Source organism: Streptomyces sp. NPDC048612 (assembly GCF_043199295.1).
GTDB lineage: Bacteria > Actinomycetota > Actinomycetes > Streptomycetales > Streptomycetaceae > Streptomyces.
Genome location: NZ_JBICVV010000005.1, coordinates 1 through 57,671, shown reverse-complemented (window position 1 = coordinate 57,671; position 57,671 = coordinate 1). Strand labels below are relative to the sequence as shown.

Below are 57,671 nucleotides of genomic sequence, written 5' to 3'. Positions count from 1 at the left end.
CATGGGGCGTAGGGCTTAGTTCCCGAGGCGGAGGCCGTTCAGGCGTCGTGCAGGAATCCGGCAACTCCGTTGTTTATCTGTGCTCTCGTCGTCGTCCCAGGCGAAGGGGCACCCCGAAGCCCACGCGGCGATCTCAGGCGTCTTCCAGAACACGCTGCCCCGGGCTGGGCCAGCGGATGAGCAGGTGGTGCGTCCGATGTGTTCGGAAGCTCAGTGCGCAGGTGCTCGGCGGTCGTGAACGGTGGAGGCGACCGTCAGAGCGGTTCCGGCGAGGATGGGCGCGATCATCGCGGTGAACAGCCAGCCGGATACCTCTGGCTCGGGCGCCGAACGCCACAGGACTGTGCAGCCGATCAGAAGCGACATGCCTACGCAAGCGTTGAGTGCCAGCAGCGCCCGGGCGGTCCAGAGGGCGGAGGCGCGTGTGCGAGGCCGGTTGAGCGACGACCTCACCAGCCCGTTGCCGAAGGGCGCAACGTTGTCCGGGAGTTCGGCACTCGGAGTGGTCCGCAGTGTCAGCTCCGCGCAGGCGGTGAGCAGAACAGTGACGCCGATGTGCACGAAGACGAGTATGAAGGCGCTACCGATGGATCGGTCGGTCCAGGCGTCGACCCCATCGGTGCCGATGTGCTGCGGTATCCGGCTCGGCAGATGCGGATAGCGGACGACGCCCCAAACGGACAGGGCGGTGAGGAGGGCGGCATTGGGGACGAGCCACAGGCGTACGGGAGAGGACAAGACCATGGGGCCGATTGTCCGGCGAACGCGTAAGGGTGGGTAGCCGTTTTACGGTGGTGAGCGGGCGGAGCGCGGCGGCCAGGCAGACGTTGACTGCTGAAAACCACACGGTCGCGATGGTCGGCGACGGCACCAACGACGCTCCCGCACTCGCCCTCGCCGACGTCGGCATCGCCATGGGCGCACACTCCTCCCATGCTGAAACGATCAGCTAGGTCTGGTCGGTTCCAAGGGCGTTGCGGAGGAAGGAAGTTGCCTGGTCGATGGCTCCGCGGGCGGCTTTGGAGTGACTCAGTGAGTTGAGCATCATGAAGTCGTGGACCGTGCCGTCGTAGCGCACCGTGGTCACCGGAACGCCGGCTGCTCGGAGCTTGGCGGCGTACGCCTCGCCCTCATCGCGCAGCACGTCGGCCTCGTCGACGATCAGCAGGGCGGGCGGCAGGCCGGAGAGCTGCTCGGTGGTGGCCTGGTTGGGAGACGCGGTGATCTCCGCGCGTTGGTCCGGGTCGGTCGTGTAGGCGTTCCAGAACCATTCCATCAGCTGGCGGCTCAGGTAGTAGCCGGTGGCGAACTGGTCGTAGGAACCGGTGTCCATGGCCGCGTCGGTGACCGGGTAGTACATCGACTGCTGTACGAACGTGACGTCACCGCGCTCCTTGGCCATGAGGGCGAGTGCGGCGGTCATGTTCCCGCCGACCGACTCCCCGGCCACTGCCATGCGCCGTGCATCCAGCCCCTTGGACGCCCCCTCCCGGGCGATCCACTGCGCGGTGGCGTAGCCCTGCTCGATGGCCACCGGGTAGTGCGCCTCGGGCGACGGCGTGTACTCCACGAAGGCCACTGCCGCACGAGTGCCGACCGCCAACTCGCGCACTAGGCGGTCGTGGGTGCCGGCATTGCCCAGCACCCAGCCACCGCCGTGCATGTACAGCACGACGGGCAGCGTCCCGGTGGCGCCCTGCGGCTTGACGATGCGTACCCCCACATCGCCCACCGATGCCGGAACCGAAACCCACTCCTCGTCGACCGGCAGCTTGTCGACCGGCGCGGCCTGGAGGTCGTCGAGCACCTTGCGCGCTGCGGTCGGTTCCAGCTCGTACAGGAACGGATGTTGTGAGGTTGCGTCGGCGAGTTCCTGTGCCTCGGGCTCAAGAACTATCGAGGCGGTTCGACCAGCCATGGGAATGCTCCCTGGTAAATCCGAGAAACGCATAATAAAGGGCGCGGGGCGCTGGAGAGCGCCGCGCTGCGCTTGGGCTGCGGGGCGGCCGGCAGCGCCTCCGCCCTTGTTCAAGCCCCTGATGGGGGTATTTGTCCATTGTAATTGCCTGCTCTCCGTAGACGCATTCCAAGGGGCCGCCTCGTCCGTTCACCGGCTGGTCCACGGGTTGGGCCCACGAGGCCTACGGCCTTGCCGGACGGCGTGCTCCCGTGGGATGTGGCAGTGGCGGGAGGGAAGGCTCTCGTAGCCAGGCCTCGAAGAGTCCGCTCAGAGGGGTGGCCGTGTGCTGCTGGGCGTGCGTGGTGAAGTCGGTGGTGGTCACGGTGCCGTGGCGGTGGTTTGTGGCCCAGGCCTTGAGCATGCGGAAGAACGGGGCCTCGCCGAGGGCGCAGCGCAGTGCGTGGACCGTCAGGCCGCCTCGTTGGTAGAGGCGGTCGTCGAACATCAGGAGTGCCCCGGGGTCGGCCAGTCGCAGGTTCTGGGGTGCGATGGACAGCAGGCGGTGTGCGGTGGCGGCGTGGTCGGCCGCTGTTCGGCCTCCGGCGTGTTCCGACCACAGCCACTCGGCGTACTTGGCGAAGCCCTCGTTGAGCCAGATGTGCTGCCAGTCGGCGACCGAGACGCTGTTGCCGAACCACTGGTGGGCCAGTTCATGGGCGACCAGGCGTTCCGAGGTGCGGGCTCCGTCGAGGTGGTTGGTGCCGAAGGTGGCGACACCCTGGGCCTCCACCGGGACGTCCAGCTCCTCGTCGGCGACCACGATCGCGTACTCGCCGAAGGGGTAGGCCCCGAAGACGTCCTGGAAGAACTGCATCATCTGGGTCTGCCGGGCGAAGTCCTCGGTGAACTGCGGGCGCAGATGTGCGGGCACGTAGGCGGTCTGGGGCACCGGTGGGTTGCGTTCGTCCGCCGAGGCCGGAGCCTGGGCCGGGGTGGTGAGCGGCACGGTGGTGTATCTGCCGAGGGAGACGGTCATCAGGTAGCTGGAGGTGGGGGCCGGCTGCTCGTAGACCCAGGTGGTGCTGCTCGCCCGGGTGGTGCGGGAGAGGAGCCGGCCGCCGACGACCGCGGTGAACGGGGACGGGGCGGTGAGCGCCACCCGGTAGGAGGCCTTGTCGGCCGGCCGGTCGTTGCAGGGGTACCAGGACGGTGCACCGATCGGCTGGCCGGCCACCAGGGCACCGTCGGTCAGCTCCTCCCAGCCCAGTCCGCCCCAGGGGCTGCGGATCGGCTGGGGGTTGCCGGTGTAGCGCACCTCGATGGTGCAGGACGTGCCGGGGGCGAGTGTCCTCCCCGGGCGGATGCGCAGTTTGCCCGCGCGGTGGACGTAGCGCGCGGTCCGGCCGTCCAGGAGCAGCCGGTGAATCCGCAAGGCAGCGAGGTCGAGGACGATCTCGTCCAGCGGCGCGGGGCCGGTCTGCGTGTGGAGCCGGGCGGAGCCGCTGAGCCGGTTGGACACCGGGCGGTAGTCCAGGTCGAGTTCGTAGCGTTCGACGTGGTAGCGGGCGTCCCCGTGGTCGGGGAAGTACGGGTCCGCGCCGGGGGCCGGGGCCTGCTGGGGGTTCACGGTCGTACTCTCCCTGGCATCGGTGGGCTGATGCTGCGTCGTGGGACGCTGTCTCATTCTCGGGGGCGCCAGGCCTCGATCGGGTTGCCCAGCCACCGGGTGTCGGCGGGGACGGTTTCCGCGCCCATCGCCAAGGACGCCGGGCCGAGCGTGCTGCGCGCCCCGAGCGTGCTGCCGGGCAGCACGATGCCGCCGGGCCCGAGCGTGGCGCCCGCACGGAGCACCACGGTGTCGGTGCGGAGGATGCGGTCGTGGAAGAGGTGGGTCTGCAGCACACAGCCCCGGTTGACGCTCACTCCGTCCTCCAGGGTGACCAGGTCGGCCTCCGGCAGCCAGTACGTTTCGCACCACACGCCGCGGCCGACGGTGGCGCCCAGTCCGCGCAGCCAGAGGTTCGTCAGCGGTGTGCCCGGCACCGCGCCGATCAGCCAGGGCACGGCCAGCACCTCGACGAAGGTGTCGGCGAGCTCCGTACGCCACACGAAGCCGCTCCACAGCGGGTGTCGTGCCCGCCGGAACCGGCCCGCCAGCAGCCACTTCGCCGCGATGGCCACCGCGCAGGCGACGACGCCGGCGGCCGGTAGCACCAGACCGGACAGCAGCGCCGCCACCGCCGTTGAACCGTGTACGGCCAGGTGTGCAAGCGCGGCCAGGGTCAGCAGGCCGAGGCCGGCGGAGACCAGTACCGGCACCAGCCGGCAGGCTTCGACCAGCCCTCGGGCGCGGAGCAGCCGGGCCGGCGGGTCGTAGGTGAGGTGGTGGTCCGTGGTGTCGGCGGAGCGCGGCAGGCGCATCGGGGGCATGCCCAGATACGAGCGGCCCTGCTTCGCCTTCTTCGGGGTGGCGGAGAGCACTCCCACCAGGCACCGGTCGGGGAGGGTGCGTCCCGGCGCGGTCATGCCGGAGTTGCCGAGAAAGGCCCGCTCGCCGATCTCGGCCGTGCCGATCCGCAGCCATCCGCCGCCCAGTTCGTACGGCGCGATCAGGGTGTCATCGGCCAGGAAGGCGCGGTCGTGCACGGTGGTGAGGCTGGGCAGCGCCAGCACCGTGGAGACCTCGACGCGGCGGCCGACCGTCATCCCCAGGGCGCGCAGCCACACGGGGGTGATGAGGCCGGCGTAGAGCGGGAAGAGCTTCTCACGGGCCCGGTCCATGAGCTGGCTGACGGTCCAGGCCTGCCAGCCGGTCCGGCCGTGCAGCGGATACCAGCCGGGCCGGAGGCCGCGGCTCAGGAGCCGGACGACGACGATCAGCAGGGCGCCGTAGGCCAGCCCGAAGGCGAGGATGGCGGGTACCAGCGCGAGGAGCGCTCCGCGGAGGGCGTCGCCGAGGCCGTCCCCGGGGTGGACGAAGCAGCCCGCCACCGCCAGAGCCGGTATCCCGGCCACGATGTGCAGCAGTCCGATGGCCGGGCCGCTCAGTCCGTAGAGCACCACCCACCCGGCACCGCGCGGGGGCTGCTGCTTGGGCCACTGCCGTTCCGCCTTGCCCAGCTTGACGGCCGGCGCCCCGCCCCAGCTCTGGCCGGTCGGCACCCGGGCGGTGACGGCGGAACCGGGAGCGACCTGGGCCCGCTTGCCCACCCGGGCGCCGGGGAAGAGCGTGCTGCGGACACCGACCACCGCGCCCGAGCCGACCTTCACCGGGCCGACCTCCAGCCGGTCCCCGTCCAGCCAGTGGCCGGACAGATCCACCTCCGCCTCGACGGCACACCCCCGGCCCAGCTTGAGCAGTCCGGTGACCGGCGGCGGCGAGTGCAGATCGACCTCCGGCCCGATCCGCGCGCCGAGCGCACGGCCGTAGCGGACCAGCCACGCCCCGGACAGATGGACGGCGCCGCTCAGCTCGGCGAGCCGTTCCGCGGTCCACAGCCGCAGATGCACGCTGCCGCCGCGGGGGTAGCTTCCCGGCCGCAGCCCCCGCAGCAGTAGCCGCGCCCCACCGGCCGCGATGGCCAGCCTCCCCGGCGGGCTGAAGAGCAGCAGGCCACCGGCCGCCACCCACCACCACGAGGCCGTCGGCGCCCATGGATAGCTGCCGCACCACGCCAGGGCGTTGCCCAGGGCCAGCAGCCCCACCGTCCAGCGCAGCCCGACCAGGGTGAACAGCGGCAGCACCAGGAGCAGTTGGACGATTTTGGCCCGGGCGGGGACGGGCGCCACCCGGCGCGCTTCGCTCTTGCCGGGCACGGAACGTTCCAGCAGCCGGGCCAGCTTGCGCAGGGTGGGCTGCTGGTAGATGTCGCTCACGGCCGTGGCCGGGTAGCGGTCGCGGAGCAGGGTGGCGAGCTGGGCGGCGGCCAGGCTGCCGCCGCCGATCACGAAGAAGTCGTCCCGGGCCTCGACGACCGGCACCCCGAGGATCTCGCGCCATCGCTCGGCCAGCCATGCCTCGGTGTCGTTGAGCTGAACGGCCTCCACCGGGGCGCCGGGATCAAGTCCCGCCGTACGGGGCAACGGCCAGGGCAGCGCGGCCCGGTCCACCTTGCCGGAGGTACGGATCGGCAGGGTGTCGACGGTGGCGAGCAGCGGCACCAGGGCGGCGGGCAGCCGGGCGCGCAGCCGCTCGACGGCCGCGGTCCGGTCCCAGCCGCCCTCGGTCACCACATAGCCGATCAGCAGCGGATTGCCGCTGTGCGCGGTCCGGACGGCGGCCGCGGCACCGGTGACGCCGGGCAGTGCCCGCAGGGCCGCGTCCACCTCACCGAGTTCGATCCGCCGGCCACCGAGTTTGATCTGTTCGTCGTCGCGTCCCAGGAAGACCAGTCCGTCGGGGTCGGCCCGTACGAGGTCGCCGCTGCGGTAGGCGCGCTGCCAGCCGAGCGACTCCAGCGGGCCGTATTTCTCCGCGTCCTTGGCGCGGTCCAGGTAGCGCGCCAGTCCGGCCCCGCCGATGACGAGCCGGCCGCTGCGGCCCATGGCGACCGGCACACCGGCGTCGTCCACCACGGCCAGGTCCCAGCCGTCCAGCGGCAGGCCGATCCGGACCGGCCCGTCGCGGGACAGCAGCGCGGCACAGGTGACCACGGTCGCCTCGGTCGGACCGTAGGTGTTCCAGACCTCCCGCCCCTCGGTGACCACGCGCGCCACCAGCTCGGGCGGACACGGTTCGCCGCCGAAGACGAGCAGCCGCACTTCGTTGAGCGCCTCGGCCGGCCACAGTGCCGCGAGCGTCGGCACCGTGGACACCACGGTGATCTCCTGCTCGGTGAGCCACGGTCCGAGGCCCGCTCCGTCACGCACCTGGGAACGGGGCACGGGCACCAGGCAGGCGCCGTACCGCCAGGCGAGCCACATCTCCTCGCACGAGGCGTCGAAGGCGACCGAAAGGCCCGCCATCACCCGGTCACCGGGGCCGATCGGTTCCTCCTGGAGGAAGAGCCCCGCCTCGGCGTCGACGAAGGCCGCCGCGTTGCGATGGGTGACGGCGACGCCCTTGGGCCGCCCGGTGGAACCGGAGGTGAAGATGATCCAGGCGTCATCCGCGGGACCCGGGCGGCACTGGGAGCCGGTGGCGGGGCTGCCCGCCATGGTGAGCTGCCGCCCGGCTTCCAGGACGGCACTCACCGCCGCCTCACTGAACACCAGCTCCGCCCGCTCGTCCGGGTCCTCGGCGTCCACCGGTACATAGGCCGCCCCCGAGGCGAGTACGGCCAGAATGCAGATGTAGAGGTCATTGCTGCCGGAGGGCAGCCGTACCCCGACCCGGTCGCCCACGCCGATCCCGGCCGACGCCAGCCGGCGTCGTAGTTCCTCCACCTCACCGGCGAGCTCCTGGTAGCTCAGGGAGTTCCGTCCGTCGTCCAGAGCCGGCTCGTCGGGATGGATCAGGACAGTCACATCCAGGATGTCCACGAGCGTCCGCGCGGCGGGACCCGTACGTCCGCCGAACACGGCGGGTGAGCCGGCGGCGCGCTCACCGACGGGGTCCTGCTCCAGCACCGTGCGCCCCGACATCAGCTCAACCATGCGTTCCTCGCCCTTCGTTCCCCCATCCACTCCATGGCCGGGGCGGCGGCGGACCAGATGACGTGCACGTCGTACAGCGCGCCTCCGCCCCGGCAGGCACGGACCACGCGCATTGCTCACAGGGGTCACTCGCCTATCCATGTGAATATCCGGCATCCCGTGATACCCGGCGAGGATTATGGGCAAAAGGGTTGTTTTGCCCCTGTGGGGGCCTGCTTCTTCCCTCGGCGGACCGAAGGCGGGTCACCCATTCGGCCCCCGGCGTGGTGCGTCGCGTCAGGCGTCCGGTCCACGCTTCTCTCAAACCCCCATGGGAAAAGGAGTGGTACCGGTGATGCCGTTGGCCGACGACTGGCTGGTTCCATGGGTGGCGAAGGCTCACTCGGCCCTCGAAGGAGGACCACTGGCCGCCTTCCTCGCGGACCTTGCCACCGCCTCCCCCGCCCTGGGACGCGCCACGGCACACATCATCAGCCTCCCCATGCACTCCGCCGCACTCGCCTTGCGCACGTCCCCCGAGGGCCTCACCACGGCCTTGACGCAACTCAGCGAGGCCGGTCTGCTTGCGTGCGCCTATGAGGGCGACTCGGACGGTGCGTATGTCACGATCACGCTGCTGCCCGGCGGCGCATCCTGGTGAGCGGGTCCGGCGTGGAATTCGCGTGACCCCGGTCGCACGAATCGCGCTTCCGGGGTCGCTGCGTCCGGCTCCTCCGTGAGTGACGGTGCAGCCGGCACCGACCACCCACACGCTAGGAGTTCGACTGGGGTGTCGGGAGCGGGACGCGGGTCCGTCACCCGATCAATCGGGCCACGTCTTCTTCCTGCCGTGCGCCCGTCTCCTTGACTTGGTACAGCTCGGGCACGGACACCTTGATCGGTTCTTGGGTGGTCCGTGCGATCACTACGACCACGGGCTCGTTCGGGTCCGGGTTCTCCTCGCGATGCGGGACGAACGGGGGGACAAGCAGGAAGTCGCCAGGCTCGGCGGAGATCCGTACCTCCTGTATGCCGTCGTGGAAGACGAACACGGGGTGACCGCTGACCACGTAGATCCCCGCCTCGGACTCGCCGTGATGGTGGTTGTCCGTTGCACTCAACGGTGCATTCTCCACCAGGCCCATCCAGAGCTTCTTCGAGCCGACTGTGCCGCCGCTGATGGCGGCATGGCCATCCAACTCGCCGGCTCGAATGTGGTGGACGCGGTTGCCCAGCTGCCCGTTGCCGTCTGCGCTCAGTGCGGATATGACGCCTTCATGGGTGGTCATCGGTGGCCTCCTGATTGTTGTCGACGGCCTTTTGGCCGAGCATCAGGCTGCGACCACCGCGCCCGCAGCTACAACTATCGTTGCTGTAATGGCAACGCGCGCCTCCGGAACCAAGACGTCCCGCCCGGGCAGTCGCTAGTCACAGACGAGATGATCTCGATGTGGCTGATGTGATCACAGCGTTGGAGTCGTCCTGGGCAGCCGCGTTCGCCGGACCCTCGCCGGATAACGGCCCAGCCGCCGGCCGAGTCGGAACCGCGGTGGCCGGCCAGATCACTCCGTTACGGGCAGGCACTCGGCGAGCAGGTCGACGATGTCGCGCCAGGCGCGCTGCGCGTGTCGTGGGTGGTAGCCGACCCCCGGGCGCACGGTGTGGTCGACCGATGGGTGGTGGAAGGCGTGCAAGGCTCCCCCGTAGACCGTGAGGCGCCAGTCGACGCCTGCGGCCTGCATCTCGGCGGCGAACGCCTCCCGTTGAGCGGGCGGCATGATCGGGTCTTCCGACCCGACCCCGGCCCACACTGGGCAGCGAATGTGTGCCGCCTCGCCCGGACGGCCCGTGGTCAGTGCGTTGACTGTCCCGATCGCGCGCAGGTTGACGCCTTCGCGCCCGAGTTCCAGCCCGATGGCGCCCCCGGTCCCGTAGCCGACGGCGGCGATCCGTTCGGGGTCCGTCCGCGGTTCGGCGCGCAACACGTCGAGCGCCGCGTGGCCGATGCCCCGCATCCGGCCGGGGTCGGCGAGCAGCGGCATGCAACGGGCCAGCATCTCCTCGGGTTCGCCCAAATAGCGCCCGCCGTGGAGGTCGAAGGCCAGCGCTACGTACCCCAACTCGGCGAGCGCATCGGCCCGGCGGCGCTCGACGTCGCTCAGCCCCGTGCCCTCTGGTCCGAGCAGCACCGCGGGCCGGCGGTCGGCACCGGCCGGGAGCGCGAGGTGCCCGCTCATCGTCAAACCGTCGGCCTGGTACTCGACCGTACGCGTCGTAATCGTCGTCATGCGACTGGACTGTAGTGATGATCAGGCCCGGCCGGACTGGCGTTCACCACTGGCAGAACAGCACGGGTGCACCTCTGAAGTGCGGCGGGGGCTCACAAGATCCATCACAAAACCCGCTCCCGCGCCAGCTCTGCGGCACCAATGAACCCCAGCTGCCCGACCGCGTCCTCGCCGTACACCCGGTAGCGGGCAGGGGGGCCGGTCAGTGGGCAGGAGCCCGGCGCCACACACGTCATTCGCGGTTCAGGTACACGAGACCTTGGATGGTGGCCAGGCGGGTGTGCAGGGTGGGCTCTGGGGCCGGAGTGCTGGTGAGCAACAGGACTCGGATTGCCGGGTGTTCCGGTGCGTAGAGGTTGCCCTGGCCGTCATCGCCGGGGACAACCGTCCGAACCGCCGCCCATGACCACACGCCTAACTGCGCGAGACTGCGCGGGCTTCACTTCAAAGCACGCGGATGGCCTGGTTGCTGTCACGTTCGCGCCTGGCCAGCGCGTGGAGTACCGCCTGATCGCCGTGCCGGTCGCGGGCCGCTGCGACAAGGACGTCGACGGCGAGGGCGAGCGTGGCTGAGGGAGTCTGACACTCCTCGCCCACACTCAGTGCCAGGTCCTCAAGGTGCACTGCCAGCTCGACACACCGGGTCTGGAGGTAGCCGTCGAGCAGCATCTCCTCTCCCGGCCGGTGGAGGATGGCGACGTGTCGATCGGCCGGCTCCTCGCCCAGCCGCTGTACCAGCCGCTGCCACGCCGTCCGTGCCTGCTCGGCCACCAAGGCGGGGCCGGCCGCGGCCGTCTCCTCGCTCCGCTCACGCACGCCCACATTGAGCGCGGAGTCCGGCACGGTGGTGCCGACGAGACGCGCGTAGTAGTGCACCGGCGACACCGGCTGCGCGCCGTTCACCTCACCGTCAAGGAACCATTCGACCTGCAGGATGCTGCGCGCCAGGTGACCGGCCAGGCCGCCGACCGACATCCCCGACAGCACCGAATCCTCACCCCAGCAACGCGCCACCCGCTCCGTGGCCAGCAGCTCCACGGCTCGCTCGGCAGCCAGCAGGTACGCATTGCGTATCTCATCAGTCATGCGAGGCATCTTGCCCGCACCTGGAACTCCGCAACCGAGGTATCCATATGGTGGAGTGGCTGCCGAATTTTCGACGCAGTCAGGTGAACACGCAGGCCAGGTGCGGGAGTTCGGGTGTGGAGCGGCTCCGCTATGCGGTGAGGCGAGAGGCATCCCCTACCTGAAGGCCCTCCGCCACTCACAGCTTTTGGCGTCCCACAGGATCAATACCCTCCCACCGTCGGGGGAGGGTGCGGCCAGGGCCTCCAGATTGACACGGGTCAGCGCTTCCAATGCTGCGTCAGGAAGCCCCGAAGGGACCTCAAATGTCAGTCGCCCATCGCCCTCGTCGATGACCGTCAGGGACTCTCCCCTGTCCACCACCGGTGGTGTACCCGATCCGGGGCCCCGAACCCAGCGAGCGACCAGCTGCCGGGCGGCTTCGAAGGCGCGGTTGCCGGCCTGGGTCGCGAGTGCCTGCATGAAAGGGAGTACTGCCGCCGTACCCACGGCGGTGAGGACCACCTCGGCAGACCCAGGACTACCAGGATTGGCGGGTCTGTAGTCACCGGTCCCGACGCCCGCCCCGCCGGTGAGGTGGCTCTGCTCTCTCGATATCGCCTCTTCTGCTAAGCCGCGGAACGCGGCCGACTCAGTCGGCTCCACCGCCATGTTCCCCTCCCCATCAGTTAGTTACGCTCCACTTCGTAGCCTAACCGTCTGGCTGCTCCCGTAGCGTGACCGGTCCGTTCGACGGGTGGGGCAGTGGCCGGTTCTGATTCCCACCGGCGGCAAGACAGCGGTCACGAGGGGGCCGGGGACGGGCGAGAAGGGCGTCCCCACTCGTCAGCCCTCCCGAGTCACTCCCTGGCGGAAGAGTGGCGTAGGTATCAGGGCGGCGAATGCGATCTGAGCCATGGTCTGCCAGATGATTTCGGGCGGGCCGAGGTAGAGGAGGGGCCAAGCGCAGAGGATCAGCGGGAGGGCGAGCAGCACACGGAACAGGGCCATGCCCATGCGCTTGTGGAGTGATACCGCGACAACCGCGATGAGCAGGGTGGGGATGCCTATGAGTGGCAGCACGTCCAGCCCCAGCGTCACGCTCTTCAGGAGATTGTCTTCCCGCCCGTCCGTCAGCGAGCTGGCCACCCAGGCTGCGGTGTGGAGGGGCACGTACATGAGCACGCACCACCCCGTCCGACCCAGAACATGCCCCAGTCTCTGGGCGTTTCCCTGCGGCACTGCCATCCACCCCCACGACCCAAGCCTCTGTATGCGAACGCATTCAACGTAGCCCACGGGTTCGATTACCAGGTGAGCGCGTCTGGGGCCGTGATCGCCGTCAGCCCGCTTGCTGAGGTGTGGTGGGAACTCGGCGGGAGGTTGTCCCGACTACTGAAGCAGGTGGCGGAGGTTCGTCCGCTCACCGAGTGGACCTGGGAGGGTATCGATGCGTTCTCGTGTGTGGGGCGGTACGGCGGCCGTTGTACTGGGCGGCCTGCTGGTCGCCGGCTGCGGCGGCGGGGAGAAGGGGGCGGCGGACGAGGGCACCGGGAAGGCTGGGAAGTCCGCGGCCGGGGGCTACCCGGTCTCCGTCACCGACTGCATGGGGGCCAAGACCACCTTCTCCGACGCCCCGAAGGGGATCGTCACCAGCAACGCCTCCAGCCTGGAGCTGCTGCTCCGCCTCGGCGCCGGGGACAAGGTGATCGGCACCGGCTTCCCGCCCGGCAAGGGCACACTGCCCGGCGCGCTGGATGCGCAGGGGCAGAAGGTGAAGGTGCTCAGCAAGAACGTGATCCCGAAGGAGAAGCTCCTCGGCTCCGGCGCCGACGTGTACATCGACACGTTCGCGTCCATGGGGGGCATGGGCGGGGGAGGGATGGGTGATGCGCCGACCCCGGAGGAGTTCGAAGCGGCCGGCATCAAGCACATCTACCTGAAGTCCACTGCCTGTGCGGCGCAGGGCAAGAAGCCCGTGACGGATCTGTCGGCGGTCGAGGCGGACATCACCTCGCTCGGCGCGGTCACCGGCACGAGCGCCAAGGCGAAGGAACTCGTCGCGGGGATGAAGGAGAAGGTCGGCGCGGTCCAGAAGGCGGTCGGTGGTACGGCGGCGGGCAAGCGGCCGACGTACTTCTTCTTCGACTACGACGCCGGCACCAAGCAGCCCACCGTCGTCTGCAACCGCCAGGTCGCCAACGCGGTGATCACTCTGGCCGGGGCCCGCAACGCCTTTGCCGGCTGCGATGGCGACAACAAGCAGGTGGGCTGGGAGCAGGTGATCGCCAAGAACCCGGACTGGATTCAGCTCGGTGTGCGCGGCCGGGGCAGTGAGGCGACGGACAAGAAGGCGTTCGACGAGGCCCAGAAGTGGCTGGAGTCCAACCCGGCGACCAAGGGGCTGAAGGCGGTCAAGGAGGGCCACTTCCTGCGCATCGCCTCCGAGCCGACCACGATCGCCGGCGTCGAGAACGCCGAGACGGTCGAGAAGATCGCCAAGACCCTCTACCCGGGCAAGGTCGGCTAGCCGTGCTCTCCACGTTGTCCGCCTCCCGCCGCAAGACCACCGACGAGGGCCAGGACCAGGGCCAGGGCCAGGACCAGGACGCACGCAGTCTGCCCGCCGGGCCGCTGGCGGTCGTTCTCGTCCTCGCGCTGCTCGCCGCGCTGACGGCTGCCGTGGCCTGGGGATCGACGTCCATCTCGCCCGGCGAGGTGTGGAGCGTGGTGTGGCGGCGACTGTCCGGCGAGGCCCCGCGGCCGGGCACGAACGACCTGATCGTGTGGCAACTGCGCGTCCCCCGTGCCGTGCTGGCCGCGCTCGTGGGTGCCGGACTCGGTGTCGTCGGCACGGCGGTGCAGGCGCTGGTGCGCAACCCGCTGGCCGACCCGTACCTGCTGGGCATCTCCAACGGAGCGTCCCTCGGAGCGGTCGCTTCCCTCGTCCTCGGTCTCGGCGCGGGCGGGGCGCTCGGCCTGGGGCTGTCGGGTGCGGCCTTCGCCGGAGCCCTGGCCACCTTCGCCCTCGTGTGGGCCGTCGCCCGGAGGGGCGGGGGCTTCGCACCGCTGCGCCTGGTGCTCGCCGGGGTGGCGATCGGCCAGTTCCTGTCCGGCTTCACGAGCTTTCTGGTGTTGCAGGCCGGGGACGAGCAGCAGACGCACAGTGTGCTGTTCTGGCTCATGGGCAGCCTGAGCGGCGCGAGTTGGCCGGTGCTGGCCATGCCCGCGATCGTGGTGCCGCTCACCCTGCTGTGGCTTCAGGCGCGGGCCCGGGGGCTGAACGCCCTGATGATGGGCGACGAGACCGCGGCAGGGCTCGGCGTCCATGTCTCCCGGCTGCGCCGCGAGCTGTTCACGGTGACCAGTGTGCTGACCGGCGTCCTGGTGGCGGTGTCCGGCGCGATCGCCTTTGTCGCGCTGATGGTGCCGCACGTCTGCCGCCTGGTCGTCGGTGGCGACCACCGTCGCCTGCTGCCGGTCTCGGCGCTGTTCGGGGCGTTGCTCCTGGTGGTGGTCGACATCGTCTGCCGTACGGCGATGGGCTCGCAGGAGTTGCCGGTCGGCGTGGTCACCTCACTCATCGGGGCTCCGGCCCTGCTGTATCTGCTGGACCGACGCCTTGGGAGCGGCAGTTGAGAATCGACATCGAAGACCTGAGCATCGCCTACGCCGGTCGTACGGTCGTGGCGGGAGCCCATCTGGTCGCGGCCGAGGGCGAGATCACCGGCCTGGTCGGGCCGAACGGCAGTGGCAAGTCCACGCTGTTGCGCACCGTCTACCGGCACTTGAAGCCCACCGCCGGACGCGTCCTGCTGGCCGGTACCGACCTGCGCGAGCTGTCCGCGGTCCAGTCGGCGAGGCATGTGGCGGCGCTGCCGCAGGAGAGGCAGAGCGACTTCGAACTGACCGTCCGCGAGGTCGTCGCGATGGGACGCACACCGTACAAGCGGGCCTTCGCGGGGGATGACGCCACCGACCGGGACATCGTCGCCCGAGCGCTCGCGGACGTGGGCATGACTGCTGCGGGCGGACGGCGGTTCACGGCCCTGTCCGGTGGCGAACGCCAACGCGTCCTGCTGGCCCGCGCGTTCGCCCAGGACCCCGACCTGCTGGTGCTGGACGAGCCGACCAACCACCTCGACATCCGCCACCAGGTCGAACTGCTCGCCCTGCTGAGGGCCCAGCGCCGTACGACGCTGGTGTCGCTGCACGACCTCAACGCCGCCGCCTCCGTGTGCGACCGACTGCATGTCCTGCACGGCGGAGTGGTGATCGCCTCCGGACCGCCGCGCGAGGTCCTCACTCCCGCCTTGCTGGCCGAGGTGTTCGGCGTGCGGGCGGCGGTGGTCGACCACCCGCTCACCGGTGATCCACTGATCGCCTTCGACCACCAGACACCGGCCGGAACGGAGACGCCCGCGCCGGCGGAGGCACTCACCGGAGGATGACCGCGGGCCGGGCAGGAGACGACAGCTCCTGCCCGGCCTGTGGGGTGGGCTCAGGTGCCCGGCCGTTGTATGGGGTCAGGCGGCGACCGAATCGGCCACGACGTAACCGGCCTCGACGATGGCGGCGCGCAGCTGCGAGTCATCGAGGTCCGTGCCGTGCACCGTGACGCTGTTCGCGGCGAGATCGACCACGACCTCGCTCACCCCCGGTACCTCGGAGACTTCTTCCGTGACGCTCGCTACGCAGTGCTCGCAGGTCATGCCGGTGACGTTGTACTGCTTCTGGGCCATGGGGAACTCCTGGGGGCGGGGGGCTTTCGCCGGTGTACGGAACCGTGGAGGGGTGTTCAGATCGACGCCCTCACCTCAGGAGTCGGCTGAGTGGAGTCCTGAGTTCCACGGCGGGTGGTGCTTGGGGAGAAGTCTGCTCCGGAACGCGGAAAGGAGTCTGTGTCCCGCAGAGAAAGCCATCCCTGCCGTCATGTTCTCGGGCATCACCGGGAACTCCCCCCATTCCTGCCCCGACTTATGGAGCGAGGCTGCTGCCCGGCAGCCCACCCGTGGCAGTGAGGGGGAGAAGGGTGACCAACGACGGTCCCGGTGTGGAACGGACCGGTCACATGGCTGTGGGCGGGGACCGCTGGCCGCTGGTCGCCGTGGCGGGTCTGCTGGCATTCGTGGCGATGCTCGACATGAACATCGTCAACGTGGCTCTGGCCGATATCGCTGACGGTCTGCAGGTGTCCACCGCGACCGCTCAATGGGCGGTGCTGGGCTATCAACTGCCGGTGGTGGCACTGCTGTTGCCCGTGGGCCGGTGGCTCGACGGGGTGGCGCTGCGCTCCGCCGTGCTGGCGGCGATCTGCGGGTTCGGCCTGTGCAGCGCCCTGGCTGCCGCGGCGCCCTGGATGGCCTGGTTGATCGCCGCCCGTCTGCTGCAGGGCGCTTTCGGTGCGGCGCTGTTCGTGCTGATGCCGGTTCTCGCGATGCGTTCGGTACGGCCGGAGCTGCGCGGACGGGCGATGAGTGTGCCCGCAACCCTGGGGCCGCTGGGCGCGGTGATCGGGCCCGCCGTGGGCGGCATGCTGCTGGATCACCTGGGCTGGCGCTCCGTCTTCCTGGTGAAGATCCCGTTCTGTGTGCTCGCCCTGGTCGTGGTCTGGCGGACGATGCGGCGGGACGGGGGACTGCGGGCTCCTGACCGCCGGTCGGTGGCCGACGCGCTGCTCGTCGGCACGGGTGCAGCGATCGTGCTGCTGGCGTTGACGCTGGCGCCGGACGGCCCGGCCTGGCTGCTGCTCGCGCTCGCCGCCGTACCGCCGCTGTGGTGGTGGCTGCGCGGGCCGGGCGGGCGTCCGGTGGCCGGAGCGCTCCGGACGGTGGGACTGGTCCGGGCGCACGGGGCCGTGCTGACGCTGGCCGCCGGATTCGCCGCCATGCACTACGTCGTCGCCCTGCACCTTCAGCGCGATAACGGTGTCAGTGCCACCATGACCGGGCTGACCGTGCTCGCCTTCCCCCTCGGCATGGGGGTGGCCGGGCCGCTCGGCGGACGCCTCGCAGACCGATACGGCGCCCGGCCGATCGCGGTCACCGGCGCCGCCCTCACCGCCGCCGGCCTGTTTCTGCTGCTTCCGCTGGGCGACGGCTGGGCGCCGCTGGACGTGGCCTGGCGGCTGGCGCTGGCGGGCGTCGGGCTGGGCCTGAACGGGGGCCCGACCCAGGCCCTCGTCATGGGCGCGGCGCCACCCGACCGGATCGCGACGGTGGGGGCCACGGTGCAGCTCGCCCGCAGTCTCGGCTTCACCCTCGGCCCCGCCCTGGCCACCGCCGCCTGGGGGCTGACCGGACCTGACACGGGCGTACGGGCCGCACTCGCGCTGGCCGCCCTCGCCGCGTGCCTGTCCGTACCCCTGCTCGCCCTGCCCGGCAGCAGGCCCGCTTCCGTCCCCGAGAACGCGACCGACACGACGTCGGCCACTCACGACTGACCCAGGAGACACTCCTATGTGCGGAATCACCGGATGGGTGTCCTTCCACCACGACGCCCGTATCCAGGGCCCGGTACTCGATGCCATGACGGCCACCCTCACCCCACGGGGGCCGGACGCGTGCGGGGTCTGGCTCGGCGAGCACGCTGCGATCGGTCATCGCCGCCTGGCCGTCATCGACCCGGCCGGCGGCGTGCAGCCGATGACCGACCGGCCCGACCGCCCGGCCACCGTGCTCAGCTACAGCGGCGAGGTGTACAACCACCACCAGCTGCGCGCCGAGCTGCGCGGCCGGGGGCACCGCTTCCACACCCGCAGCGACACCGAGGTGGTGCTGCGCGCGTACGCCGAATGGGGCGCGGACCTCGCCGACCACCTGGACGGCATGTTCGCCCTCGCCGTCTGGGACGAGCGCGCCCAGCGGCTGCTGCTGGTACGCGACCGCCTCGGCGTCAAACCGCTGTACTGGGCCGCCGTCGACGGCGGCCTGGCCTTCGCCTCCGAGCCCAAGGCCCTGTTCGCCCACCCGGAGATCCGGCCACGGGTGGACGCCGACGGGCTGCGGGAGGCGTACAGCCTGCTCTTCAACACCGGGCCGACGGTGTGGTCCGGAGTGCGCGAGGTGGAACCCGGCGGCCTGCTCGTACTGGACCGCGACGGCATCCGCGAACGCCGCTACTGGCAGCTGGCGGCCGAGGTTCACGACGACGACCGGGACACGGCCGTCGAACGGATCGGTGAGCTGGTCGGCACGGCCGCCCGCAGTCAGCTGGAGGCCGACGTCCCGCTGTGCAGCCTGCTGTCCGGCGGCATCGACTCCACCGTGCTGACCGCGCTGCTCGCCGACGAACTCCGGCTGCGCGAAGGACCGGACGCCCGCATCCGCTCCTACGCCGTCGACTACAGCGACCAGGCCGAGCAGTTCACCGGCGACGTCCTGCGCACCGGCCACGACACCCCGTACGCCGCCGAGGCCGGCACCTACATCGGCACCGAGCACAGCACGGTCGTCCTCGACCCGCTCGCGCTGCTCGACCCCGAGCACCGCACGGCGGTCGTCGCGGCGAGGGACTCGCCGATCGGTGTCGGCGACATGGACACCTCCCTGTATCTCCTCTTCGGCGAGATCCGCCAGCACTCCACCGTGGCCCTCTCCGGCGAGGCCGCGGACGAGGTGTTCGGTGGCTACCCCTGGTTCCACTCACCGAAGGCACTGAGCGCGGCCACCTTCCCGTGGCTGCTCGTCACCGGCGACGAGGCCGCCATGCCGCTCAACCCGGCGCTCGACCTGCGCATCGGGGAGTTCCGCGACGACACCTACCGCAGCGCGCTGGCCGCCGTGCCGCACCGTGACGACGAGACCCCCGCCGAGCACCGGCAGCGCGAGATGCAGCACCTGTCCCTGACCCGCTGGCTGCGTCAACTCCTGCACCGGAAGGACCGGTTGAGCATGGCGCAGGGGCTGGAGGTCCGCGTCCCCTACTGCGACCACCGCCTCGTCGAGTACGCCTTCGCCACGCCCTGGAAGCTGAAGAGCTTCGACGGCCGGGAGAAGAGCCTGCTGCGCGCCGCCGGCGCCGGGCTCGCGCCCGACTCCGTGCTGCACCGGCCCAAGAACCACTACCCGGCCACTCACCACCCCGCCTACAACCGCGGCCTCCAGGACCTGGCACGCGACGCCCTGGCCACCGATCAGGTCCGGTCCCTGGCCGACGAGACCCACCTCAAACCCTGCCTCGACATCCCGCCCGACCAGCTGGAATGGGGTCACCGCCTCCGCCTCGAACGCGTCGTCGACCTGGCCCTGTGGCTGGACCACTACCAGCCCGAAATCGCCCTCTGAGGAGCCTTCGCATGACCCTCCACGAACCCGAGACGGCCCCCGAAGCGCTCCCCGAGCCCGTGCCGCTGATGGGCTGCCCCTACAAGAGCAACCCCTACCCGCTCTACGAGCGGATGCGCGAGGCCGGGCCCGTCCACCGCGTGCTCTTCCCCAGCGGGGTGCAGGCCTGGCTGGTCACCGGCTACGAGGCCGCGCACGCCGCCCTCAACGACGACCGCCTGGGCAAGAACCACGACCGCGGCAACGACCGCTGGCGCGCCCGCGCCTCGATCATGCCCGAGCCGCAGCACTCCCAGCTCCAGGTCCACCTCCTCCACCAGGACCCGCCCAAGCACACCCGTATGCGGCGCTTCGTCACCGACGCCTTCACCCCGCGCCGCATCGAGAGCCTCCGCCCGCGCTTCCAGGAACTCGCCGACACCCTCCTCGACGCGCTCCCCGACACCGGCCCCGCCGACCTGGTCACCGGCTTCGCCGCCCCCTTCCCCTTCCAGGTCCTCGCCGCAGTCATCGGCCTGCCGCAGGACCTGGCCGCCCGCTTCGACCGGGACTGGGGCAAGGTCGTCCAGCCCGTCGGCCCCACCGATCCCGGGCGCCCTCAGTACGAAGCCAGGCTGCACGGCCTGCAGGGCTACATAGCCGACGTCGTCGCCCACAAGCGCGAACACGGGGACGACGACCTGCTCAGCCGCCTCGTCGCGGCCCGGGACCGCGGCGAACTGTCCCAGGAAGAGCTGGACTCCATGATCTTCCAGCTCCTCGTCGCCGGGCAGGAACCGGTCACCAACCAGATCACCACCGCGCTGGTCGCCCTCTTCCGCCACCCCGACCAGCTCGCCCGCCTGCGTGACGAATCAGATCTGCTGCCCCGCGCGGTCGAGGAACTCCTCCGCTACGACAGCGCCTTCGAGCTGACCACCTGGCGCTTCTTCGACCAGGACAACGATCTCCACGGCACCGAAGTCCCGGCGGGCGACTCCGTGATCGTCTCCCTGTGCGCCGCCAACCGCGACCCGCGCCGCTTCCCCGACCCCGACACCCTCGACCTCGACCGCGCCCCCAACCCCCATCTCGCCTTCGGCCACGGCATCCACTTCTGCCCCGGCGCCGCCCTCGCCCGCGCCGAACTCCAGATCGCCCTGGGCACCCTGCTCACCCGGCTCCCGGGCCTCCACCTCGCCGTCAAGGACGAAGACCTCGAATGGACCCCGGCCGTCCTCGGCCGGGGCACCCCCGATCTGCCCGTCGGCTACGACCGACGCCTCTGACACCGTCCGCCGACCGCCCGGGGCCGGCCACACCGCCCGCCCCGGACCCGACTGACCGACTCGCCAGACCGACAGACGGCGCCTGGCCGAACGCCACGGCGTCATGCCGTCACGCCCTCCCGGAGGAACGACATGTCGCCGACGACCACGCCGGACACCCTCTCCACAAGAGTCAGCACCACGATCCTGAGCCTGCTGCTGCCGCACCACCGCACCACCGACCAAGCTCCCACCTCGGCCGACAGCTTTCCCCGTCAACTGCGCCAGATCTCCGACTTCATACGCGACGGCGCCCCCATCGTCTTCACCCTGCCCGGCTTCCCCTGCAAGTCACCCAACCCCGCCAAAGTCCTCGGACACCTCCCCGACCAGGGAGAACGCCTCTCCCTCAGCTTCCTGCACGCCCTGTGCACCGAGATCGAGCGGAGCTACCCGCCCGGCGCCCGCGTGATCATCTGCTCCGACGGCCACGCCTTCGGCGACCTCATCGGCGTCCCCGACACGCACGTCGACGCCTACGCGGACGAACTACGTACCCTCATAGCCCAGTTGAGCCTGACGAACCTGTCCGTATTCGACCTGCGCGACGTACTCGGCGACCTCCCGCACGACACCCAGCGCGCCCACCTCCACGAGCGCTACGCCCCCACTCGGGAAGTCCTGCGCGCCGAAGTCCGCGCCGACGACACCACACTCGCCCTCTACCGGGGGATCACCCGCTTCCTCGTAGCGGACACCGCCGGTCACACGGGCACCCGCTCCGCCCTCCAGCGCGAGTGCCGGCAGCGTGCCTACGGCGTCATCCAGCGCAGCCGGGCCTGGGGCGACCTGATCGCCGACCACCATCCCCGCTCCGTACGCCTGTCCATCCACCCCCAGCCCATCGGCGCCCTCAAGTTCGGTATCCGCCTCCTCGACGCCCCCGACGCCTGGACCACCCCCTGGCACTCGGCAGCCCTTCGCCGCAGCGACGGCACCTGGACCCTCATGCCCCGGGCCAAGGCCGCCCTGCTGGGCCGCCTGATCGAGCGCGACGGCAGACCGAGCCACTTCGCCCAGGACTGATCGTCGCTCGCCGGGTGGCTCTCCGGGGGCTCGTGAGCCGGAGCACGCCAGGCCGGCAGGTACCTCGCGTTCACAGATCTGGATGCTTCGTCGCCACCTGGTAGTACCCCGAGTGGAACACCAGAGGGGGCCCGCCCTCGGCCTCGAACTGTTCGACCTCGCCGAGGAAGACGATGTGGTCGCCGGCGTCGAGGCGTTGGACCGTGCGGCACTGGAAGCGGGCGACCGCGCCGTCCAGGAGAGGGGTGCCGGCGATACCGGGGGTGGTGGGGGTGCCGCGGAACTTGTCGTCGGCCGGGGTGGCGAACTGGCGGGAGAGGTGGTGCTGGTCGGCGGCCAGTACATGCACGGCGAAGTGCGAGGCGTCGGTGAAGTCCGGGAGGCTCGGGCTGTTTTTGCCGGGGCACCACAGGACGAGGGGCGGGTCCATCGAGACGGAGGTGAAGGAGTTCGCGGTCATGCCGACGTGGCGGCCGTCGGGAGCGCGGGCCGTCACCACCGTCACGCCGGTGGCGTACTGGCCCAGCGCGCGGCGCAGCTCGCGGCCGTCGAAGCGGGCGGCGTGCTGGGCACGCTTCTCGGCGAGGAAGCGGTGGGCCTCGGCCTCCTCGAACCACCAGCGGTAGAGGGTGCGCGGGTCGTCGAACCCGGCGGCGAGGGCGCCGGCGACAGCGGGGATTTCGGCAGCCGCGGACAGGAGGTCGTGGTGGTGCGGACTCAGCTCCGCCAGGAGGGAATTGGTCCAGCCGACGGCCCATTGAGCCCAGCCGCGCCAGAAGTTGTCGAAGGTGCGCTGCATCCACTGCGGGGTGAATGCGGCGGTGCCGTGGCGGAGGATGCTGTCGAGGTAGTGGGCCGCGGCCTGGGCCGCGTTGTTCGAGCCCTGGCCGGTGATCGGATCGTTGAGGACGACGGCGTCGGCCATGCCGAGGACATGCCGGCCGGAGGCCAGTCGCGCGACGGGGTACCGAACGGTCGGCGTGAACCTTCCGCGCAACACCCCGCCACTGTCGGTGAGCCGGGCGTGCCGATAGCGCTCGTATGCGTCGGGGAAGAACCGGTGGAGGATCTCCAGTGAGCGGGCGAGGTGGCCTTCGGGCGAACGGATGTCGTCCCAGCAGTCCATCGGGCCGCCGGGGACACCTTCGAAGACCATGATGTCGCAGGGCCCGGTCGTGGTGAGGGCCGGAAAGCAGAAGAACTCACCGACGCCGGGGACCAGGCGGTAGTGGACGGCGTCCGCCCCCTCCCGCGGTGCCGCTCCCGTGACGTACGTCAGAGCCAGCGCACGGCGCGGCCGGTCGTACGGGGAGAGTTCGGAGTTGCGCGGGAAGAGTTGGCTCAGCTCGCCCTTGCCCGTGGAGACCACGACGAGATCGTGCGTACGGGCGTACCATTCGAGGTCGTTGACGCCTGCCTCGTGCAGCACGATCTCGCCGTGGCCACCGTCCGCGAACTGCTCGATCCAGGCGGCACACTTGACCCGCTGGTCGACGGAGTGGGCAGGGCCCTCCAGCGGCGCCCGCCAGGACACCTCCGGAGTGCCGTGCGGACCGATGAGAGAGAACGCGATGCCGGAGATGTCCGGGGCCTGGTCCTCCCAGTGGTGCAGTCCGAGTTCGCGCTCGCTCTGCAGCGCGGTCTCGAACATGCACTGGCTGGACATGACCGGGCCGCGACGTATCTCGTCGGGGCCGCGGTCGGTGACCAGGGTGACGTCATAACCGTGCGCCTGGAGTCCCAGAGCGAGTTGGGCACCCGCCTGCCCGGCTCCGACCACCGCGATCCTTCTCATGTCTCCTGCAGTCCTGCTCTCGTTACGTATCTGTACGTATCCGCATGTTGCTGACGTGGCGTCAATTCGCCGTGGCCGGCTCTTGACGGACTGCTCAGCCGCCGACCTCGGTCAGGTAGTTCTTCGCGGCGACCGGGTCCATGAACCAGTGGAAGAGGTCGCGCGGGTCGTCGAAGCCGTTGACGAAGCGGGCGGCGATACGGGAATTGGCGCTCGCCGCGCCGAAGAGCTCCAGGACGTGCTGCGGCGGGGCACCGAGCATCGCGTTGGTCCAGGTCGTGGCGGACTGCGCGTTGTCCCAGAAGCGGCCGAAGGCCAGCTCCATGAACGCCGCGTCGTACGGGCGCTCGCCGTGGTCCAGGATGCTGGCGAGGTAGGAGGCCGCGCACTTCGAGGCGTTGTTGGACCCCTGGCCGGTGATCGGGTCGTTGAGGACGACGACGTCGGCGAGGCCGAGCACCTGCGCGCCGGAGGGCAGCGTGGCGACGGGCTTGCGGACGGTCGGCGCGAAGCGGCCCGCGAGGGTGCCGTTCTGGTCGGTGAGCGTGACATCGGTGCAGCGCTCGGCCTCCCACGGAACGTACGTCCGCAGCAGCTCCTGGAACGTCGCCAGCTGCTGGTCGGGGGTGAGCCCGTCGAAGCAGTCGAGCGGGCCACCCGGGACGCCCTCGAAGAACATGATGTCGCAGGGGCCGCTGGTGGTGAGGCTGGGCATGGTGAAGTACTCACCCACACCGGGGATGACGTTGAAGCTGACGCCGGGCCGGTCGGGGAGCGGTGCCATGCCGGTGACGTACGCCAGGGCCAGCGCGCGCTGCGGAGCGTCGTACGGGGAACGCATGGCGTCCCGCTCGAACAGCCCGGCGATCTCGCCCTTGCCGGCTGCGACGATGACGAGGTCAGAATCGGCGGCATAGCGCTCCAGGTCCTCGATGCCGGCCTCGCAGAGCTCCAGACGGCCGCCGCGGCGCGCGAACTCGCCCATCCAGAGGGGCATTTTGACGCGCTGGTCGATGGAGCGGGCGGTGGCCTCCAGGCGGGCGTCGAAGGAGAGCGCCCGGCCGCCCTGGCCGTCGGCGATGTTCACGCCGAGCCCGGCGATCGGCGGGCAGGCGTCGCCCCAGAAATCGAGGCCGAGGTTGCGCTCGTGGGCCAGCGCGGTGCCGAACATGGCCTGGCTGGACATGACCCGGCCCTCGCGGATCTGGTCTCCGGTGCGGTTGGACACGAGGGTGACGTCGAATCCGTGGCTGAGCAGGCCGATACCGAGCTGGAGGCCCGCCTGGCCGGCTCCGACGATGGTGATCTTGCGCATGAGGGGTTCTCCGGGGGTTGGGGTTGCGGGTTTTTGAGCGGTGCCGCGCAGTGCCGTGGGCTGTGCAGCGTTTCGGCACGTGGCGGCGTCGACGAGCGAGCGGCTGTCGTGTGGAATGCGGCTGCCCGCCGGAGGGGGGCCGGCGGGCAGCCGCGGGAGGCCGGATCATCCGCAGGTCCGGGGGAGGGGCCTCGGGTGACCCGGCCGGCTAGAAGGGCCCGGCCGAATCGGCGGGCCGGGGCGGCAGCGGCACGGGCGCCGCGACGTGCGGAGGAACCGCCTTGGCGGCCCCCGCCATGCCGGTCGCGCGTAATAACCGCGGCGCGCATGCGGCGGGCCGTCCGCGGGGCCTGGCGCCGCCAATGACGGGCGCAGTCCGGCCCGGCACTCCCGGCATTGCTGATGATTCCCAGGATTCTCTCGGGGCCGCGGCGGTCAGGCATCAATCCTGGTGTGGCAAGATCACCTGCGCTATCCGGATCACGCGGGTTGCTGTCCCGATTGCGCATCCCGGCGGTGGAGGTTTACGTGCCCGCTGAAAAGTCCCCCCTCGCAAATCACCAGCGGTTCCATACAGCGGACATTTGGGAGGCGCGGGCCGAGGTCGGCCGCGCCTTCTGTCCGCATGAGCTGCGCATCACGCGGCGCTCGGCGACACTCGACGCCCGACTGCACGGCGCACCCTTCGACCGGACAGGTCTCTATTACCTCGATTACGGAACGGAAGTCCGGATCACACCGGGAGATCTGGAGAGCTTCTTCCTTGTCCAAATCCCACTCGCCGGTCATGCCGAAATCACCTGCGGCCGCGAGGAGATCATTTCCTCCCCGGAACTCGCTTCTGTCCCCTCTCCGACCGGAAAGCTGGACATGCGCTGGGGTGACGGCAATCCGCAGCTGATCGTGTGGTTCGACCGGTCGTCGCTGGAATCGCACCTGGGCAGTTTGCTCGGCCGCACCGTGCGCCGCCCGATTCATTTCTCGCTCGGCATGAACCTCACCACCCCGGGCTCCCGGTCCTGGCTCAACATCGTCGACCTCATGCGCCGGGAGGCGGAGGGGCCTGGCGGCATGACAAGCCGGCCCGTCGTGACACAACAGCTCGAATCACTGCTCATGACCCAGCTGTTGATGGCCCAGCCCAGCAACTACACCTCGGCGCTGCTCGGCGAGCAGCCGCGCGTCGCGCCGCCCGCGGTCCGCCGCGCCATGGAGGTCATCGAGGGACACGCCGCCGAGCCGCTCACGGTCGCGGAGATCGCGGAATACGTCGGCGTCGGCGTACGGGCCCTTCAGGAAGGCTTCCGCCGCCACCTCGACACGACCCCGCTCGCCTACCTGCGCGAGGTCCGCCTGGACCGCGTACGCAAGGAACTCCTGGCCTCCGACCCTGGCGCCACGACCGTCACCACCGTCGCCTCCCGCTGGGGCTTCCTGCACCCGGGCCGCTTCTCCCTCGCATACCGCCAACAGTTCGGGGAGTCGCCTTCGGAGACGTTGCGGGCATAGGGGAATGCGGTCTTTCGGCCGCCTTGTCGATCAGCGGACGGCGGGAGCCGGGCAGGACGATGCAGGCCGGTGTGCACTCGCCCTGGTGGTGGTCATGGCGTCAGGTCGAGAAATTCCCAGTGTGCTTGAGACTGCGCGCCGCTGAGCCATTTCCCGCAGTTCTGCAGGACCGTGGGGCTTGAGGTGATGTGCTGGGTACCTGTGCCGAGATCACGCAGAAACCGGTCGATCGGCCCGCGCCGGATCGCCGCCGTCCCCGCCCACCGGTGCACCGTCTGACCCACGTCCTGCACGGTCCACGTCGCGTGGTTGAGCGCCAGCCTGAGCAGGGTGTCCTGCTCTGTACTCGTCAACTCACCCGCATCCAGGGTGGATTCGATACCTCGCCATACCTCCATCGCCCACGCCCGTGCCGAACGAAGCTTGGCTTCGGCGGTCGCGTACTCCGCGTGGAACTGCGCGGTGTCGACGCCGGCGTTACGTGTGCCGGATTTCGCCGCGGCGACCACCTTCAGTTCATCGAGCAGGCGCCGCCCGACACCGAACGCCCAACCGGTGTGTCCGATGGCAGACATGTTGACCAAACCGAGGCGATAGATCGCGCCGCCGTTGACCGGCTTCGTCGTCGTGGCGAGATACGTGTGCGTCGCCGGAACAAGCACATCGGCGCAGTGGTAATCAATACTGTGCGTCGCACGCAGCCCGAGCACATCCCAGTTGTCGACGAGTTCCACCTGCGACTTCGGCATCGCCAGCACCCGCAGCTCCCCGGTGCCCTCGACCTGGATCGCACTGTGGATATGGGTGGCGTGCGCCATTCCGGAAGCGAACTGCCAACTGCCGCTCACCAGATAGCCACCCTCCACCGGGACGGCCCGACCGGGCCGGGTACCGTGACCGGCCAACAACGCATGTTCCCCAGCCGCAACATCCGGGAACAAGTCGGCCGCCGCAACGCCATCGAGATAAGCCGCAGTGGTGCCGGTCATCAACTGAAGCGCCATCATCGTCCAGCCGGCCGCGGAATCGTGGTAACTGACCCGCTCGACCGTCTCGATCAATTGGCGCGGCGAGAACTCGCATCCGCCGAGACTCTGCGGCAGCGCGGCCCTCACGACCCCGGCACCCAGCAACGCCCGCCCAACGCCCTCGGTGAGCCTGCCGAGTTTCTCGGCCGCGTCCGCCTCAAGCACCCCGCCGAGTGCGTCAATCCGCTCAAGCATCGCAGGAAATTCCGGACTGACATGCAATCCGACCGAGACCGCCATGGGTGGTTCCCCTCGCTATCAGTATTGAGTCAGCGTCACCATAAGGGGGGAGCGATCTTCTTGCTGGTGGCGACCTCCAGGGAGGCAGAACAAGGTGGTGGTGCCGGCTGGGGCAAGTCTTATGCCAAAGCTGCTGTGCGCGGGTTCCGGAGCGGAACACCCAGGTTGGGGGCGACCACTTCGCGTGCAGCGCGGAGACGAACCACTGCCCAGGCTGCGAGTTGATCGAGATGGAACGGGAGAGGGTATCGGAAGGGCCTGAGGGGCACGGGGTGAAGATCGGGCTTCCGGAAGGACGGCAGAGGGCTTCGCGGTCAGGTCGCCGCCCCGGGAGTCTCCGTAACCGCCTGCGCGAAGGTCTCCGTCTGCCCGGAGGGACGGGTGCGATGACGGACGAGGCCCAGTTCGGAGTCGGGCAGTCCCTGCACGGCGACGAAGGTGAGGGAATCGTGACGTCCGTGGTAGTCGGCCGTGGACCGGCACAGCAGCATGGCGCCGCGGTTGGCCGCCGTCAGACTCAGCCCTTCCTGGAGTGTGTTGACGCTGGGGCCGGCCGGGATGGGGAGTCCGCCCGGGGTCAGGCCGGGGGCCTGGGCCCGCCGCCAGTACTCGGGGGCGCCACCGTCGATGCCGATGAGCCGGCAGTCGGCGAGTTCCTCGGCGGAGAGCGAGTCACGGGCGGCGAAGGGATGCCGGACGGACACGGCGAGGGTCTGCGGCTGCCGGGAGAAGACCGGACCGAGGACGAGGTCCTCCTCGGCCACCGGCAGCAGAACCACCGCGCAGTCCACCTCCTGGCGGCGCAGCGGCCCGAAGGGGTCGGAGAGCGGGATCTCGACGATATCGATCGCGCAGTCGGGATACCGGCCCCCGAACCGTGCGATCGCCCGGCTGAGGTAGCCGTCGACGGTGCCCTGGAAGCCGATGCGCAGCTCCCCGCCCATGCCCCGCGCGGCGGCTCGGGCTTCGTCGACCGTGGCGCGCAGGGCGTCGTACGCGGGGCGCAGGTCCGCGACGAAGCTCTCGCCCAGCGGGGTCAGGCGCACTCGGCGGCTGGTGCGTTCGACGAGCGGAGCGCCGATGCGGCTCTCCAGGGAGCGAAGCAGCTGACTGACCCGGCTCTGGGAGACGTACAGTCGCTCGCCCGCCCGTCCGAAGTGCAACTCCTGGGCGAGCACGAGGAACGTCTCCAGCTCGCGTATCTCGACTCCGCTCATGGTTTCCCTTCTACACCACCGCTCCGCGCCGGCCGATCGAGTAGTCACGCTTATCGAAGGATGAGGGATCGGCCGTTGTTCCCGCAGGCCGGTGCGGATTGGCTGGTTGCATGGCACAGACTGAGGGAATTACAGACACCACCGGGGTGCCGGAGCGATCCGCGACCCGCGGCTGGCTGGGCGTCGCGGCGGTCGCGAGCGCGACGTTCACGGTGGTGACGTCCGAGATGCTGCCCGTGGGCCTGCTGACGCCCATCGGGGACGCACTGAAGGTGACCGAGGGCACCGCCGGCCTGACCCTGACCATCACCGGCCTGGTCGGCGCGGTGTCCGTGCCGCTGCTGACGCCGATGTTGGGGCGGTTCGAGCGGCGGACGGTGCTCTGTGCGCTGATGGCGGTCCTGACGGTGGGTAACCTGCTCGCGGCCTGGACGCCGAACTTCGCGGTGATGGTGGCCGCCCGTGTGCTGGTCGGCATCGGTATGGGCGGCGTTTGGGCGATCGCGGCGGGCCTGGCGGTACGTCTGGTGCCGCCGAAGTCGATCGGCTCCGCGACCTCGTTGATTTTCAGCGGTATCGCTGTGGCGTCGGTGCTCGGCGTCCCGGCGGGTACGTACATCGGCGAACTGGCCGACTGGCGAAAGGCGTTCGTGACCGTGGGCGCGCTGGCGCTTGTGGTATTGGTTGCCCTGGCGGTCCTGCTGCCGCGGTTGCCCGCCGAGCAGGAGGTGCGGCTCAGCGGTGTGATGCGGCTGTTCGGCGAGGCGCGGGTGCGGACCGGACTGGCTGTGGTGGCGCTGCTGGTCACCGGTCACTTCGCCGCCTACACGTATGTGCGCCCTGTGCTGGAGGAGGTCTCGGGCGCGAGCGCCGGGATGATCGGCACGCTGCTGTTCGTGTACGGAATCGCCGGCGTGGCGGGCAATTTCGCGGCCGGCGCGGGCGCCGGCCGGTCCCCGCGCTCCACCCTGCTGGTGATCAGTGCGGTACTGGCGGCCACGGTCGCACTGGTACCGGTGCTCGGCGGCTCCGTCCTGACCGCCGGTGTGCTGCTCGCCGTCTGGGGAATGTCCTACGGCGGCGTGTCGGTCAGTACCCAGACCTGGCTGCTGGCTTCGGCTCCCGAAGCGCGCGAGGCTGCCGCCTCGCTGTTCGTCGGTGTCTTCAACGGGGCGATCGCTCTGGGTGCGCTGGCCGGGGGCCTGGCCGCGGACGGCGCGGGGGTCACCACAGCGATGTGGCTGGGCGGCGGGCTCTCCGCCGCGGCCCTCGCGGTGACGGCGCTGGGCAAGGCCCCCTCGTCCGGGCGCTTCTGAGACCGGTCGACTCCGAGAGGCTGTCGGGTGGCTGATCGCAGAGTCTGGACGTGAACAAGACCGCTGATGTGATGTTCACCAGTCGGGACCGGGTCCGCGAGGTGAGCCACAACTTCAACGCCGACGGTTTCGAGGCGCTCTACCCCAAGGAGAAGGGCGGGCAGCCAAAGATCTTCACCCTGCCGGAACGGCGGAAGAAGGCGGTGGCCCGGAAGGCCTTCGGCGCCTTCAACGTCATCATGATGCGGACGGCGTACGGGCACACTCCTCAGAAGTGCGCCCGGATCGCGCTCACGCACCACGAGGCCGGCCGCAAGCTAATGCAGCTCATCATTGACCGGTACATCGACGACGCCGGACGTCGGATGGTGGGTCCTGGCGTAGGCGCTGCGTCGCCCACGGTGCCAAGGTGCGCGCCTTCGACTGTTGACCGTGCATGATGGAACTGGTCGAGCGGTGGTGCCGGACGAGTTATGGGCGCTGTTCCGGCGGCTCGTACCGCCGACGCAGGTGAGGAGCCCTCAAGGCGGCGGCCGACCTCGGACCACGTCCTTTCAGACCGCCGAGTTCCTACCGGCGAGGGTCATGCCCAGCCCCGCAGCGGTTCCGCCAGTCGTGCCAGTAGTCCCGCGACCAGGGAGGTCTGGGTGGGCACCGTGTGGGGGTAGATGAACTCGCCCCGGGCGTGGGCGTTGTCACCGACCGCGCCCATGCCGCACAGGACGGGCAGGCCGAGGGCGGCGACGAAGTTGGCGTCGCTGGCGCCACCGACGGCGGCGTCGGGCAAGTCGCCGCGGCCCTGCTCGCGGGTGACCTCGCGGGCGAGGGAGAGGAGGCGGGCGGAGGAGGCGGTCAGGGCCATCGGCGGCCGGTTCCAGGCGTGGTCGATCTCGATGCGGACGCGGCGGTCGCTGGCCCTGATGGCGTCCAGCGCATCGTCGACCCGGAGTCGTTCGGCCTCGCTGCTGACCCGGATGTCGATACTGGCGGTGGCCTGCCCGGCGACGACGTTGGTGCCGGAGCCGCCCTTGATGAGCCCGGTGTTGATCGTGGTGCCCTTGCTGGGAGCGGCGACGGCCGCGGCGGCGACCACGAACTCGGCCAGCGCGGTGATCGCGCTCGCCCCGTCCTGAGGCGCGAGCCCGGCGTGTGCCTCGACGCCGGTGGCCGTTACCTGGAAGATCCCGCAGCCCTTGCGGGCGGTCTTGACCGCACCGTGGGCCGTCGGCTCCAGCACCAGCGTGGCGTCGGCCTGCTGCGCGACCTCCTCGATCACCGGCCGCGAGGACAGCGAGCCGATCTCCTCGTCGCCGTTGAAGAGAAAGGTGACGGTGGGCACCGGCACCCCGCTCGCCCTGGCCAGCTTCAGGGCCCAAATGCCTTGGACCAGGCCGGTCTTCATGTCGAAGATGCCCGGCCCGCTGAGCTTCTCCCGGCCGTCGTCGGACCCCGCCGGCTGCTCCCAGCCGGCGAGGGTGCCGGTCGGCCATACGGTGTCGTAGTGGCCGATCAGCGCGACGTGCCCGGCGCCGGTGCCGGTGTAGGTCAGAGTGAGGGTGTCGCCGCACTCGCCGCCGGGGTGGCGCTGTGCGTGGTCGGGCCGGCCGAGTCGGTGGACGGCGAGCGCGTGCAGGAGGTCCAGGCCCGCCGCGAGGCCGGGCAGGTCGTAGCTGCTGGTCTCGTGGCGGACGAGAGTCAGGATGTCGGTGACGATCTCTGACGAGGCGTCGTGGGCGCGGGCGGTGAGGGCGGCAGCGGGAAGTGCGGTCATGGTCTGCTTTCTCGTACGGGGCTGGGGCTGTGTTCCGCAGAGGGCGGGGTCAGCTGACACCGAAGGGGAGGCCCAGCAGGTACCAGGCCACGAAGAACGCGATCCAGACGACCCAGACGACGGCGGCGATCGGGATCGTGAGCGAGGCCAGGGTGCCGATCCCGGCGGACTTGCGGTATTGCTGGATGAATCCCAGGGCCATCACGAAGTACGGGCTCATCGGGGTGACGCAGTTGGTGACCGAGTCGGCGACGCGGTAGACGGCCTGGGTGGTCTCGGCCTCGATGCCGATGAGCATCAGCATGGGCACGAGCACCGGGGCGGCCAGCGCCCACAGCGCGGAGCCGCTGGTGATGACGAGGTTCATGAAGGTGATCAGCACAGCGAGGGCGACCAGCACGGTCCAGCCGTGCATGTGCAGGTCACGCAGTGTCTCCGCGCCTTTGACGGCAAGGATGTTGCCGATGTTCGTCCACTTGAAGTAGGCGAGGAACTGGGAGATCGCGAAGAACAGGACGAGGATCGGCGCCATCGACCGGGTGCCGTCGGCCATCGCGGCGATGATGTCGCGGGCGGCGGAGAAAGCCCCGGTCATCCGCCCGTAGACGGTGCCGAGCACGGCGAAGAACACACCCAGGACGAGCGCCATCCCGCCGACCAGCGGGGAGTCGACGAGGCCGCCGCCCTCGCCGCGCAGTGGTGAGGACGAGGGGACCATGGCCACCACCAGGAACGCTATGAGGCCGAGGGCGACCAGCCCGGTCATGCGCAGCGCGCGGCGCTGCTGCCCGGTGACCTCGATCGCCTCCAGCTCTTCGGCGTCCGGCGCGGTGACCGGCTCGTCGGGCTCCAGGTCCCGGCGGCGGGCGAGGACCTTGTCGACGACGAGGGTGATCACCAGGGCGACCAGGACCGACGAGCCGAGCCCGAAGAAGTAGTTGGCCAGCGGGGTGACGACGTAGTCCGCGTCGATGGTGTGGGCGGCGGCGGTGGAGATCGACGACAGCAATACGTCGGTGGTGGTGAGCGATGGGGAGGCGTCGTAGCCGGCGGAGACCGATACATAGGCGACGATGCAGCCGAGCACCGGGCTGCGGCCCGCCGCACGGAAGATCAGTGCGCCGAGCGGCATGAGGGTGACGTAGGCGGCGTCGCCGGCGACATGGCTGACCATGGCCGTCATCGACAGCGCGAAGGTGAGGAACTTGCCCGGCACCCGCGCGACCATGCGGCGCAGCAGGGTGGAGAACAGCCCGCTCCGCTCCGCGACGGCGATGCCGAACATCACGGTGAGGATGGTGGCCAGCGGCGGGAAGGTCGCGAAGTTGTCGACGGCTCCCTCGACGGCCATGGTGAGGCCGTCCTTGCTGAGCAGGTTCTGCACCTTGATGATCTCGTGCGTGCCGGGGTGCACGGCGCTGATGCCGGCCGCCGCCAGTACGGCGCTGAGGACGGCGACGACCCCAGCGAGTATCCAGAACAGCCAGAAGGGGTGGGGGAGTTTGTTACCTATCTTCTCGATCGCCGCGAAGCTCCGGAACGCGGTGCGCAGGATTCTCGACTGTGGCTCGGCGGCCTGAGGCTGAGCGGAGGTGGCACTCATCGGTACCCCTTCGTGCTTCCGAGGGATGTTCCTGCGAACAGTGGCATCCAAGTGAGAGATTCTCTAGCCTCTGGAGGTAACAGTAGGATTAACCGGCAGCATAAAGTGAGGGACCATGACCCGCCCTCTCCTCGACGAGCTCGACCGGCGCCTCATCGGCGCGCTGCACGTGGCCCCCCGGGCCGCCTGGGACGACATCGGCGGGGTTCTGGCCGCCGACGCCAGCACGCTCAAGCGCCGTTACGACCGGCTGCACCAGGCCCGGATGGTCCGTGCGATCGGGCATGCCTACTGGGGCATGCACTCCACGGCGATGCCGGTCCACGTTTTCCTGGACATCACCGGCGAAACCCCGCTCACCGTCCTCCACCGGCTCAGCGATCTGCCCCACCTCCAGCTCCTGGCGCAGATCTCCGGCGACGACCCCCTCTACGCCGTCATCCACGCCCCGTCCGAGGCCGCTACCAGCGAGGCGATCGACCGGCTGTACTCCGTCCCCGGCGTACGCCGGGTGAACGCCCTGCCGGCCCTCAGCACCCTGCGCCGGGGTATGACCTGGGACCCCCAGTTCCTCACTGACGCCGAACGCGCCGACCTGCTGAAGCTCACCGGCGCCGGCCGGGAGGGCGCCGCGACCGCGACACCCCCCGCCAAGCCGCTCACCGAGGCCGAACGCGCCGTCGTCGCCCAGCTGATCCAGGACAGCCGCGCATCCGCCGCGAGCATCGCCCGAGCGGCCGGCCTGGCCACCTCCACCGCGCACCGCGTCGTCCGCCGGGTCCTCGACGAGGGATGGGTCAGACCGCGCCTGGAGATGGTGTCGGAATGGCTCGGCTTCCAGACCCCCTTCCTGCTCCGCCTGCGAGTGGCCCCAGGCGGAACGCCCGACGTCATGCGCCGCATCGACCAGCTCCCGCAGACCCGGCTCGCCGCCCACGTCGCCAGCGACATGTCCGTCCTCGTCATGGGCCTGGTCACCGACCGCGCCGCCCTGGCACTCTTCATCGACCACGAGCTGGCCAAGATCCCCGGCATCCTCGCCGTCAACGTCGACATCATGCTCGCCGAACCGCGCCGCTACTGGCTGGACCGGGACCTGACCTCCGGTCTCGGCACATTCCACGCGCCGACACTGCTTTAAGACGTCGTTTCGGTCGGTGAGCCGCCGGTAGCCGGTGAGGGGCGCGGCCATGCCGACGAAGGCAAGGAGGTGCTCGGCCTTGCGCTCGAAGCGACGGCGGTGCAGGGCGCCGGCACCTGGCAGTCGGCCAGGACATCGTCCTCTCGGCAACGACAACGCCGCAGGTGGTCGTAGTCGTAGCCCTTGTCGGCGTGGGGCGTGGGGCGTGGCCGGGCGTCGGCGGTGCGGGCCGCGTTGGGAGTTCAATGAACGAGCACGCCGTGAGCCGGGACCTGGTCGGGGAGCGCGAGCCGGGGCGCCCGGCCAGGTCCGGCCCGTTTCCGGGGGTGGGACCTCCGTGGAGCCCCGGTGCCCGCGGAGCTGCTGCGGCTCCGCGGGCCGCTCCACCGCTGCCGGGCGGAGAGGTTCAGGCTATGTCGTGCACCTGGATGGCGGCGGCCGGGCAGACGGCGGCCGCTTCACGGGTGAGGTCGTGCTGCTCGTGCGGGGGCTCCGGCTCCAGGACGACGACGATTCCGTCCTCGTCGCGCTGGTCGAAGACCTCGGGGGCGATCAGGACGCACTGTCCGGCGCCGCAGCACTTCTCCTCGTCGACGGTGATCTTCATGTGGGGGTCTCCTTCTGTCGGGGGGCGTACGTGTGCTGTCGTGCCGTCACCAGCGGACGGGGACCTCGCTGAGGCCGCCGACCAGCAGCCCCTCCAGGCGTTCGAGGTCGGTGGCGGGGATGTCCAGTTCGAGGGAGGGGAGCCTGCGCAGCAGAACTTCGAGGGTGACCTGGAGTTCGGTGCGGGCCAGGGCCTGGCCCAGGCAGGAGTGGGGCCCCGCGCCGAAGGCCAGGTGAGGGTTGGGAGTGCGGGCCAGGTCCATCTCGGCGGCGTTCTCGAAGGCAGTCTCGTCCCGGTTCGCCGCAGCCATGGCACACACCACCGTGGTGCCGTTGGGGAGGACCTCGCCCCCGATCTCGACGTCCTCGGTGAGGTAACGCCTCAGGCCGAACCCACCGTTGGCGTCGAAGCGCAGCGCCTCCTCGACGGTGCTGCGTACCAACGAGGGGTTCTCCAGGAGCCGTTCCCACCGGGTGCGATCGGCCAGCAGCATGGCGACCATCTTGCCGATCATGTTGGCCGTCGTCTCGTGCCCGGCCACCAGCAGACCGATGCCGGTGCCCAGCAGCTCGGCGTCCGTCAGTGCCTCACCCTCGCCGCTGCTCTCCTCGATCAGGCTGCTGAGCAGGTCGTCGGTGGGCTCGGCGCGTTTGGCGGCGATGTGGCCGGACATGTAGGCCACGAGTTCGCCGACCGCCGTCTGCCGTTCCTGTGCGGAGTACCGGGTGAGGTTGAGGAAGTTGTCGGACCAGTAGGAGAAGCGGTCCCGGTCCTCGGCGGGCACACCGAGCATGTCGCAGATCACGTAGACCGGCAGCGGGAAGGCGAAGTGCGCCTTGAGGTCGCCAGAGCTGCCGCGCCCGGTCATCTCGTCGAGGAGCCGGTCCGCGATCTCGGTCATCTGGGGACGCAGGGCGGCCATGCGCTTGGCGGTGAACCACCTTCCCACCAGCCGGCGCCACCGCTGGTGGTCCTCGCCGTACTTCGGCACGGAAAAGGGCGGCTCCGCGGCGTCCGCTGCGGCCGACGTCGTGCCGTCGGTGAGGTCCTTCCGGGTGAAGCGGGGGTCCGCCAGCATCTCCCGGACGTCGTCGTAGCGGGTCAGCAGCTTGGCCTGGCTGCCGTCGGGCACGGTGATGGTGGCCACCGGGCACGTGCCGCGCAGTTCAGCCCACTGGGCGGCGGGCTCCAGCGCGGTCTCGTAGGCGAGTGGGTACTGGAGTGTCTGCTCGTTCGAGCTCATGTGCTTCTCCTTCACGGGAATTGACGGGAATTGATGGGAGCGGGGTGTGGGTGCCGCCTACGGGCAGTGACCTTGCACCCGATTCCATGCCTGCCTGTGTGGCTGTGCAGGGCTGTCGGGCCTGGCACGGCGGGTCATGGTCGGCGGGTCATGATCCGGAGCGGACCGTGGTTGCCGGCTGCCCGTTCCGCGGGGCGACGAGGTGCTTCTGGCGCAGCAGCCGGGCCTGTTTGGGCATGTTCCAGCCCAGGACGCCGGTCACCTCGCCGTTCTCCCGGTACACGGCGACGAAGCGTCCCTGGGCCGGGTCGCCTTCGGCGATGTGGGTCTCAGCGGCCGGGCTGGGCAGACCGTGCACCTGGAGCTTGGCGTCGTACTGATCGGTCCAGAAGTAGGGCGTCGGAGTGTAGGGGCGTTCGGCGCCAAGGAGGTTCGCCGCGACGGCCTGGGCCTGCTCGGTCGCGTTGGTGCGATTCTCCAGGCGCAGCCGCCTGCCGAGCCCTTCGTGATGCCAGGACGCCGTGTCTCCGACGGCGTAGACACCGGGCGCGGCACGGCAGTAGGCATCGCACTCCACGCCGTCGCCGAGCGCCAGCCCGCTGCCTTCCAGCCACTCGGTGGCCGGCCGCGCCCCGATCGCCACGACGACCGTGTCGGCGCGCAGTACCTCTCCCGAGGCCAGACGGACCCCGCACACCCTGCCCCCGCTGCCGGCCAGGCCCTCGACAGCGACCCCCAGGCGCAGATCCGTCCCCCGCTCGGTGTGGAGACGCGTGAGGAAGCCCCCTACCCTGCCACCGACCTGACTGCCCAGCAGGACAGACCCGAAGCCCACGAGCGTGACCTCCACGCCCATGCCACGGGCCGAGGCGGCGATCTCCGAGCCCAGCACACCCTCGCCCACCACCACGAGGCGGCGACCGGCCGCCAGGTCACAGCGCAGCGCCAGCGCGTCATCGAGGGTGCGCAGCACATGCACTCCCGCGAGATCCTCCTGGTCCGGCAATACTCGGGGGCGCAGCCCGGTGGCGATGACCAGCGCATCGCCACGCACCACGCGCCCCGTGGCCGTGGTCACCGCCCGCTCTGCAACGTCGCACAGGACAGCCGGCTCAGCGCGGATGAACTCCGCCTCCAGCGAGGCGAGATGCTCCTGCGAGCGCAACTGAGTCCGCGACGGCTCCCAGGCGCCGGTCAGCACCTGCTTCGACAACGGCGGGCGGTCATAAGGGAGATGACGTTCGGCGTCCAGCAGAGCCAGTCGTCCCTCATAGCCCTGACGGCGCAGTGCCTCCGCCGTCGCCAGGCCGGCCGACGAGCCACCGACGATCACCACCTTGCCGGGGCGGGTCACCACGCCGCGCCCGCCGGGTCCACGGAGCCCCGAGGGGAAGCCGCTCCGGCAAACGGGCCTCGGTCAGTTCGGTTCCACATGTGAACGACTGCCTTCCTCACTTCATTCGACAGGGATCTGCGCGGCACGGCCGACGCGCGACGGGACGGGACGGGGTCTCACGGGCCTGGGCGGAAGCCCGGCGCCGCAGCCTGCCTCGATTCGCACCCGACAGATGTAGGTTAACCGACAGCTGTCGTATTGCAAGGGGCTGTGGACGGCGGGGCTGTGTCGGCGGGGGTGGATGTGCACGCGGATGCGCCGGGTCCGGCGGCTCGGGATCTGGAGCTCGCAGCAGGGGGAGGAGGCTTGGGCACAGCGAACGCGGGACCCCAAGCCCCTATACGCAGACTGACGGGCGAAAGCGCACATCAGGTCAGGGAAGGGCCCCGCACCGATCAGGCGGGCGCGGAGCTGGTGGGTGCCGCCGCGGCAGGGACGGAGGGCTGATGGCAGGGCGCGAGGCCGGTGGGGTTACGGCATGGGTGCACGCACACCGTTCGCGTGCAACGAGGGGCGCGAGCGGGGTCGCGTAAAGAGGTTCAGGGAGGGGCGGAGTCAGGCAGGGGTGGCTTCATCGCCTCACAGGTGCAGCCCGCTCCGGCGCCGGGTTCTCGGCCGGCGGCCCTGTGGGTGTGGTCGCTCAGGCCGGCCGGGCGAGTGACGAAGCGACCAACTGCGGCCAGATCGCGGTGGCGAAGCGTTCAGGCGTCCCGGGGCAGTCGCGGTGGAGCCAGTCCGCGATGGCGCCGAGAAGCGCTCCGGAGACAAAGGCGGCCGCAGAGTCGTCCGTGCCGCCCTCGGGATCGGTGAGCCGGGCGGAAAGCCTCGGCCGGATGGATTCCGTCATGCGCTGCAGGAGGTGGTTGATCACCCGGGCGCTGCCATCGGAACCGAGGAGAGCCTCGTAGAGCGCGCGATGTTCGGCGACATGGGCGAACACCGCTGTGAGGGAGGGGTGCGCGCCCTCCTTCGGGGACTCCCCGGTCACCGAGAGCGCCGAGGTGGCGGAGAGCAGCTGGTCGAACATCTCCGTGCAGGCCGAGGCGGCCAGGTCATGGACGTCTGTGTAGTGCTCGTAGAAAGTCGAGCGGTGCACATCGGCGCGGCCGGTCACGTCCGAAACCGAGATCTGGCTGAGGTCGCGGTCACTGATCAATTCCAGCAGTGCGCTCTCCATCGCGGTACGGGAGCGGCGGGAGCGGCGGTCACTTTGCTGAACGGGCACGGAGTCATTGTAGTGTCACCCACACCTGTGGGATACCCGACAAGTGTCGGATTCATGCGAGACTTCGCCGTAGCGGCATCTCCGGCGGTTCAGGAAACCCGGCCCGTAGCCCCGCACGCCCCCAATCCCCGGCAGTTCTGCCGGCCATCGAGAAGGTGGAAGACCGTGGAAGACATGAGCCAGTCAGTAGTTGTCGTCATCGGGGTCGGCGGGATGGGAGAGTCCATCGCCCGCCGTCTGGGCTCCGGAGCCCAGCTCCTGATCGCAGACTTCAACGCCGAGGTCCTGGAAGCCGTCCGTGCACAGCTGGAGAAAGACGGGTACGCCGTAACGGCCGCCCAGGTCGACGTCTCGTCCCGGGAATCCGTCTGCGCGCTGGCTCGCCGGGCCGCCGGCCTCGGTCCGGTGCGGACCGTGGTCCACACGGCCGGACTCTCGCCCGCGCAAGCGTCCGTCGCCGCCATACTCGCCGTCGACCTGTTGGGAGTCGCACTCGTGCTGGAGGAATTCGGCCAGGTCGTCGCCCCAGGGGGTTCCGGCGTGGTCATCGCCAGCATGGCCGGCCACCGAGACTCCGGGCTGTCCGCCGAAGAAGCCGTGCAACTGGCCACGACACCGGCCGACGAACTGCTCGCCCTCCCTGTCGCGGCCAAGGAACGATTCTCCAACCCAGGGGCGGCCTATACCTTCGCCAAGGCAGCCAACTTGTTGCGCGTGAGGGCGGCGAGCTCCACCTGGGGCGCACGAAACGCCCGGATCAACTCCGTGAGTCCCGGAGCGATCGCCACCCCCATGGGGCAGGCGGAACTCGCCGGCGAACACGGGGACCAGATGCGAAGGATGATTGCCGCCTCCAACGCCAAGCGAGCCGGAACAGCGGCCGACATCACCGACGCCGTCGCCTTCCTCGTCGGCTCGTCAGCAAGCTTCATCTCCGGCACCGACCTGCTCGTGGACGGCGGCGTCACGGCACTGGCCGTCGGCTGATGTCACTGGCTCGGCTGATGCCCTTCACCGGCGTCTGCGAGGGTGAGGCCCCAGGGCCCGGCCGGTCGGCCGACAGCTGAGGCACGGCCTACGTGGCCACGCTGCTTGAGCGGTGGTACGACCTCACAGAAGACGAGGAGGACACCTCACCCTGGTCGAGCGGTCCGTCTGTCTACTTCGCTATGCGGTGGAGCATGGCCGAGGAGGCATCGGCGTCCGCGGCAACCGTGGCAAGGGCCATGGGCTTGGTCTGCTTCTACGTGCAGCAGGACCGGCTCAGGCCCAGGTTCGGGCCACACATTTTCGCACTTGCTCGTCACTCCGCGTCTAACATCCTGGCACTGTTTTGGCGTTCGCCACCTGCACCTGTAAAGGGGCATGAAAGGTGTTGCTCCGCGTTCTGACGTCGCCCAGGTCGGGGTGCTCTTTGAGCAAGGTCGGATAGCTGGCGGTTCGGTGTTTCCACTGCTTCCCGCGGCCGTCGGAAAACCAGATCATGTCGACTCTCATCTCGGTGTCCGGCGTCCAGGAGCGGCCGAGTTCGTCCCGCACCATCTTGGCCGGGAAGGTGATCTTGGAGCACGGACCGACGGTGGCGATCTGCAACACATAGGGCACACCCGGAGCTGAGGCTCCTTTGCGGTGCGGGCCAGGGATTGCGGTGATCACGACGTTTACGCTTGTCACAGGGTCCTTGGAACGGTTCGAGATGACCCCGGAACTACCACCGCCCTTCTCCCGATAGGACCAGGCGGAAACGAGATCGGCTTGCTTGCGGTCTTTTGCTTCGGCGTCCTCTCGGGACTGGTCCAACTGATCCTTTGAAACTTGTGCAGAGTAGTAGGTGCTGATTCCAGTGAAGAGGAGTCCTCCGGCTGCGGTAATCATCGTGAAGGTCGTGGCGAGTTTGGCCCAGTCGGTATGGCGCTGCGGGGGTTCCTGTGCCCCCTCCCGGCTTGCGCGGGCCGAGTATTGTTCCCGCCCCATACACCTACGCGCGCGTCTGAGAAGTGCTCGCTGGTCTCCGCCACGACTCACTTGATCCCCCCGGCCCTACCGAGATGCTGCTGCTTGGAGGATACGTACCCATCGAACGGTGACAGCATCGGGCAATCTCACTGGACGCCGGTATCTCGCCCCCGACGACGACGGCTGGTCTCTCGCAGCGCCGCCTGCGGCAAGACAGGGACGGTCGTCCTGATCACCACGCTCCTCCGCAAGGCTGGCCTCCGCCGTATCCGCTTCCAGACCTCCGCTACTCCACGGCCATGCAGCTCCTGGAACAGGTGTCGAACTCGTCGTCATCAAGGAACTCCTCGGCCCCGCCCGCATCGGCGATACCGCCTCCGTCTACGCCCACGTTCGGCTCCGCCTCCAGCGCGATGCCATCGACACCCTCAGCACCGCCCTTGACGGTCCACAGAAGCCCCGCCAGGACACGTCTGACGGGGCTTCATTTTTGCTGCTGCTACCGGATCTTCTGCTTACCCGTCCGCCTCATTGCCTGTCACTCTGCAAAAACAGGGTTGAGCCAGACCGAAACCAGATCACCGTTGTCGACGCCCAAGACAGTTCCGCTAGCGATTTGAACGAACTTAGCGTCGGCGCCATCGTCCAGGCGAATGGCGACCCACCCGGAGGAAGGGTCATACGAAACCCGCCACCTGTCTCCAGGGACCTCGGAAGAAACCCCAGGATCAAAGGAGTGGTCCGACGAGATGAATACCCGTCCGGGATTGAACTGTGGAGCAGTCAACTCAGCCACCACACCCCGAACATTTGGGAAGTATCCCCAGGCGAACAGGACTTCCCGAGACTCAATATCGACCTCAAGTTGGAGCGTGCCGATCAGTGCACTCGCAACCCCCTCCGAGCCGAGCCTCTCGCTCAACGACTCCCCGCTCTGCGCACTGAAGGAGAATCCGTACTCGGACTCGTCATAGGTGAGAACACCCTCAAGAGGAGATCCGTCTTGGATGGAGAATTTCATTTCGGGCTAGCCTTTTGTTCTCTTGAAGAGGAAGTGAACGATTCTGTTGGAATGTGCGTCGATGTTGAGCTCCCAGCTCCCGTTGCTTCCGTTCATCGTTCCGGGCGTTCTCCACTCGACAACCCCAGGAGCGCCACGGGAATCCATCCTGGGTGCGGACCCCTCCATGATCCCCCGAAGGAGCTGCCCATTGTTGCCGTTCATGTAAGGGCGTGCAGCCTTACCGAAGTTAGGGGCATCGACATCCCGAGTACCAGCAAGGTCCCAGGTGTGATTTTCGACGGTCTTGGTCATCGAAAGGTTCTCAACATCAATCTTGGCTGCGAGATCTGTGACGCCACAGTTCCCATTGCTGTTGTGGACGAGTACTGGTGTGTGTCTGGCGAGGGCATGGTACGTGTGGGTGCCTGTGATGGTGAGGTCGTGTGTCTGTTGCTGCTTGTGGAAGTGCCGGACTGCGGTGACTGTGGCGATAGTGCCCTGGGGGGTGCGGAGTTGGGTGCCTGGGCGGAGGTCGCCGGCGTGGATCCATTTTTTGTTGGTGGTGGACCAGAAGGGGTGGGTGTCGGTGGCGATGATGCTGGAGTCGCCGGTGGTGGTTTGGATGGTGAGGTCGGTGAAGTGTTTGTCGTCTTTGGTGGTGATGGTGGCGGCGACGGGGCGGGTGGTGGTTTTTCCGGTTTCGGGGTCGGTGGCTATGACGTTGTCGCCGGTTGTGACGTCTTCGATGTTTTTCTTCTTGCCGTCGGCGAGGGCGATTTGGGTGCCGGGTGGGAAGCTGTGGCAGGGGGAGGTGGTGTTGCCTCGTCTGCTGTCTCCGGGTCGTGTTCCTCCGCCGTCTCGGCTGCCTGCGAAGGAGAGGGCGCCGTTGGCGAGGGAGGAGAGCAGGAGTTGGGTGAAGCTTTCCGGGCAGTGCCCTTGCATCTCGGCGCATACCCCGAATTTGAGGTTTGCCAGTGTGAGTTGTGTGCTTCCTTCCCTGGGGTCGATGTCGAACATGCTCTGGTAGAACAGCTGGCGGCTGGTGGCTTCGGCGTAGATGGCGTTGGTGAATTCGTCGGAGCGTTCCCATGTGGATTCGACCCAGAGTCCGGGGAGGACCGCTGCTTTGGGGTGGCTGCGGTAGCCACCCCACTTCGCAGGGTTGATGGCCGCCAGCCCGTTGAGGAAGTGCTGTCGGCTCTGTTTCGAGCCCCAGTGCATCCATGGGCACAGGACGGGGTCGCAGCCCTTCGCGCCTGATTCGGCTGGTCTCATGAGGCCGCTGGGGTCGGAGTCCGTTATCGGTGTGCTGCCGGCGTAGGTGTAGCCGTTGAGGGATTCTGGATCGGCGAGGTTCATCAAGGGGTCGACGGAGAGGAAGCGGCCGGTTCCGGGGTCGTATTCGCGGGCGCCGAGGTGGGTCAGGCCGGTGTCTGCGGTGTCGTCGGTGCCGCCGACGTAGCCTTTGGTGCCGGGCCAGCTGACCGGCTTGCTGCCGCGCGGTTCGCCGAAGGGGAGCGTGCGGCGTTGGGTGAGGGCCTGGTCGGCGGTGTTGATGGCGAGTTGGCCGGTGCCGAGGCGGTCGGCGAGGGTGAGGGTGTAGGTGCCGTCGTCGGCCCGGACGGCCTGGTTGCCGCTGCCGAGGGGGATGTAGCGGGTGGCTTTGGGTTTGGCGGCGTCCTTGTCGAGGGTGAGTTCGGTGTGGTCGCCGAGGGTGAGGGTGGTGTGGTCGCCGGTGCGGGTGAGCAGGCGGTTGCCGTCGGCGTCGTAGACGTAGCTGGTGGTTTTGGTGCCCTTGTCGCCGGCTGGTTCGGTGACCTTGGCCAGGTGGCCTTCGGCGTCCCAGGTGAGGGTCTGCTTGTCGCCGGCCAGGGTGCGGGTGGTGGTGTTGCCGGTGGGGTCGTAGCCGTAGGCGGAGGTGCTGGTGCCGGTCGGGCCGGTGGTGTCGACGGAGGTGAGGGTGTGGGGCTGGGGTGTGCCGGGCTTGGGGTAGGTGTAGGTGCTCTTGGTGTCTTTGGTGCTGTCGCCGGTGGGGTCGTGCTGGGTGAGGCTGGTGCGGTTGCCGGCGCTGTTGTAGGCGTATGAGTGCCAGTAGGGTGCCGGGCCGGCGATCAGATTCCCGGCCGGGCCCGGGGCGCAGGTTTTCTCGTCCTGGGTCCAGGCGTCGGCCAGGCGGCGCAGGTGGTCATAGGTGAAGCACTGGGTGTCGGTGCCGGTGCGGGAGACGTCGGAGAGTGAGGTGACGTTGCCGGCCGGGTCGTAGCCGTAGGTGGCGGACTGGTCGACGCCGGCGACGTCCTGGCGGTCGACGCGGGAGTTGGACAGGCGCTTGGTGCCCCACTCGTAGGTGTGGGTGACCTGGGTGGGTTTACCGCTGCCGACGATCTTGAGGGTCAGGGGCTCGCCGGTGAGCCTGTAGGTGACATCGGAGCGGATACCGGAGCTGTAGACCGCCTTCGTGCGCAGGGTGTTGTCGGCGTACTCGTAGTTCCACACCTGGGCCGGCAGGTTGCCCGCCGCTGCCGTGCCGCGCCCCTGCGGCTGCCCGTTCGCATAGAAGTTGGTTGAGGCCGTGTAGGTACCGGCCAGCGCCCCTTCGGACTCGGGGATGACGGTGGAGGTGCGCTGCGGCCGGTAGACGGGGTCGTACTGGGTGACCTTGTTGGTGTACGGCTTGCCGCCGAGGTAGCGGGTGGACTCGGCGAGCTGCCCCTTGGCCTTGGTGACGGTGTCGTAGACCCACTTGGCGCGCAGCGGGCCGTCGGGTGTTTTGTCGTGCAGTTCGGTCTTGCGGCCGAGGCCGTCGTAGACGGTGGCCAGCACGGCGCCGTCTGCGTCCTCGGTGGAGATCTGCCGGCTGCGGTCGTCGAAGGTGGCCTTGGTGGTGCCCTTGTCGGGGTCTTTGGACCAGGTCTGGTTGCCGAGCTGGTCGTACAGGAGGAGATGGCCTTGGTCCGCCACAGCTCGACTTCTTTCTTGCTGCAGGAGGCGGACCAGGTGTTACGGACCACGAACTCCGCCGACAGGATCGACTTGCCGGCGAAGGAGGAGGTCGGCACCTGGTAGAAGAGCCGCTTCGTGTCGTTGGGCCGGCAGTAGTTCCAGTTGCAGTAGCCCATGCCTGCGTCGTGGTCGCCGTTGAACTTCCACTGCGGGGACGATGCCCAGTATTTCGACGCCATCGTCCACGAGGTCGCCCGCGGAGTGGACCACTGGGGGTCGATGAAGACGGGGTAGACGGTGTCCTTGCCCTTGAGCACCTCGGTGTCGGGCTTGAGGACGACCTGGCCCTGTCCCGCGGGGACGTCCACCCCCACAGGCGCGAGCTTGCCCGACTCACCGGCCGGGGGCTCACCACCCTCGCGACCGTCCCCGGCAAAACGGCTTGCCTTCCCGGCGGCCTTCCGGGACTTGAGCGTCCTGTGGGAAGCGCGGGAACCGGTGCCCGTGCTGGAGTCCCACATCAGCGGCGTCGGAGCCTCGAAAACCGACGAGCCGGAGCCTTGGTCAACCGCGTTCAGACCACCGGCAGCAGTCTCCTTGACGTCCACGCCGTCCGTCGCCAGCTTGAGCCGAAGCTGCCCGAGCTCCGGACTTCCGGCGGCCTGAGCCGACTTGACGATCAGCAGCTGGGTGAATCCGTCCGCCTGCGCACCCATCCGCAGGTCCACACCGGGCAGTACGTCACGATATGTGGCCTCCGCGCCGTCGAGCACCGGAGCGGGCAGCGCCCCCGGCCAGGACAGCGCCAGCGCGCGCCCCGCCTTGCGCATCGTCACCAGTGGTGTGTCGCCACCGCCGGAGAACGCCAGGCCTACAGCCGCAGCTTTCGGCGCCACCCTCCCATTGCCCTGTTCGGCCAGGTCGGTGTCGATGTCCTTCCACTGTCCCGACACCCTGGTGCGGACCGGACGCAGGTACTGCCGGGCCTGGAGCTTGCCCTCCGCCGTGGCCACGACATCGGCCGACTCGCCACGCAGCGAAGCGACTTCGACTTCCCGCCCCGTGCGCCTGGCCTGCTCCAGGGCGGCATCCTCGGTAGCGGCCCGGCCGTCCGGCTCGTGCGCCGCGGCAGTGGCCGTGGCGCCTGCCGACGGGCGAGGCGCGCCCCAGGCGGAGTGGCCGAGGAAAGCGGGCAGCAGGCCTGCCGTCAGCAACCCGCCCATCCCCGCCGATAACACCCGATGACAGCGTCTTCGACGCACCGATACAGGCATCCCCGACATCCCCCGCCCACAAAATGAAGATTCCATGAAGAAGTTGTGGGCGGAAACGTATACGCAAGCATGTTCCCCTGAGTACCTCCATAAAACAGCAATTATGGAGCGAAACGCTCATTCCGAAGTGGAAGGCTACGTGACAGCCATCACTACGCAACGGGGTTGTACGACTTCGAGACGTATCCGGATCGAGAACGCGCCAGCAAGGCGACGCCCCAGGAGCGGGCGGTGGGCACTCCACAGCCGTCGCCGGTGCCGCGGGGCTCGCCGCGACCGTCGCGCTGCCCGCCGTTGCGGCGGGCGCGGCCCATGAGCCGCGCCGCCTGCCGGCCACCCAGGTGCTCCCGCAGGCCCGTACCTGCGGGCACACCGTCGCGCCCCAGTGAGCCTGCGTGATGAGACGCCGGCTTCTGTATGGCTCGTCGACGGCGGGCATCGGCTTACGGCCCGGATTCCACCCGCGCAGGAAGCTGGCTAGCCTGACGACGTCAACGAGTCGATCCGTGCGCCGATGCTGCCGATCTGGTGATAGGCGAAGGGCCGCCATACGGGCAGTCGGAGAAGTCCCATGGGCATGCCCTCTTCTTCCAGACGCTGGGCCCCTTGACGCACATCGCTGGTCCAGAAGCCGATGTGATCGAACCTGGCTCCCTTGGACGCATCCCAGGGGCTGCCTGGCGGACCTTCGATGAACTCGACGAAGGGCGCCCGCCCATGGTGAAGGCGATGCGGTAGCCCCGCTCCCCAAGCCGGTCGGACACGGGACCACTCACTCATCGCCGACTGCACGCTGAAGGTCCTGCATCGCTTGCTCAAGGTCCGGGACCGCAAAGCACACATGGCAGGAGGCGGTCATCCACCCGTGATCGAGCACGTCATCCCCAAGCCCAGAGGTTGAAAGGCGGTTGAGTGCTGGCGTCGGACCCTGGATCGGTGACACTCTGTGATCAGTGGGTAGCCTGCTCGCTGGTAGGTCGGGGAGTGGCCGGCGTGGCGCGGGGTGCGGCGGGGGCTTCGCGGCGACGGTCTGCTGACCGAACAGCCTCATGATGGTTGAGGGGTGGGATGGAAGAGCTGGTCGTCGAAAGCGTCAGGTACAGCGCTCCGTGCGCGGACTGTGGGGCACAGCTGGAGTGTTGGGGCGTCCACGGCCTTGTCGGTGGCTCGTTGCGGTGGGACGTGGAGTCCGTGTGCTCGGCCTGCGGGCAGGTGTCGACGAATCACGTAATTCCCCAGGTGGTGGCCTAACGAGCTCGTGCACGGTTAACGGCGGTCGCGGTCGGGCTCCGCTCGTGACCGGAGAGACCGAGCCACTTGCTGACCGCACCGTGCCATGTGGGCGGTGCGCCGATGTGGTGAGGTGAAAACGGGTTGCGTCCCGGGTAGATGATCAGCTTGGGTCCGTGTTCGTGGCTGCCTTGAACGATCTCGTACGTCCGGACCGCTATCCGCGTTCCTCTCGTTATGACCCCGCCTGGTTGCTCGACCTGGGCATGGGACCGAACCCGTTGTGGCTGCTGGAGGACCTCGCCCAGAACCTTGATCTGCGCTCGGGGATGCGGATTCTCGACCTCGGTTCCGGCAAGGGCGCCACATCGGTGTTCCTGGCCCGCGAGTACGGCGCCGAGGTCGTCGCGGCCGACTTGTGGATCGCTCCCGAGGACGCGACAGCCGTCTTCGCCGAGGCGGGTGTCGGCGACCAGGTGGAGGCCGTACGAGCGGAGGCCCACGCCCTGCCGTTCGAAGCGGAGAGCTTCGACGCCATCGTGAGTGTGGACGCTTTTGAGTACTTCGGCACGGCGGACAGCTACCTCCCCTACCTGCTGCGGTTCGTCCGTCCTGGCGGACAGCTGGGCATGGCGACTCCCGCCATGACACGGGAGGTCCGAGAGCTCGGGGCCATACCGCCCCACATCAAGAAGGTGGTCGGCTGGGAAGCGATTGCCTGGCACACGGCGGAGTGGTGGCGCTTCCAGTGGGAGATCACCGAGCTGGTGGAGGTCACGTCCGCGCGTCTGCAGCAAGACGCCTGGCGGGACTGGCTGCTGTGGGCCCGGGCAGGCGCCGAACACCAGCCGGACGGGCGGAACGCGAACCAGCCCGTCATCGACATGCTCACCGCAGACGCCGGGGAGTTCATCTCCTTCGCCCTGGTGACCGCACGTAAGGTCTGAGAGTCTGGACGACGGCGCAGTTCCCAGGGGCTGTGGTCACGTAAGTCCCCAGCCCCTGGGGACGTCCTCGGTTACTTGGCCGGGGGCTCGGTGGGCCCCTTCGGACGCTGGTTGGGTCGGTAGCTGGGGCCGTTCATGATGACCTGGTGGCTGGAGTTGATCAGCCGGTCCAGGAGCGGGGCGACGACGGGGTTGGGGAAGAAGGGATACCAGCCGCTGGCGCCCGGTTGCTGGTGATGATCAGGGACCGGCCTGCCGCTCGGAGACGAGCTCGTAGAGGTCGTCAGCCTGGGCCGCGGACAGCTGGCGCATGGCGAAGTCGTCGAGGATGAGCAGGTCAGGGCGGATAAGTTCGCGCATTCGCCTGTCCCAGGTGCGGTCCGCGTGGCCGCCGGCGAGCCCGGCCAGGGGCCGGCTGGTCCTGGTGAAGCGGACGTTGGCGCCCTGGCGGACGGCCTGGTGGCCCAGGGCCTGGGCGACGTGCGTCTTCCCGACGCCGACGGGTCCGAACAGAATTACGGACTCACCGGAGTGAAGCCAGCGCAGGGCCGCCAGGTCACGGATCTGGGCGGCGGGCAGCTTCGGGGAGGCGCCGAAGTCGAAGCCCTCCAGGGTGGCCTGCTGCTCGAACTTGGCCTTGCGAAGGCGGCGTTCGAGCGCGACGCTCTCGCGGCGGGTGATCTCGTCGTGACAGAGGACCTGGAGGAAGTCGAGGTGTCCGAGCTCGCCCTTCTGGGCCTGGGTGAGGCGGGCGTCGAGGGTTTCGAGCATCCCGGACAGCCGCAGGGTCTTGAGGGAATCACGCAGGGCGGTGGTCATCACGCTCATCGGGCGGCCTCCTCGGCGTCATCGTGGCCCTGGTCGTCGTGAACGCTGCCGGGGGTCTGGGCAGGGATGGTGGCGGCGAACAGGCCCTCGGGCCCGTGCAGAAAGGCCGAGGCGCCGGCGTCGCCGGTCTCGGGTTCCGGGTCGGTCTCGGTGCCGGCGACCAAGATGCCCTTGGCGGTGCGATAGGACGGGTCGCCGACCGCGATCGCCTTGCGGCAGGCGGCCTCCAGGCGGATGTCGCCGTGTTTCTTCCGCAGCCCGAGCATCCCCTGGGCGGCCCGGAGCCGGTAGAGGGCGTTGACCTCCAGGAGCTGGTCGATCACCTCCCGGCAGGCGTCGCCGGCCTGGGATGCCTGGCCGAGGCACCAGATCGGGGTCCGCATCTGGAAGGCGATCTTCTCGGGCGGGTAGTCGTTCTTGTCGGTGCGTTTGCCCTGTTCAAGGGCGGCGTGGGTCTTGACCAGCTCGCCTTCGTGGAAGACCTGCACCGTCACGGCGGTGGAGCGGACGTCGACGCGGCGTCCGCTCAGCTTCCAGGGCACCGAGTAGAGGGTGCGGCCGACCTTGATGTGGATGTCCGGGCCGACCGTCGCCTTCGACCACCTGGCCAGCACGAACGGCTCGGCCGGCAGCGGAAGCAGGGCCTCGGCCTCCACCGCTTCGAACACCGACAGCGGCTTCGCGCCGTCCAGCGGGCGGCACTGCCGCTGACCTGCGACGTTCATCGCCCAGGTCAGGGCCTCGGCCTGCATGTGCTCCAGTGAGGTGAACGTCCGCCCGCCCGCTCCAGAACGAGTCTCGGACATAGGGCATGGGCCGCTCGACCCGCGGTTTGTCCTTCGGCTTCGCGGCACGGGCCGGGTCCACCAATGTCTCGTAGTAGGTGGCGAGTTCGGCATACGACTTGTTGATCTGCGGGTCGTAGAGGTCCGGCTTGTCGACCCCGGTCTTGAGGTTGTCCGGCACCAGGCGCCGCGGGACGCCGCCGAAGAAGCGGAACGCTTCCGCGTGCGCGAGGGTCCAGGCGTGCTGGTCCATGTGCGCCACCGGGCGGACGAACATGTGCCGCGAGGCGGGCAACACCCTCACGAACGCCCAGATCCGGTGCCGTTTCCCGGTCGCCGGGTTGATCCACTGCCGCAGGAAGCCGTAGTCGATCTGGGCCTCCGAGCCCGGCTCGACGTTCTCCCGCAGCACCGTGACCTTCGAACGGGCCGCCTCCTCGGGCAGGTTCTCGTGCACCCAGCGGCGGAACGTCGACAACGACACCTTCAACTTGCCTTCGTCTCACAGCCGTTGGTGGATCGTGGTGACCGTCGTGGTCTCCAGCAACTGCTTGACGTAGTCACGGTGCGGCTCGATCTCTCCCCACCGGACCTGGTACAGCCTCCGGCTGGCCAGCTCCGGGAACCAGCTCTTGAGCAGCTTGGCCCAGTCCGCCTCGCTCATGGGCGGCCCGCCCGGGGTGATCCCGGCCGCCTCCGCCGGCGCCAGGTACTTCCTGATCGTCTTGCGGTCCGCCCCCAGCGAGGCGGACACCTGGCTCTTCGACCGGCCCGCGTACCAGTGCACGTAGATCTCGACGATGTCGACCACGGTGAATTTTCTCCTTGCCATCCGGTGCGTCCGTCGACCCCTCGGCTCGCAGGTCAAGGGACCGCGAAGGCTCCGAGAGGCCAGGACCCTCAACCCGGGCACCGGCATGCCCATGGGGAACCCGGCCGATTCGCAAGGAATAGCTAACTGTCGCACAAACCATACGAAACGGGGAATATGGTGCCAGTTCGAGCGTGGTCAGCGGCACCACCCATGGTCAGCATCCCGGTGGGGAATCGTGACCACAAGGGTGGGGAATTAGCTGACGCTGATCATGCAGATCGTGGGGAATTACCTGACTGCTGACACCAGTTGTCCAGGCCCGCCTACACCCCCGAGGTCTGCACGGCGCTGACGAAACCCCTGAGCGAGGCCCGGCCTTGGGCCGCGACGGTTCGGTACTGAGCACACCCTGCTCGGCCGGCTCACCGTGGCTGAAGGTCACGCCGATGTCGCCCGACTGGCCGGAACTAATGTTGTCGAGATGGAGAGCGTTAACTAAAGTTGTCGCATGGCTTCGATGGAGATCACCCCCGAAGAGCGGGCCGAGCTGGGCAAGGCCCTTACGGACGCCCTCAACCCGCTCGCAGCGGCCATTCGCTCCCGCCAGTCAGGGCAGTCCACGGCCCGCATGTGGGAGGCGGACCCGGTTGATGTGACGCTGTCCGTCCTCGCCGCCTGGAAGGTGGTGGATACGGAGGTCAAGCGGCTGACGGCGATCGCGGCAGCGACAGCCGGCTCCTACGGTGCGAACTACGAGCAGATGGGGGCGGTCTGGGGCATCACCCGCCAGGGCGCGCGCAAGAAGTGGCCTGACGCGGTTCCCCGTCCCGCGGCCGCGGCGGCGAAGACGGGCACAGTGCTCCAACTCTTCGGCGGCACCGCCGAACTGGTGCAGGACCCGTCGTCCGGCGGCTGGGCCTGGGCAGGCGAAGGCGCGGACGCCACACGTGACGCCGCCGGGGACGGCACCTGGTACGCGACGAAGGAAGAGGCCGCCGCCCACGCCGGAGCCTTCCTGCGGGAGCACGCCGCCAGCCCCTCGTAGCGCTCCAGTGAGGGTTCGCCCGGCTCGATACCCGACCCAGGAACGAAACAGGCACGCATGTTGGTCGGCTATGCGAGGTGAGCCGGTGCCACACAGCTCTCTCCACCAGGAGATTTATCCGCTGTGCATCGGCGACTGGTGAACTCCTGACTTCCGTATCAGGGAGTAGGCACGAGCTGTTCAAGGGCTCGTGAGGCAGCTGAGGAGGAAGCGGTGCTCACCGAGAGGCTGTTCCAAACTGACGGCTTACCGCCGAAGGACCGGTTCGACTGCTGGCGTGACCATGTCTCCCAGACGTATACCGCCGAGGTCGAAAGCGACCATGCGGGGGACTTCGCAGCGTCGCAGCGCATCCTGGACCTGGGGGGCGTACGTCTGTGGACGGTGGAGCACCCTTCGATGACCCTGAGGCGGACGCAGAAGCTCATCCAACAGTCTGATCCCGGGTTGTACCACCTCTCGCTCCCCTTAACCGGGACCATGAGCCACAGCGGTCCCGATCACGAGGCGGAATACGAACGGTACGACCTGGTACTCCATGACACCTCACGACCCCACCTCATGCGGGCGATCACCAGCGACGGCGAAGGCACCGTCTCGGGAACAGGACTCTTCGTCCCCCGAAAACAGCTGCCGCTGCCAGAGAACGCCATTGACGGACTGCTCATGCGACGGCTGTCGGGACATGAGGGCGTCGGTGCGCTACTCGCTCAGTTCCTCACCCAAGCTGCCCGGGACTCCGGCTCCTACCGACCCGACGACGGACCCCGCCTGGGCACCGTGGCGGTCGACCTCCTCTCCGCGCTGCTCGCCCACATCCTCGACGCAGACAGTTCCCTCCCCCCGGAAACCCACCGGCATACCCTCGTACTGCGCATTCGGGCCTTCGTCCAGCAGCATCTGCACGACCCGCAAATGACCCCATGTACCATCGCCGCCGCGCACCACATCTCCCGCAGCTACCTGTACCGCCTCTTTGAGCGCGAAGAGGAATCCATCGCTGCCTGGATTCGTGGCCAGCGCTTGGAGCACGCTCGCCGTGACCTCGCACAGCCCACCATGCGCACCACCCCCATCCACACCATCGCCGCCCGCTGGTGCTTCACCCACGCCGCCGACTTCACCCGCGCCTTCCGAAGGGCCTACGGCATGTCACCCAGGGAATACCGCAGCTTCGTCCATCACCCACAGTGACAGCACAAGTCGAACACACGGCTCATGACCTCACGAGCCGCCCCAGCGCACCACCCCCCCATCCGCGCCGCTGTTGGTGGCCCAGCCGGCGCTGAGCACGGGGGTTGCGCGGCTATGGGTCCTCTGCCAGCGTTCGGTGCCAACCAGGAAAGCAGGCTCCCCGCCTGGCGGCGGCTCAGGTAATCGCAGGGCGCCGGCCGCGAGCACATTGGGCACAAGCCGCGATCGAGGGCCGCACCCCGGGCTGGGGTGCGGCGCTCGGCGCATGTGCTTACGAGGTCCAGCCGCCGTACGGCACGGTGATCAGCTCCATGGCATGGCCCGCCGGGTCCATGAAGTACACCCCGCGGCCGCCGTCGTTGTGGTTGATCGCGCCGGGATGCTGCCGGTGCGGGTCGGCGTAGTGCTCGATGCCGCGCTCCCTGATCCGCGCGTACGCCGCGTCGAACTCCTCCTCGGAGACCAGGAAGGCGTAGTGCTGCATGGCGATGTGGTCCGCGGGGATCATGGCGAAGTCCAGCGTGACGCCGTTGCTCAGGCCGACCGCGATGAACGGGCCCCACTCCGCGGTGATCTCAAGGCCCAGCAGGTCCGCGAAGAACTGGGCGGACTCCCGGTTATCTCGGGCGTGGACGATCGTGTGGTTCAACTCAACTGACAAGGAATGCCTCCGAAGGCACCTCCCGACACCTCCATGCCTCACCCAGCCGGTGATCGACACGCGATGTCACGGTAGATCCTAGTCGCTGTTGTCTACGAAGTGAGTCGGCGGTAGTTGATGAGAGCTGCGGCCATACCTACGAAGGCGAGGAAGTGCTCGGCCTTGCGTTCGTAGCGGCGATGCACGCGCTGGCATCCAGCCAGCCAGGAGACACCGTCCTCTCGACGACCCAGCGGTGGCGGCCAGTCGTGTGGAGGGCTCGATGCCCCTACGGGCAATGCGGTGGCGGATGCCCCTCTTACGGAGCCATCTGCGCAGGTGGTCATGGTCGTAGCCCTTGTCCGCATGGAGCTTGGCCGGGCGCCGACGACGCGGGCCGCGTCGGGAGCGGACGGGCGGGTCCCCCGCACCAGTGGCTTCAGGCCGAGGCTGTCGTGCATGTTGGCACCGGAGACGCCCAGCGACAGGGGCAATCCATTCCGGTCCGTGATCAGGTGGGTCGCCGCGGTACCCGACGGGGGATCTGTGTAGCCCTGGATGCCGCCCGGCGCACGAACATCGCCGGCGCCCCACGAGCCTCGTGGTCCTGGTAGCGGTCTGAAAGTGCGCTCGGGCGCGAAGGTTCAGGTTTCCTCAGGGGCCAGCTCCTCGCCGCACGCGTCGGCGTCGTGCTGCTCGGTGCTCACGTGGTGCCTCCCTTGTCTGGCCAGGTGCGGTGGGCGATCCAGTCCGGATCGCGTACGGGCGCCGACGCCCGCGTCTCGGTGACCGGGCGGCGCATGATGCGCCAGCTGGTGCGCGGCGCAGTGACGACGTGGACCAGGACGACGACTGCCTGCCGCCCGGCGCCGCCCCGGACCCACGTCCCGGTGAAGCGGACCTGATCGGCCGCCCAGTCGCCGGCACGCCGCCACGGGCGCAGACGCCCGAGCAGGTAGCCGGCCGTGAGCGCGGCGGCCGCGGTGACGACGATGCCCGTCACGACCACCGCATCCCGATCGCGGACAGCAGTTCCATCCGTTCCGATGTCAGTGTTGCGGCTCGGCTGCGCTGGTTCGCGATCCATGCCCCGAGTCGGAGCTCCCGCTCCTCCTGGTCCTCGCCGACGGTCCGTTCGATGTGCTTCCTCGGGACCTGAAGGTGTCCTTCGCGTTCGTAGAACTGTTGGGCGGCCTGGTAGTTCAGCGCCCATTTGTCGGCCTGCGTGCGGCGCGGGGGCGGCTTCTCGTCCTCGGTCGCGGGGGTGATCCCGAGGACCTGTTCGCACATCCACTGCTGCACGCCTGTGAGCTTGTCCCAGCCGAGCCGGACCGAGCGCACCCATCGCCCGAGGTCCTCGCTCTGGTGCACGACGACGCCCGGCTCCATCGGCAGCTCGCCGCCGACCTCCTCGAGGTGCAGCCGGACGAGGTGGAAGGCCCTCTGCCATTCCACCGGCCAGCTCGGGCACCACGACGGGTCGATGTCCTCCAGCTGCTCGCGCCGCTCGCTCGCCAGCGCCCCCGCCGAGGACTCGACCGGCAGGCCCTCAGCACGGCGCTGCTCGATCTCGGCGGCCTTGCGGGCGGCTGCCCGCGCGTTCTTCAGCCAGATCCCCACCCGGTAGCCCTGGTGCGTGGCGTCCAGCGGGGCCAGGAGGTGACCGTTCGTCTCGGCCCACCCGCGCGCGGCGGACAGGCCCTCCTCCCACGCGACGTTGAAGTGCGACCACACCATGCCCAGTTTTTCCAGCTGCTCGATGCGGTCCTCGTCCATATCGCCGCGGGCGTAGAAGCGCCGGTTGTCGGCGATCCACTGCCCGAGGGGGAAGCCTGTGAGCGAGGCCGGCCACCCGACCCCTTCCGCCTCTTCGCCCTCGGGCACGCGGTAGGTGAAGGGCACCTTCAGGTCGCCGTGCTCGCGCGCGAAGATGACGGTGGCCTCCACCCCGCGCCGCCAGTGCTCGTGCTCCGGGTTGAGAACCCGCAGGTTGATGAACGCCGCCAGCTGCGCCGGGTCGCGCGGCGTGCTGAACTTCAACAGCTTCCGCGCGGACGCCGACGGCCCGCCGGACCCGTTCCCCTCACCCCGGCCCTCCTGGCCCTGCACGGCCTTCTGGACGGGCTTGTAGGCGCTGGGTGCCTGCTGTTCGGCGAGCTGCTCCACCACCCGGGCGTCGTGCGCCCTGAGCGCCTCCAGCAGCTTCGCCAACCCGCCGAACGCCCGGGAGGTGAGCATGTTGTCCGCCGTCTCGCCGGGCCCGAGCAGGACCGGCACGACGAGCGAGGCGACCTTGCCCTCGCCGGGCTGCATCCGCAGCGCGCGGCCGACGGCCTGGACGAGGTCGGGCATGGAGCCGCGGACGTCGGCCCAGTAGACGGAGTCGCAGTTCTTGGTGTCGACGCCCTCCCCGAGGACCTTCACCGAGCACAGGAAGCACTTCTCCACCACGGTGCCGTCCGTGGCGATCCCGGCGGCGAACTCGCCCAGGAGGCGGCGGCGGTGGAGCGGTTTGTGGTCGCCGCACAGCCAGTCCGCCCAGATCGTCTTGGGGTACAGCTCGGGGTCGGATGCGTGCAGCTGCGCGGCGACGTCGGGGAGGCCGACCGCGAACGCCTCGGCTTCCTTGACGACGTGGTGGAAGACGAGCGTGCGCCGGAAGTTCTCCTCCGCGGACGCCTTCACCAGGGCGGTCTGCAGAGCGGCGAGCCGCGCCCCGCGGACCTCTGCGGAGCGGCCTTCGGCGCCGAGGAGCTGGGCGGCCTGGAGCGCGGTGTCGGTGACGTCGACGCATACGACCTGGTAGGGGGCACAGATTCCCCGGTCGATGGCCTCCGAGAGGGTCAGAGTGAAGCAGCGACTGCCGAAGGGGCCCTCGGGGTCGTCTTCCATGCTCGCGACCAGCTCGCCCGGTGCGCCGGCCTCGTCCTCGTCCCCGAGCTGCCACAGCCGGGGCGTGGCCGTCATGTAGAGGCGGCGCAGGGACGGGATCTTCTGGTTGTCGTGGACGACCGCCCACGGCTTCCCGATCCGGCCCGAAACACGGTGGGCTTCGTCCACGACGATCAGGTCCCAGGCCGCCAGGCCCCCGGCATGCGCCCGCTCCAGCGTGCCCAGCCCGAGCGACGCGTACGTGGCGTACACGGTCACCTTGTCCAGGCCCCGCGTCCACTCCACCAGCTCGTCCACGTCCGTGGTGTTGGGGAAGGACACCTCCTCACCCCGCAGCGAAGACACCCCGATCATCGGCCCCCGGCGTCCCCCCTCGCGCCACGCGGCCTCGGTCTGGGCGAGCAGGTCCAGCGAGGGAACGAGCACCAGCACACGGCCCGCGTGGAGTTCCTCCGCGCTGCGGACCGCCACCCGGGTCTTCCCGGACCCGGTCGCCATGATCACCTGCGTCCGGAGCCCTCGCTCTGGCACAAGTGATCTTGCAGGCAATTCGAGGGCGCGCACGACCGCGTCAATGGCTTCTCGCTGGGCTGCCTCGCGCTGATCAGCGCGGTCTGTGCTCGACATATCGCCTGCCTTCTCCTGGGGTGCCGTCCGGTCGATTCGAGCGGTGGGAAACGGGAAACCTGCACGTAGACGGGCCACAAGGGCTACGGTGGGACTGACGCAATCGGCTGCTTGATCCGTCCTACCGGAACACCGGCAAGGCGGTTGGGTGGATCTCGATAACCCTCCGGAGCGGTTCGGGGTGGTGTGCTCTGAGTCCAGAGTTTATCTCGTTCCAGAAATGAAGCACAAAGAATCCGAGATTCCCCCGAACGTGGCTCAAGCTGCTAGTCTCGCCTTACCGCAAGCGAATCCAGGGTCTTGACGCCCCCTCAATCCTCCGTTTCCTCCGGGTGGCTGGCCTCGAACTCTGACACCCGTCCCGATCCCCCGTCACCCCCTCTTGCTGCTGCTTGGGCCGCCAGCCTGCGGGTGGGCCGCGCGGAGCGTGGCACGCCTTGCCCGCACGGGGAGTTGGGGGCGCGCCCCGGGTGGCTGGAGCGCAGCGGAGGCCACGGGTCGGCCGGAGCCCGGCCGCGGCCCGCAGCGCGGGCCGCCTGCCCTGCGTTTGGCGGTGGGCGCGCAGCGCGTGCCGCCGCGGTGAGCGGAGCGAGCCGCATCCGCTCACGCGGAGCGTGAGCGGCCGGGGAGCGTAGCGACCCG

The 57,671-nt window shown here is 69.2% G+C and carries 42 protein-coding genes and 6 pseudogenes; 17 read left to right on the top strand and 31 right to left on the bottom strand.

Annotation, left to right across the window (positions count from 1 at the left end; genetic code table 11):
- Nucleotides 1-210: 210 nt before the first annotated feature.
- Nucleotides 211-744, bottom strand: coding sequence for a DUF1648 domain-containing protein (locus ACGFN2_RS10475; protein WP_393359114.1), 534 nt, complete (start codon nt 742-744; stop codon nt 211-213).
- Between the two features lie 83 nt (nt 745-827).
- Here ACGFN2_RS10475 and ACGFN2_RS10470 point away from each other — a divergent pair, with 83 nt between their 5' ends.
- Nucleotides 828-953, top strand: coding sequence for a hypothetical protein (locus ACGFN2_RS10470; protein WP_393359464.1), 126 nt, complete (start codon nt 828-830; stop codon nt 951-953).
- Here the strand turns inward: ACGFN2_RS10470 and ACGFN2_RS10465 are convergent.
- The 3 genes from ACGFN2_RS10465 to ACGFN2_RS10455 form a co-directional block, all read right to left on the bottom strand.
- Entirely contained in the window at nt 950-1,918 is a 969-nt protein-coding gene (locus tag ACGFN2_RS10465) for an alpha/beta hydrolase (protein WP_393359112.1), read from the bottom strand. The two genes, ACGFN2_RS10470 and ACGFN2_RS10465, sit on opposite strands and share 4 nt — an antisense overlap.
- Nucleotides 1,919-2,141: 223 nt before the next feature.
- Entirely contained in the window at nt 2,142-3,527 is a 1,386-nt protein-coding gene (locus ACGFN2_RS10460) for a M1 family metallopeptidase (protein WP_393359110.1), read from the bottom strand.
- 53 nt (nt 3,528-3,580) lie between these two features.
- The gene (locus tag ACGFN2_RS10455; RefSeq protein ID WP_393359108.1) at nt 3,581-7,495 is read right to left on the bottom strand and encodes a Pls/PosA family non-ribosomal peptide synthetase; all 3,915 of its coding nucleotides are present in this window, start codon (nt 7,493-7,495) and stop codon (nt 3,581-3,583) included.
- Between the two features lie 334 nt (nt 7,496-7,829).
- On the opposite strand from ACGFN2_RS10455, the gene ACGFN2_RS10450 reads away from it, so the two are divergent.
- On the top strand, nt 7,830-8,135 hold the full coding sequence (locus ACGFN2_RS10450) for a hypothetical protein (protein ID WP_393359106.1): 306 nt from the start codon (nt 7,830-7,832) through the stop codon (nt 8,133-8,135).
- A gap of 154 nt (nt 8,136-8,289) precedes the next feature.
- Here ACGFN2_RS10450 and ACGFN2_RS10445 read toward each other — a convergent pair whose 3' ends face one another.
- The 4 genes from ACGFN2_RS10445 to ACGFN2_RS10430 all read right to left on the bottom strand — a co-directional run bounded on the left by ACGFN2_RS10445 (nt 8,290) and on the right by ACGFN2_RS10430 (nt 12,006).
- A complete protein-coding gene (locus ACGFN2_RS10445; RefSeq protein ID WP_362610840.1) occupies nt 8,290-8,763 on the bottom strand; it encodes a cupin domain-containing protein in 474 nt (157 codons plus the stop codon).
- Nucleotides 8,764-9,036: 273 nt separating this feature from the next.
- Nucleotides 9,037-9,762: a dienelactone hydrolase family protein gene (locus ACGFN2_RS10440; RefSeq protein ID WP_393359104.1), complete on the bottom strand. Its 726-nt coding sequence runs from the start codon at nt 9,760-9,762 to the stop codon at nt 9,037-9,039.
- 444 nt (nt 9,763-10,206) lie between these two features.
- Complete coding sequence (locus ACGFN2_RS10435; RefSeq protein ID WP_393359102.1) at nt 10,207-10,848, bottom strand: maleylpyruvate isomerase N-terminal domain-containing protein; 642 nt, start codon at nt 10,846-10,848, stop codon at nt 10,207-10,209.
- A gap of 825 nt (nt 10,849-11,673) precedes the next feature.
- Nucleotides 11,674-12,006: a hypothetical protein gene (locus ACGFN2_RS10430; RefSeq protein WP_393359100.1), complete on the bottom strand. Its 333-nt coding sequence runs from the start codon at nt 12,004-12,006 to the stop codon at nt 11,674-11,676.
- 271 nt (nt 12,007-12,277) lie between these two features.
- On the opposite strand from ACGFN2_RS10430, the gene ACGFN2_RS10425 reads away from it, so the two are divergent.
- From ACGFN2_RS10425 to ACGFN2_RS10415, 3 genes are read left to right on the top strand one after another with little or no spacing between them, the layout of a single operon-like run.
- Nucleotides 12,278-13,357, top strand: a complete 1,080-nt coding sequence (locus tag ACGFN2_RS10425) for an ABC transporter substrate-binding protein (protein ID WP_393359098.1) — start codon at nt 12,278-12,280, stop codon at nt 13,355-13,357.
- 2 nt (nt 13,358-13,359) lie between these two features.
- The gene (locus ACGFN2_RS10420) at nt 13,360-14,466 is read left to right on the top strand and encodes a FecCD family ABC transporter permease (protein WP_393359096.1); all 1,107 of its coding nucleotides are present in this window, start codon (nt 13,360-13,362) and stop codon (nt 14,464-14,466) included.
- Complete coding sequence (locus ACGFN2_RS10415; protein ID WP_393359094.1) at nt 14,463-15,278, top strand: ABC transporter ATP-binding protein; 816 nt, start codon at nt 14,463-14,465, stop codon at nt 15,276-15,278. Before ACGFN2_RS10420 ends, ACGFN2_RS10415 begins: the two co-directional genes overlap by 4 nt.
- Nucleotides 15,279-15,353: 75 nt before the next feature.
- On the opposite strand, the gene ACGFN2_RS10410 is transcribed toward ACGFN2_RS10415, so the two are convergent.
- A complete protein-coding gene (locus ACGFN2_RS10410) occupies nt 15,354-15,569 on the bottom strand; it encodes a heavy-metal-associated domain-containing protein (protein ID WP_393359092.1) in 216 nt (71 codons plus the stop codon).
- A gap of 290 nt (nt 15,570-15,859) precedes the next feature.
- On the opposite strand from ACGFN2_RS10410, the gene ACGFN2_RS10405 reads away from it, so the two are divergent.
- From ACGFN2_RS10405 to ACGFN2_RS10390, 4 genes are all read left to right on the top strand, one after another.
- Nucleotides 15,860-17,269 (top strand): MFS transporter, encoded by a 1,410-nt coding sequence (locus tag ACGFN2_RS10405; protein ID WP_393359090.1) that lies wholly within the window; start codon nt 15,860-15,862, stop codon nt 17,267-17,269.
- A 16-nt stretch (nt 17,270-17,285) separates the two neighbouring features.
- Nucleotides 17,286-19,112 carry an asparagine synthase (glutamine-hydrolyzing) gene (asnB, locus tag ACGFN2_RS10400; RefSeq protein ID WP_393359088.1) on the top strand — a complete coding sequence of 609 codons (1,827 nt, stop codon included), beginning with the start codon at nt 17,286-17,288 and terminating at the stop codon, nt 19,110-19,112.
- 11 nt (nt 19,113-19,123) lie between these two features.
- Complete coding sequence (locus tag ACGFN2_RS10395; protein ID WP_393359086.1) at nt 19,124-20,380, top strand: cytochrome P450; 1,257 nt, start codon at nt 19,124-19,126, stop codon at nt 20,378-20,380.
- Nucleotides 20,381-20,512: 132 nt separating this feature from the next.
- Nucleotides 20,513-21,445 carry an isocyanide synthase family protein gene (locus tag ACGFN2_RS10390; protein WP_362614665.1) on the top strand — a complete coding sequence of 311 codons (933 nt, stop codon included), beginning with the start codon at nt 20,513-20,515 and terminating at the stop codon, nt 21,443-21,445.
- A gap of 70 nt (nt 21,446-21,515) precedes the next feature.
- Here ACGFN2_RS10390 and ACGFN2_RS10385 read toward each other — a convergent pair.
- The 3 genes and pseudogenes from ACGFN2_RS10385 to ACGFN2_RS10375 all read right to left on the bottom strand — a co-directional run.
- Nucleotides 21,516-21,956: pseudogene (locus ACGFN2_RS10385) on the bottom strand (flavin reductase family protein); the annotation flags it as partial.
- 69 nt (nt 21,957-22,025) lie between these two features.
- Nucleotides 22,026-23,240, bottom strand: a pseudogene (locus ACGFN2_RS10380) (styrene monooxygenase/indole monooxygenase family protein); the annotation flags it as partial.
- A 94-nt stretch (nt 23,241-23,334) separates the two neighbouring features.
- Nucleotides 23,335-24,555 carry a styrene monooxygenase/indole monooxygenase family protein gene (locus ACGFN2_RS10375; RefSeq protein WP_393359084.1) on the bottom strand — a complete coding sequence of 407 codons (1,221 nt, stop codon included), beginning with the start codon at nt 24,553-24,555 and terminating at the stop codon, nt 23,335-23,337.
- A 402-nt stretch (nt 24,556-24,957) separates the two neighbouring features.
- Between ACGFN2_RS10375 and ACGFN2_RS10370 the strand changes: the two genes are divergently transcribed.
- Nucleotides 24,958-26,064, top strand: a complete 1,107-nt coding sequence (locus ACGFN2_RS10370; protein ID WP_393359438.1) for an AraC family transcriptional regulator — start codon at nt 24,958-24,960, stop codon at nt 26,062-26,064.
- Nucleotides 26,065-26,156: 92 nt separating this feature from the next.
- Here ACGFN2_RS10370 and ACGFN2_RS10365 read toward each other — a convergent pair whose 3' ends face one another.
- A complete protein-coding gene (locus ACGFN2_RS10365; protein WP_393359082.1) occupies nt 26,157-27,332 on the bottom strand; it encodes an acyl-CoA dehydrogenase in 1,176 nt (391 codons plus the stop codon).
- 314 nt (nt 27,333-27,646) lie between these two features.
- Complete coding sequence (locus tag ACGFN2_RS10360) at nt 27,647-28,549, bottom strand: LysR family transcriptional regulator (RefSeq protein WP_393359080.1); 903 nt, start codon at nt 28,547-28,549, stop codon at nt 27,647-27,649.
- Between the two features lie 110 nt (nt 28,550-28,659).
- On the opposite strand from ACGFN2_RS10360, the gene ACGFN2_RS10355 reads away from it, so the two are divergent.
- Both ACGFN2_RS10355 and ACGFN2_RS10350 read left to right on the top strand, forming a co-directional pair.
- Entirely contained in the window at nt 28,660-29,865 is a 1,206-nt protein-coding gene (locus ACGFN2_RS10355; protein ID WP_393359078.1) for an MFS transporter, read from the top strand.
- A 50-nt stretch (nt 29,866-29,915) separates the two neighbouring features.
- Nucleotides 29,916-30,062: pseudogene (locus ACGFN2_RS10350) on the top strand (IS630 family transposase); the annotation flags it as partial.
- Between the two features lie 386 nt (nt 30,063-30,448).
- Here ACGFN2_RS10350 and ACGFN2_RS10345 read toward each other — a convergent pair.
- Together ACGFN2_RS10345 and ACGFN2_RS10340 are read right to left on the bottom strand one after the other, a co-directional pair.
- Nucleotides 30,449-31,636: a M20 family metallopeptidase gene (locus ACGFN2_RS10345; protein ID WP_393359076.1), complete on the bottom strand. Its 1,188-nt coding sequence runs from the start codon at nt 31,634-31,636 to the stop codon at nt 30,449-30,451.
- 49 nt (nt 31,637-31,685) lie between these two features.
- Nucleotides 31,686-33,239: an AbgT family transporter gene (locus ACGFN2_RS10340; RefSeq protein WP_393359074.1), complete on the bottom strand. Its 1,554-nt coding sequence runs from the start codon at nt 33,237-33,239 to the stop codon at nt 31,686-31,688.
- Nucleotides 33,240-33,354: 115 nt separating this feature from the next.
- On the opposite strand from ACGFN2_RS10340, the gene ACGFN2_RS10335 reads away from it, so the two are divergent.
- Nucleotides 33,355-34,380: an Lrp/AsnC family transcriptional regulator gene (locus ACGFN2_RS10335; protein WP_362605578.1), complete on the top strand. Its 1,026-nt coding sequence runs from the start codon at nt 33,355-33,357 to the stop codon at nt 34,378-34,380.
- 406 nt (nt 34,381-34,786) lie between these two features.
- On the opposite strand, the gene ACGFN2_RS10330 is transcribed toward ACGFN2_RS10335, so the two are convergent.
- The 4 genes from ACGFN2_RS10330 to ACGFN2_RS10315 form a co-directional block, all read right to left on the bottom strand.
- A complete protein-coding gene (locus tag ACGFN2_RS10330; RefSeq protein ID WP_362605580.1) occupies nt 34,787-34,987 on the bottom strand; it encodes a ferredoxin in 201 nt (66 codons plus the stop codon).
- Between the two features lie 46 nt (nt 34,988-35,033).
- Nucleotides 35,034-36,230, bottom strand: coding sequence for a cytochrome P450 (locus ACGFN2_RS10325; protein WP_393359072.1), 1,197 nt, complete (start codon nt 36,228-36,230; stop codon nt 35,034-35,036).
- 148 nt (nt 36,231-36,378) lie between these two features.
- Nucleotides 36,379-37,584 (bottom strand): NAD(P)/FAD-dependent oxidoreductase, encoded by a 1,206-nt coding sequence (locus tag ACGFN2_RS10320; protein ID WP_393359436.1) that lies wholly within the window; start codon nt 37,582-37,584, stop codon nt 36,379-36,381.
- 682 nt (nt 37,585-38,266) lie between these two features.
- The gene (locus ACGFN2_RS10315) at nt 38,267-38,851 is read right to left on the bottom strand and encodes a TetR-like C-terminal domain-containing protein (protein WP_393359070.1); all 585 of its coding nucleotides are present in this window, start codon (nt 38,849-38,851) and stop codon (nt 38,267-38,269) included.
- 174 nt (nt 38,852-39,025) lie between these two features.
- Between ACGFN2_RS10315 and ACGFN2_RS10310 the strand changes: the two genes are divergently transcribed.
- A complete protein-coding gene (locus tag ACGFN2_RS10310) occupies nt 39,026-39,838 on the top strand; it encodes an SDR family oxidoreductase (RefSeq protein WP_362605586.1) in 813 nt (270 codons plus the stop codon).
- A gap of 327 nt (nt 39,839-40,165) precedes the next feature.
- On the opposite strand, the gene ACGFN2_RS10305 is transcribed toward ACGFN2_RS10310, so the two are convergent.
- From ACGFN2_RS10305 to ACGFN2_RS10285, 5 genes and pseudogenes are all read right to left on the bottom strand, one after another.
- Nucleotides 40,166-40,726 carry a hypothetical protein gene (locus tag ACGFN2_RS10305; protein ID WP_393359068.1) on the bottom strand — a complete coding sequence of 187 codons (561 nt, stop codon included), beginning with the start codon at nt 40,724-40,726 and terminating at the stop codon, nt 40,166-40,168.
- Nucleotides 40,727-41,345: 619 nt separating this feature from the next.
- Nucleotides 41,346-41,828, bottom strand: a complete 483-nt coding sequence (locus ACGFN2_RS10300) for a hypothetical protein (RefSeq protein WP_393359066.1) — start codon at nt 41,826-41,828, stop codon at nt 41,346-41,348.
- Nucleotides 41,829-41,834: 6 nt separating this feature from the next.
- Entirely contained in the window at nt 41,835-44,306 is a 2,472-nt protein-coding gene (locus ACGFN2_RS10295) for a polymorphic toxin-type HINT domain-containing protein (RefSeq protein ID WP_393359434.1), read from the bottom strand.
- Between the two features lie 431 nt (nt 44,307-44,737).
- Nucleotides 44,738-45,976: pseudogene (locus ACGFN2_RS10290) on the bottom strand (LamG domain-containing protein); the annotation flags it as partial.
- 203 nt (nt 45,977-46,179) lie between these two features.
- On the bottom strand, nt 46,180-46,398 hold the full coding sequence (locus tag ACGFN2_RS10285) for a hypothetical protein (protein WP_393359064.1): 219 nt from the start codon (nt 46,396-46,398) through the stop codon (nt 46,180-46,182).
- A gap of 1,041 nt (nt 46,399-47,439) precedes the next feature.
- Between ACGFN2_RS10285 and ACGFN2_RS10280 the strand changes: the two genes are divergently transcribed.
- Nucleotides 47,440-48,204 (top strand): SAM-dependent methyltransferase, encoded by a 765-nt coding sequence (locus tag ACGFN2_RS10280; RefSeq protein WP_393359062.1) that lies wholly within the window; start codon nt 47,440-47,442, stop codon nt 48,202-48,204.
- Between the two features lie 240 nt (nt 48,205-48,444).
- Here the strand turns inward: ACGFN2_RS10280 and ACGFN2_RS10275 are convergent, their stop codons facing one another.
- Both ACGFN2_RS10275 and istA read right to left on the bottom strand, forming a co-directional pair.
- Nucleotides 48,445-49,032, bottom strand: coding sequence for an ATP-binding protein (locus ACGFN2_RS10275; protein WP_393359060.1), 588 nt, complete (start codon nt 49,030-49,032; stop codon nt 48,445-48,447).
- Nucleotides 49,029-50,628: pseudogene (gene istA, locus ACGFN2_RS10270) on the bottom strand (IS21 family transposase). Before istA ends, ACGFN2_RS10275 begins: the two are co-directional and overlap by 4 nt.
- 511 nt (nt 50,629-51,139) lie before the next feature.
- On the opposite strand from istA, the gene ACGFN2_RS10265 reads away from it, so the two are divergent.
- Nucleotides 51,140-51,676 carry a hypothetical protein gene (locus tag ACGFN2_RS10265; RefSeq protein WP_393359058.1) on the top strand — a complete coding sequence of 179 codons (537 nt, stop codon included), beginning with the start codon at nt 51,140-51,142 and terminating at the stop codon, nt 51,674-51,676.
- Nucleotides 51,677-51,889: 213 nt separating this feature from the next.
- Entirely contained in the window at nt 51,890-52,870 is a 981-nt protein-coding gene (locus ACGFN2_RS10260; protein ID WP_393359056.1) for a helix-turn-helix domain-containing protein, read from the top strand.
- A gap of 271 nt (nt 52,871-53,141) precedes the next feature.
- On the opposite strand, the gene ACGFN2_RS10255 is transcribed toward ACGFN2_RS10260, so the two are convergent.
- From ACGFN2_RS10255 to ACGFN2_RS10240, 4 genes and pseudogenes are all read right to left on the bottom strand, one after another.
- A complete protein-coding gene (locus ACGFN2_RS10255; protein ID WP_393359054.1) occupies nt 53,142-53,531 on the bottom strand; it encodes a VOC family protein in 390 nt (129 codons plus the stop codon).
- 92 nt (nt 53,532-53,623) lie between these two features.
- Nucleotides 53,624-54,028, bottom strand: a pseudogene (locus ACGFN2_RS10250) (IS5 family transposase); the annotation flags it as partial.
- A gap of 185 nt (nt 54,029-54,213) precedes the next feature.
- Nucleotides 54,214-54,513 (bottom strand): hypothetical protein, encoded by a 300-nt coding sequence (locus ACGFN2_RS10245; protein ID WP_393359052.1) that lies wholly within the window; start codon nt 54,511-54,513, stop codon nt 54,214-54,216.
- Nucleotides 54,510-57,029 (bottom strand): Helicase associated domain protein, encoded by a 2,520-nt coding sequence (locus tag ACGFN2_RS10240; RefSeq protein WP_393359050.1) that lies wholly within the window; start codon nt 57,027-57,029, stop codon nt 54,510-54,512. The genes ACGFN2_RS10245 and ACGFN2_RS10240 overlap by 4 nt, the downstream gene beginning before the upstream one ends.
- Nucleotides 57,030-57,671: the final 642 nt, after the last annotated feature.

Bases quoted from the DNA above. Each gene is read 5' to 3' on its own strand.
- ACGFN2_RS10475 (WP_393359114.1), bottom strand. From the start codon at position 744: ATGGTCTTGTCCTCTCCCGTACGCCTGTGGCTCGTCCCCAATGCCGCC.
- ACGFN2_RS10465 (WP_393359112.1), bottom strand. From the start codon at position 1,918: ATGGCTGGTCGAACCGCCTCGATAGTTCTTGAGCCCGAGGCACAGGAA.
- ACGFN2_RS10455 (WP_393359108.1), bottom strand. From the start codon at position 7,495: ATGGTTGAGCTGATGTCGGGGCGCACGGTGCTGGAGCAGGACCCCGTC.
- ACGFN2_RS10450 (WP_393359106.1), top strand. From the start codon at position 7,830: ATGCCGTTGGCCGACGACTGGCTGGTTCCATGGGTGGCGAAGGCTCAC.
- ACGFN2_RS10445 (WP_362610840.1), bottom strand. From the start codon at position 8,763: ATGACCACCCATGAAGGCGTCATATCCGCACTGAGCGCAGACGGCAAC.
- ACGFN2_RS10440 (WP_393359104.1), bottom strand. From the start codon at position 9,762: ATGACGACGATTACGACGCGTACGGTCGAGTACCAGGCCGACGGTTTG.
- ACGFN2_RS10435 (WP_393359102.1), bottom strand. From the start codon at position 10,848: ATGACTGATGAGATACGCAATGCGTACCTGCTGGCTGCCGAGCGAGCC.
- ACGFN2_RS10430 (WP_393359100.1), bottom strand. From the start codon at position 12,006: ATGTACGTGCCCCTCCACACCGCAGCCTGGGTGGCCAGCTCGCTGACG.
- ACGFN2_RS10425 (WP_393359098.1), top strand. From the start codon at position 12,278: ATGCGTTCTCGTGTGTGGGGCGGTACGGCGGCCGTTGTACTGGGCGGC.
- ACGFN2_RS10410 (WP_393359092.1), bottom strand. From the start codon at position 15,569: ATGGCCCAGAAGCAGTACAACGTCACCGGCATGACCTGCGAGCACTGC.
- asnB (WP_393359088.1), top strand. From the start codon at position 17,286: ATGTGCGGAATCACCGGATGGGTGTCCTTCCACCACGACGCCCGTATC.
- ACGFN2_RS10395 (WP_393359086.1), top strand. From the start codon at position 19,124: ATGACCCTCCACGAACCCGAGACGGCCCCCGAAGCGCTCCCCGAGCCC.
- ACGFN2_RS10390 (WP_362614665.1), top strand. From the start codon at position 20,513: ATGTCGCCGACGACCACGCCGGACACCCTCTCCACAAGAGTCAGCACC.
- ACGFN2_RS10375 (WP_393359084.1), bottom strand. From the start codon at position 24,555: ATGCGCAAGATCACCATCGTCGGAGCCGGCCAGGCGGGCCTCCAGCTC.
- ACGFN2_RS10370 (WP_393359438.1), top strand. From the start codon at position 24,958: ATGATTCCCAGGATTCTCTCGGGGCCGCGGCGGTCAGGCATCAATCCT.
- ACGFN2_RS10365 (WP_393359082.1), bottom strand. From the start codon at position 27,332: ATGGCGGTCTCGGTCGGATTGCATGTCAGTCCGGAATTTCCTGCGATG.
- ACGFN2_RS10360 (WP_393359080.1), bottom strand. From the start codon at position 28,549: ATGAGCGGAGTCGAGATACGCGAGCTGGAGACGTTCCTCGTGCTCGCC.
- ACGFN2_RS10355 (WP_393359078.1), top strand. From the start codon at position 28,660: ATGGCACAGACTGAGGGAATTACAGACACCACCGGGGTGCCGGAGCGA.
- ACGFN2_RS10345 (WP_393359076.1), bottom strand. From the start codon at position 31,636: ATGACCGCACTTCCCGCTGCCGCCCTCACCGCCCGCGCCCACGACGCC.
- ACGFN2_RS10340 (WP_393359074.1), bottom strand. From the start codon at position 33,239: ATGAGTGCCACCTCCGCTCAGCCTCAGGCCGCCGAGCCACAGTCGAGA.
- ACGFN2_RS10335 (WP_362605578.1), top strand. From the start codon at position 33,355: ATGACCCGCCCTCTCCTCGACGAGCTCGACCGGCGCCTCATCGGCGCG.
- ACGFN2_RS10330 (WP_362605580.1), bottom strand. From the start codon at position 34,987: ATGAAGATCACCGTCGACGAGGAGAAGTGCTGCGGCGCCGGACAGTGC.
- ACGFN2_RS10325 (WP_393359072.1), bottom strand. From the start codon at position 36,230: ATGAGCTCGAACGAGCAGACACTCCAGTACCCACTCGCCTACGAGACC.
- ACGFN2_RS10310 (WP_362605586.1), top strand. From the start codon at position 39,026: ATGAGCCAGTCAGTAGTTGTCGTCATCGGGGTCGGCGGGATGGGAGAG.
- ACGFN2_RS10305 (WP_393359068.1), bottom strand. From the start codon at position 40,726: ATGATTACCGCAGCCGGAGGACTCCTCTTCACTGGAATCAGCACCTAC.
- ACGFN2_RS10300 (WP_393359066.1), bottom strand. From the start codon at position 41,828: ATGAAATTCTCCATCCAAGACGGATCTCCTCTTGAGGGTGTTCTCACC.
- ACGFN2_RS10275 (WP_393359060.1), bottom strand. From the start codon at position 49,032: ATGAGCGTGATGACCACCGCCCTGCGTGATTCCCTCAAGACCCTGCGG.
- ACGFN2_RS10265 (WP_393359058.1), top strand. From the start codon at position 51,140: ATGGCTTCGATGGAGATCACCCCCGAAGAGCGGGCCGAGCTGGGCAAG.
- ACGFN2_RS10240 (WP_393359050.1), bottom strand. From the start codon at position 57,029: ATGTCGAGCACAGACCGCGCTGATCAGCGCGAGGCAGCCCAGCGAGAA.